The sequence below is a fragment of the Eisenbergiella tayi genome (assembly GCF_001881565.1).
Taxonomy (GTDB): Bacteria; Bacillota; Clostridia; order Lachnospirales; family Lachnospiraceae; genus Eisenbergiella; species Eisenbergiella tayi.
In genome coordinates this window covers 926829-984499 of sequence record NZ_MPDJ01000001.1, presented here as the reverse complement: position 1 = coordinate 984499, position 57671 = coordinate 926829, and the positions used below count along the sequence as shown (strand labels likewise).

General features: G+C 48.9%; 47 protein-coding genes (1 of these 47 only partly in view). 39 read left to right on the top strand and 8 right to left on the bottom strand.

Annotated features, from left to right (window positions below; translation table 11 throughout):
- From uvrB to leuA, 12 genes are all read left to right on the top strand, one after another.
- On the top strand, positions 1–212 hold the 3' portion of the coding sequence (gene uvrB, locus BLA28_RS04030; RefSeq protein ID WP_069156102.1) for an excinuclease ABC subunit UvrB. Its footprint begins 1774 nt before the window's first position; 212 of the gene's 1986 nt are visible here — the last part of the coding sequence; its start codon lies beyond the left edge, outside the window; it ends in the stop codon at positions 210–212.
- A gap of 55 nt (positions 213–267) precedes the next feature.
- Positions 268–3150: an excinuclease ABC subunit UvrA gene (gene uvrA / locus BLA28_RS04025; RefSeq protein WP_069156597.1), complete on the top strand. Its 2883-nt coding sequence runs from the start codon at positions 268–270 to the stop codon at positions 3148–3150.
- Positions 3151–3522: 372 nt separating this feature from the next.
- Positions 3523–4518: a rod shape-determining protein gene (gene mreB, locus BLA28_RS04020; protein ID WP_009251444.1), complete on the top strand. Its 996-nt coding sequence runs from the start codon at positions 3523–3525 to the stop codon at positions 4516–4518.
- Positions 4519–4614: 96 nt separating this feature from the next.
- Positions 4615–6864, top strand: a complete 2250-nt coding sequence (gene recD2 / locus BLA28_RS04015; protein ID WP_069156101.1) for an SF1B family DNA helicase RecD2 — start codon at positions 4615–4617, stop codon at positions 6862–6864.
- 9 nt (positions 6865–6873) lie between these two features.
- Positions 6874–7599, top strand: coding sequence for a ComF family protein (locus tag BLA28_RS04010; RefSeq protein ID WP_069156100.1), 726 nt, complete (start codon positions 6874–6876; stop codon positions 7597–7599).
- A gap of 1 nt (position 7600) precedes the next feature.
- Complete coding sequence (locus tag BLA28_RS04005) at positions 7601–7993, top strand: hypothetical protein (RefSeq protein ID WP_069151727.1); 393 nt, start codon at positions 7601–7603, stop codon at positions 7991–7993.
- A gap of 57 nt (positions 7994–8050) precedes the next feature.
- Positions 8051–9031: a hypothetical protein gene (locus tag BLA28_RS04000; protein WP_009251440.1), complete on the top strand. Its 981-nt coding sequence runs from the start codon at positions 8051–8053 to the stop codon at positions 9029–9031.
- A gap of 15 nt (positions 9032–9046) precedes the next feature.
- Complete coding sequence (gene cdaA, locus BLA28_RS03995; RefSeq protein WP_069153354.1) at positions 9047–9916, top strand: diadenylate cyclase CdaA; 870 nt, start codon at positions 9047–9049, stop codon at positions 9914–9916.
- Positions 9900–11210: a CdaR family protein gene (locus BLA28_RS03990; RefSeq protein WP_044970750.1), complete on the top strand. Its 1311-nt coding sequence runs from the start codon at positions 9900–9902 to the stop codon at positions 11208–11210. Before cdaA ends, BLA28_RS03990 begins: the two co-directional genes overlap by 17 nt.
- Before the next feature lie 65 nt (positions 11211–11275).
- Positions 11276–12625 carry a phosphoglucosamine mutase gene (gene glmM, locus BLA28_RS03985; protein WP_016360004.1) on the top strand — a complete coding sequence of 450 codons (1350 nt, stop codon included), beginning with the start codon at positions 11276–11278 and terminating at the stop codon, positions 12623–12625.
- 143 nt (positions 12626–12768) lie between these two features.
- Positions 12769–13032, top strand: coding sequence for an HPr family phosphocarrier protein (locus tag BLA28_RS03980; protein ID WP_009251435.1), 264 nt, complete (start codon positions 12769–12771; stop codon positions 13030–13032).
- 126 nt (positions 13033–13158) lie between these two features.
- Entirely contained in the window at positions 13159–14832 is a 1674-nt protein-coding gene (leuA, locus tag BLA28_RS03975) for a 2-isopropylmalate synthase (RefSeq protein WP_069156099.1), read from the top strand.
- Positions 14833–14990: 158 nt separating this feature from the next.
- Here the strand turns inward: leuA and BLA28_RS03970 are convergent, their stop codons facing one another.
- Positions 14991–16148 carry a DUF3048 domain-containing protein gene (locus BLA28_RS03970; RefSeq protein WP_242878329.1) on the bottom strand — a complete coding sequence of 386 codons (1158 nt, stop codon included), beginning with the start codon at positions 16146–16148 and terminating at the stop codon, positions 14991–14993.
- A 535-nt stretch (positions 16149–16683) separates the two neighbouring features.
- Here BLA28_RS03970 and rfbD point away from each other — a divergent pair.
- Positions 16684–17526: a dTDP-4-dehydrorhamnose reductase gene (gene rfbD, locus BLA28_RS03965; RefSeq protein WP_009251432.1), complete on the top strand. Its 843-nt coding sequence runs from the start codon at positions 16684–16686 to the stop codon at positions 17524–17526.
- Between the two features lie 97 nt (positions 17527–17623).
- Here rfbD and BLA28_RS03960 read toward each other — a convergent pair whose 3' ends face one another.
- The 3 genes from BLA28_RS03960 to BLA28_RS03950 all read right to left on the bottom strand — a co-directional run bounded on the left by BLA28_RS03960 (position 17624) and on the right by BLA28_RS03950 (position 21279).
- Positions 17624–18544 (bottom strand): alpha/beta hydrolase, encoded by a 921-nt coding sequence (locus tag BLA28_RS03960; protein ID WP_069156098.1) that lies wholly within the window; start codon positions 18542–18544, stop codon positions 17624–17626.
- Between the two features lie 71 nt (positions 18545–18615).
- Positions 18616–20430: a DUF6020 family protein gene (locus BLA28_RS03955; RefSeq protein ID WP_069156097.1), complete on the bottom strand. Its 1815-nt coding sequence runs from the start codon at positions 20428–20430 to the stop codon at positions 18616–18618.
- 9 nt (positions 20431–20439) lie between these two features.
- Positions 20440–21279 carry a helix-turn-helix transcriptional regulator gene (locus BLA28_RS03950; protein ID WP_069156096.1) on the bottom strand — a complete coding sequence of 280 codons (840 nt, stop codon included), beginning with the start codon at positions 21277–21279 and terminating at the stop codon, positions 20440–20442.
- Between the two features lie 560 nt (positions 21280–21839).
- On the opposite strand from BLA28_RS03950, the gene gmd reads away from it, so the two are divergent.
- From gmd to BLA28_RS03830, 24 genes are all read left to right on the top strand, one after another.
- Positions 21840–22907: a GDP-mannose 4,6-dehydratase gene (gene gmd / locus BLA28_RS03945; protein WP_069156095.1), complete on the top strand. Its 1068-nt coding sequence runs from the start codon at positions 21840–21842 to the stop codon at positions 22905–22907.
- A 22-nt stretch (positions 22908–22929) separates the two neighbouring features.
- On the top strand, positions 22930–24657 hold the full coding sequence (locus BLA28_RS03940) for an LIC_10190 family membrane protein (protein WP_069156094.1): 1728 nt from the start codon (positions 22930–22932) through the stop codon (positions 24655–24657).
- 115 nt (positions 24658–24772) lie between these two features.
- Positions 24773–25726: a GDP-L-fucose synthase family protein gene (locus BLA28_RS03935; protein WP_176726801.1), complete on the top strand. Its 954-nt coding sequence runs from the start codon at positions 24773–24775 to the stop codon at positions 25724–25726.
- Positions 25727–25787: 61 nt separating this feature from the next.
- Entirely contained in the window at positions 25788–26855 is a 1068-nt protein-coding gene (locus BLA28_RS03930; protein WP_069156093.1) for a mannose-1-phosphate guanylyltransferase, read from the top strand.
- Positions 26856–27014: 159 nt separating this feature from the next.
- On the top strand, positions 27015–27380 hold the full coding sequence (locus tag BLA28_RS03925) for a sporulation initiation factor Spo0A C-terminal domain-containing protein (RefSeq protein ID WP_009251423.1): 366 nt from the start codon (positions 27015–27017) through the stop codon (positions 27378–27380).
- 44 nt (positions 27381–27424) lie between these two features.
- Entirely contained in the window at positions 27425–28354 is a 930-nt protein-coding gene (locus tag BLA28_RS03920) for a glycosyltransferase family 2 protein (protein WP_044968249.1), read from the top strand.
- 4 nt (positions 28355–28358) lie between these two features.
- On the top strand, positions 28359–29114 hold the full coding sequence (locus BLA28_RS03915; protein WP_044968247.1) for a glycosyltransferase family 2 protein: 756 nt from the start codon (positions 28359–28361) through the stop codon (positions 29112–29114).
- Positions 29115–29188: 74 nt separating this feature from the next.
- The gene (locus tag BLA28_RS03910) at positions 29189–30580 is read left to right on the top strand and encodes a sugar transferase (RefSeq protein WP_009251420.1); all 1392 of its coding nucleotides are present in this window, start codon (positions 29189–29191) and stop codon (positions 30578–30580) included.
- Positions 30580–31668, top strand: coding sequence for a YveK family protein (locus BLA28_RS03905; protein WP_069156092.1), 1089 nt, complete (start codon positions 30580–30582; stop codon positions 31666–31668). The genes BLA28_RS03910 and BLA28_RS03905 overlap by 1 nt, the downstream gene beginning before the upstream one ends.
- A 7-nt stretch (positions 31669–31675) precedes the next feature.
- Positions 31676–32467: a glycosyltransferase family 2 protein gene (locus BLA28_RS03900; RefSeq protein WP_069156091.1), complete on the top strand. Its 792-nt coding sequence runs from the start codon at positions 31676–31678 to the stop codon at positions 32465–32467.
- On the top strand, positions 32464–33618 hold the full coding sequence (locus tag BLA28_RS03895; RefSeq protein WP_069156090.1) for an EpsG family protein: 1155 nt from the start codon (positions 32464–32466) through the stop codon (positions 33616–33618). Before BLA28_RS03900 ends, BLA28_RS03895 begins: the two co-directional genes overlap by 4 nt.
- Entirely contained in the window at positions 33599–34447 is an 849-nt protein-coding gene (locus BLA28_RS03890) for a glycosyltransferase (protein WP_069156089.1), read from the top strand. Before BLA28_RS03895 ends, BLA28_RS03890 begins: the two co-directional genes overlap by 20 nt.
- 1 nt (position 34448) lies before the next feature.
- On the top strand, positions 34449–35771 hold the full coding sequence (locus BLA28_RS03885) for a glycosyltransferase family 4 protein (RefSeq protein ID WP_069156088.1): 1323 nt from the start codon (positions 34449–34451) through the stop codon (positions 35769–35771).
- A 61-nt stretch (positions 35772–35832) separates the two neighbouring features.
- Positions 35833–36942 carry an alkaline phosphatase family protein gene (locus BLA28_RS03880; protein ID WP_069156087.1) on the top strand — a complete coding sequence of 370 codons (1110 nt, stop codon included), beginning with the start codon at positions 35833–35835 and terminating at the stop codon, positions 36940–36942.
- A gap of 82 nt (positions 36943–37024) precedes the next feature.
- Complete coding sequence (locus BLA28_RS03875; RefSeq protein WP_069156086.1) at positions 37025–38188, top strand: glycosyltransferase family 4 protein; 1164 nt, start codon at positions 37025–37027, stop codon at positions 38186–38188.
- Complete coding sequence (locus tag BLA28_RS03870) at positions 38185–39177, top strand: glycosyltransferase family 2 protein (RefSeq protein ID WP_069156085.1); 993 nt, start codon at positions 38185–38187, stop codon at positions 39175–39177. The genes BLA28_RS03875 and BLA28_RS03870 overlap by 4 nt, the downstream gene beginning before the upstream one ends.
- 85 nt (positions 39178–39262) lie before the next feature.
- Positions 39263–40804, top strand: coding sequence for an RNA-binding domain-containing protein (locus BLA28_RS03865; RefSeq protein ID WP_069156084.1), 1542 nt, complete (start codon positions 39263–39265; stop codon positions 40802–40804).
- Positions 40805–40982: 178 nt separating this feature from the next.
- The gene (gene pseB, locus BLA28_RS03860; protein ID WP_044968230.1) at positions 40983–41978 is read left to right on the top strand and encodes a UDP-N-acetylglucosamine 4,6-dehydratase (inverting); all 996 of its coding nucleotides are present in this window, start codon (positions 40983–40985) and stop codon (positions 41976–41978) included.
- A gap of 109 nt (positions 41979–42087) precedes the next feature.
- Entirely contained in the window at positions 42088–43296 is a 1209-nt protein-coding gene (gene pseC, locus BLA28_RS03855; RefSeq protein ID WP_069151748.1) for a UDP-4-amino-4,6-dideoxy-N-acetyl-beta-L-altrosamine transaminase, read from the top strand.
- Between the two features lie 31 nt (positions 43297–43327).
- Entirely contained in the window at positions 43328–44800 is a 1473-nt protein-coding gene (locus tag BLA28_RS03850) for a glycosyltransferase family 39 protein (RefSeq protein WP_069156083.1), read from the top strand.
- Between the two features lie 25 nt (positions 44801–44825).
- A complete protein-coding gene (locus BLA28_RS03845; protein ID WP_242880556.1) occupies positions 44826–45863 on the top strand; it encodes a glycosyltransferase family 2 protein in 1038 nt (345 codons plus the stop codon).
- A 28-nt stretch (positions 45864–45891) separates the two neighbouring features.
- Positions 45892–47139: an ATP-grasp domain-containing protein gene (locus BLA28_RS03840; RefSeq protein WP_069156082.1), complete on the top strand. Its 1248-nt coding sequence runs from the start codon at positions 45892–45894 to the stop codon at positions 47137–47139.
- A 373-nt stretch (positions 47140–47512) separates the two neighbouring features.
- Positions 47513–48901, top strand: coding sequence for an MATE family efflux transporter (locus BLA28_RS03835; RefSeq protein ID WP_069156081.1), 1389 nt, complete (start codon positions 47513–47515; stop codon positions 48899–48901).
- Positions 48902–48916: 15 nt separating this feature from the next.
- A complete protein-coding gene (locus BLA28_RS03830; protein WP_009251402.1) occupies positions 48917–49537 on the top strand; it encodes a cytidylate kinase-like family protein in 621 nt (206 codons plus the stop codon).
- Between the two features lie 68 nt (positions 49538–49605).
- On the opposite strand, the gene pseI is transcribed toward BLA28_RS03830, so the two are convergent.
- The 4 genes from pseI to pseG all read right to left on the bottom strand — a co-directional run bounded on the left by pseI (position 49606) and on the right by pseG (position 53837).
- A complete protein-coding gene (gene pseI / locus BLA28_RS03825; RefSeq protein ID WP_069156080.1) occupies positions 49606–50664 on the bottom strand; it encodes a pseudaminic acid synthase in 1059 nt (352 codons plus the stop codon).
- Complete coding sequence (locus tag BLA28_RS03820; RefSeq protein WP_069156079.1) at positions 50657–51883, bottom strand: type III PLP-dependent enzyme domain-containing protein; 1227 nt, start codon at positions 51881–51883, stop codon at positions 50657–50659. Before BLA28_RS03820 ends, pseI begins: the two co-directional genes overlap by 8 nt.
- Before the next feature lie 81 nt (positions 51884–51964).
- Positions 51965–52702, bottom strand: a complete 738-nt coding sequence (gene pseF / locus BLA28_RS03815) for a pseudaminic acid cytidylyltransferase (RefSeq protein ID WP_069156078.1) — start codon at positions 52700–52702, stop codon at positions 51965–51967.
- Between the two features lie 85 nt (positions 52703–52787).
- Complete coding sequence (gene pseG / locus BLA28_RS03810; protein ID WP_169897201.1) at positions 52788–53837, bottom strand: UDP-2,4-diacetamido-2,4,6-trideoxy-beta-L-altropyranose hydrolase; 1050 nt, start codon at positions 53835–53837, stop codon at positions 52788–52790.
- Between the two features lie 324 nt (positions 53838–54161).
- On the opposite strand from pseG, the gene BLA28_RS03805 reads away from it, so the two are divergent.
- Positions 54162–55820 (top strand): DUF6311 domain-containing protein, encoded by a 1659-nt coding sequence (locus BLA28_RS03805; RefSeq protein ID WP_069156076.1) that lies wholly within the window; start codon positions 54162–54164, stop codon positions 55818–55820.
- A 36-nt stretch (positions 55821–55856) separates the two neighbouring features.
- Positions 55857–57443 carry a glucosyltransferase domain-containing protein gene (locus BLA28_RS03800; protein ID WP_069156075.1) on the top strand — a complete coding sequence of 529 codons (1587 nt, stop codon included), beginning with the start codon at positions 55857–55859 and terminating at the stop codon, positions 57441–57443.
- Positions 57444–57671 lie beyond the last annotated feature (228 nt).

Here is a 57671-nt window from a genome sequence, read left to right as displayed (position 1 = left end):
ATCTTATCAGTATCTCCAAGGTGATTGCCAAGGAGGAGGTACGTTTCGAAAAGGATCCGGAATCCATGGACGAGAAGGAGCTGGAGAAGCTTATCGGCGACATCCAGAAGAAGATGAAAAAGGCAGCTTCGGATCTGAATTTCGAAGCTGCGGCAGAGCTTCGTGACAAGATGGTGGAACTGAAGAAAACGCTGGCGAAAATAAAAGAGTGACAGGATGGAACAGGGCATAGGAAACAGCCGCTTTGAAAGGAGAAGTAATTACGACATGGAACAGGAAAGCATAAAGATGAAGCCCCGTGAATATATCAAAATCCGTGGGGCAAATGAGCATAACCTGAAAGGGATTGATGTGGATATTCCCAGAAATGAACTGGTGGTCCTCACGGGGCTGTCCGGCTCCGGGAAATCTTCCCTTGCCTTTGACACAATATATGCGGAGGGACAGCGCAGGTATATGGAGTCGCTGTCTTCCTACGCCAGACAGTTCCTGGGACAGATGGAAAAGCCCAATGTGGAAAAAATAGAAGGTCTGTCTCCTGCTATTTCCATCGATCAGAAATCCACAAACCGGAATCCCCGTTCCACGGTAGGTACCGTAACGGAAATCTATGATTATTTCCGGCTTCTGTATGCGCGTATCGGTATCCCCCACTGTCCGAAATGCGGGAAGGAAATAAAAAAACAGACCGTGGATCAGATGGTGGATCATATCTGCAGCCTGCCTGCAGGCACCAGGATCCAGCTTCTTGCCCCCGTGGTACGCGGGAGGAAGGGCGAGCATGTGAAGGTGCTGGAAAGAGCCAAGAGAAGCGGTTATGTGCGTGTGAGAGTGGACGGTAACCTGTATGAGCTGTCCGAAGAAATAAAGCTGGATAAAAACATCAAGCACAATATTGAAATCGTGGTAGACCGTCTGGTAGTGAAGGAAGGAATAGAACGCCGTCTTACGGATTCCATCGAAAATGTACTCGCTCTTACGGAAGGGCTGCTGGTCGTGGATGTGCTTGACGGGGAACCGGTAACCTTCAGCCAGAGTTTTTCCTGTCCTGACTGCGGTATCAGCATTGATGAAATAGAGCCGAGAAGCTTTTCTTTCAATAATCCTTTCGGCGCCTGCCCGGAGTGCTTCGGCCTGGGCTATAAAATGGAATTTGATGTGGATCTGATGATCCCGAATAAACGTCTCAGCATTAATGAGGGTGCCATCACCGTGATGGGATGGCAGTCCTGCAACGATAAATCCAGCTTCACCAACGCTATTCTCCAGGCATTGGCCAGAGAATATCATTTCAGTCTGGATACGCCCTTTGAAAAATATCCGGATAAGATAAAGGATATCCTGATACACGGAACCAAGGGCCATGAGGTGGAAGTATATTATCAGGGACAGAGGGGGAAAGGCGTGTATCCGGTAGCCTTTGAAGGGCTTATCAAGAATGTGGAACGCCGATACAGGGAAACCGGTTCGGATGTTATGAAGCAGGAATACGAAACCTTTATGAGCATTACCCCCTGTAACGTCTGCCAGGGCATGCGATTGAAAAAAGGTGCGCTGGCAGTCACGGTTTGTGATAAAAATATTTATGAGGTCACCTCCATGTCCATCCGTAACCTGAAAACGTATCTGGACGGAATGGAGCTGACGAAACAGCAGCAGCTCATCGGTAAGCAGGTATTGAAGGAAATCAGGGCGAGGGTAGGCTTCCTTGCGGATGTAGGGCTGGAATATCTTTCCCTGTCCAGAGCCACGGGAACCCTTTCCGGCGGGGAGGCCCAGCGTATCCGTCTGGCTACCCAGATCGGTTCCGGACTGGTAGGCGTCTGCTATATCCTGGATGAGCCCAGTATTGGACTGCATCAGAGGGATAATGACAAGCTTCTGAATACATTGAAGAACCTGCGGGACCTGGGCAATACCCTTCTTGTGGTGGAGCATGATGAGGATACCATGCTTGCCGCGGATTATATCGTGGATATCGGACCGGGAGCGGGGTCTCACGGAGGTGAGGTGGTGGCCTGCGGTACGGCTGAGGAATTAATGCAGAATCCCGAATCCATCACCGGCCAGTATCTGAGCGGCGCCCTTTCCATACCGGTACCCGATAAGCGCAGAAAACCGACGGGATGGATTAAGGTGAAAGGAGCGGAAGAAAATAACCTTCGGAATATTGATGTCAGGTTCCCTCTGGGAGTGATGACCTGTGTAACCGGTGTTTCCGGTTCGGGAAAGAGTTCACTTGTGAATGAGATCCTGTATAAGACTCTGGCGAGGGATCTGAACCGGGCGAGGACCATCCCCGGGAAAAACAAGGGCATTGAAGGCATAGAGCAGCTGGATAAGGTGATCGATATTGATCAGTCCCCTATCGGGCGTACACCCCGTTCCAATCCGGCTACTTATACCGGCGTATTTGATATGATAAGGGATCTGTTTACTTCCACGCAGGATGCCAAGGCACGGGGCTACAAAAAAGGAAGGTTCAGCTTCAATGTGAAGGGCGGCAGATGTGAAGCCTGCGGCGGTGACGGAATCATTAAAATAGAGATGCACTTCCTTCCCGATGTTTACGTCCCCTGTGAAGTCTGCGGCGGAAAACGCTACAACAGAGAAACCCTTGAGGTTAAATATAAGGGGAAGAATATATTCGACGTGCTGGATATGACTGTGGAGGAGGCTGTGACATTTTTTGAGAATGTTCCCAGTATACGCAGGAAAATTGAGACCCTTTATGATGTGGGACTCTCCTATATCAAACTGGGCCAGCCTTCCACAACGCTTTCCGGCGGTGAGGCCCAGCGTATCAAGCTGGCAACGGAGCTGAGCAAGAGAAGTACGGGCAAAACCATTTATATTCTGGATGAACCTACCACGGGACTCCATTTTGCGGATGTTCATAAGCTGGTGGAAATCCTGCACAGACTCGCGGACGGAGGCAATACGGTCATTGTCATCGAGCATAATCTGGATGTGATCAAGACCGCGGATTATATTATTGACATGGGACCGGAAGGTGGTGACGGCGGCGGAACCGTGATTGCGGAGGGAACCCCGGAAAAGGTGGCCGGCTGCAAGGAATCCTATACAGGCTATTATGTTGGAAAAATGCTGGAGAAGGCGAAGAAAAACAAGGCCGGCAAAAAGGAATAGTCAAATATACCTATAATTGGCAGGGTGTTTGAATAAAAAAACAGAATACATCGTTTTACCGCAAGGGAGGAAGATTCGGCTGACAGCCGGAACTGTATTCCCGCCTGTAAATATGCGGTAAAGCGGTGTATTCTTTAAATTTTTATGAAAACACTTTCCATAAGGGAGGATTTAGGTTATAATAACAGACGGTATATTTTACGCTTGCGTCGGACAGGCTTTTTATTGGATTTTTCGTAATTTTACGTGATTTGTAAAATATATATGCTTGATTCATAAAGATTGGTCCATAATATAATAGAGGCAGAAGGAAGCGCAGGGGATTGGATGAGAAAGTCTTCCGCGCCGTCTTCATTTGAAATGGAGGAGAATATGCAGTATACAGATATTGGAATCGACCTGGGTACCGCCAGTATTTTAGTGTATATAAGAGGAAAAGGCGTCGTTCTGAAAGAACCCAGTGTAGTGGCATTTGACAGGGATACCAATAAAATCAAGGCTATCGGTGAGGATGCAAGGCTGATGCTGGGACGTACACCCGGGAATATTGTGGCAGTAAGGCCGCTTCGCCAAGGTGTTATTTCTGATTATACAGTTACGGAAAAGATGCTGAAGCATTTTATCCAGAAGGCCCTGGGAAGAAAAACCTTCCGTAAGCCAAGGATTGCAGTATGTGTTCCCAGCGGTGTTACCGAAGTGGAAAAGAAGGCCGTAGAGGATGCGACCTATCAGGCCGGTGCAAGGGAGGTTTCTATTATTGAAGAGCCTATCGCAGCGGCTATCGGAGCCGGTATTGACATTTCCCGGCCCTGCGGCAATATGATTGTGGATATCGGAGGCGGTACTTCCGATATAGCGGTAATTTCTCTGGGCGGTACGGTAGTCAGCGCTTCTATTAAGATTGCAGGAGATGATTTTGACGAGGCACTTGTCCGTTATATGCGTAAAAAACATAACCTGCTGATCGGTGAAAGGACCGCAGAGGATATCAAGATCAAGATCGGTTCCGCATATAAGCGTCCGGAGCCTGATTATATGGATGTGAGAGGACGTAACCTGGTAACCGGCCTCCCTAAAACGGTCAAGGTTTCTTCGGAGGAAACGGAAGAGGCTTTGAGAGAGCCTACGCTGCAGATTGTGGAAGCCATTCACAGTGTGCTCGAGAGAACTCCCCCGGAACTGGCTGCAGATATTGCGGACAGGGGAATTGTCCTTACCGGCGGCGGCAGCCTGCTTCGGGGACTGGAGGAGCTGATTTCGGATAAAACCGGCATCAATACTATGACGGCAGAGGATCCTATGACGGCTGTGGCTATCGGGACAGGTAAATACGTGGAGTTTTTAGTTGGATATAAGGATGAAATTTAAGTAAGGATCTGTCAGGTATAGAGTCAGGGCTACTCCGTCGGAGTAGCCCTTTTGATACCCGTTCATGTCCGGAGAGCAGATAGCAGGAGTTAACCGGTGGAAAAAAAAGCAGGCTATGTGGATCATATAATATACAGAAATACCGGAAACGGTTATACCGTATTTGAGCTCGTCTCAGAGGGAGAGGAAATCACCTGTGTGGGGACCTTCCGTGCCCTGGATGAAGGGGAAAACCTGGAGCTGACAGGCGGATATGTGGCCCATGCGGTTTACGGAAACCAGTTTAAGGTGGAAAGCTACGAGCATGTGGCTCCGGAGGATGAAACGAGCATTGAGCGATACCTCGGTTCCGGCGCGATAAAGGGAGTGGGCCCTTCTCTTGCGGCCAGGATCGTCCGGAAATTCGGAAAGGATACCTTCCGGATTATGGAAGAAGAACCGGAACGCCTTGCCGAGATCAAGGGGATAAGTGAGAGAAAGGCGATGGAAATCGCCGCTCTGCTGGAGGAAAAGAAGGGGATGCGGGAGGCGATGATCTACCTGCAGAAATTCGGTATTTCCAATACGCTGGCCATTAAAATTTACAATACATACGGCCTGGAGGTTTATGGAATCCTGGAGGAAAACCCCTACCGCCTGGCGGAGGATATTGATGGAATAGGCTTTAAGCGGGCGGATGAGCTGGCAGCCAAAATCGGAATACATACGGATTCCGATTTCCGGATCCGCAGCGGCATCCTGTATACCATGCAGCTGGCGGCCATGGACGGGCATACCTATCTGCCATATAAGGAGCTGACGGCAAAGGCGGCGGCCCTTCTGGGGCTGGATCCGGATTATGTGAGTATCCAGATCCCCAACCTGGCAATGGATAAAAAGCTGGTGATCAAACAGGACGGGAAAGAGGATCCGGTATATGCTTCTTCCTATTATTATGCGGAACTCTCCTGTGCCCGCATGCTGGAGGAATTGAATGTGAGCATGGTTTTTTCAGGACAGCTTCTCCCTTCGGAGGAGGCCAAGCTCCTTGCGGATATTGAGAAGCTGGCAAGAAACCAGGGGATAGAACTGGAGGAGCTGCAGCAGCGGGCTGTGCTGGAAAGCGTTAAAAATGGGGTTTTTGTCCTGTCCGGCGGTCCGGGCACGGGAAAGACAACAACGATAAATACCATGATCCATTATTTTGAGGCGGAAGGGATGGATATCCTTCTGGCGGCTCCCACGGGGCGGGCGGCCAAGCGTATGACGGAGGCCACAGGTTATGAGGCTCGGACCATCCACCGTCTTCTGGAGCTTAACGGCGCCATGCTGGAAGAAGAGAACCGGTATGGAAGGAATGCCCGGTTTGAAAAGAATGAGGAAAACCCGCTGGAAGCCGATGTGGTGATTGTGGACGAGATGTCCATGGTGGACATCCATTTGTTCCAGTCTCTTTTACGGGCGGTTACACCCGGCACCCGGCTGATATTGGTGGGGGATGTGAACCAGCTTCCCTCCGTTGGCCCCGGCCAGGTGCTTCGTGACCTGATTAACAGCGGCGCTTTTTCCGTAGTGGAATTGAAAAAAATATTCCGCCAGGCGGGAGAGAGCGACATTGTTGTGAACGCTCATAAAATAAATGCCGGCCAGGAGATTCCCCTGGATAATAAAAGCAGGGATTTCTTTTTCCTGGAACGAAGCGACGTACAGGTGATCTATAAGCATATGATTCTCCTGATACAGGAAAAGATGCCCCGTTATGTACAGGCAGGGCCTCTGGATATCCAGGTGCTCACGCCAATGAGAAAAGGGAATCTGGGTGTGGAGGTGCTCAATCAGGTGCTTCAGGCGTACCTGAATCCCAAGGATGCATCCAAAAAAGAATACCAGTCCGGTTCCACTTTGTTCCGGGAAGGGGATAAGGTGATGCAGACGAAGAATAACTATCAGCTGGAATGGGATATTGTGAGCAAATACGGCATTCCCGTGGATCACGGAGTAGGGATTTTCAATGGGGATATGGGAATCCTGAAGGAGATTGACGAATATGCACAGACTGTAATGATTGAGTATGATGAGCAGAGACGGGTAAGTTACGCCTTTGCCCAGCTGGAGGAGGTGGAGCTGGCCTATGCCATCACCATCCATAAATCCCAGGGAAGCGAATATCCGGCGGTTATTATGCCACTTCTCGGCGGCCCGCGGATGCTTTTCAACAGGAATCTGCTGTATACGGGGGTGACAAGAGCCAGAAATTGTGTGACCATACTGGGAAGCCGTCAGGTGGTGCAGGATATGATCGCCAATGAAAGTGAGGCCAGGCGGTATACCAGCCTGGATGTGAGGATTAAGGAAGTCATGGCTTAAAGGAGCCATATGAAAGAAAGATGCACCAGGATACTCGCTGTTTTAACGGATCTGCTTTTCCCGAGGCGCTGTCCGGTCTGTGACAGGCCGGTTGAGCCTTCCGGGGCTTATATATGCGGGGCATGCAGAAAGAAGCTTATTTTTATTAAGGAACCCCGCTGTCTGAAATGCGGCAAGCAGCTTCGGGAAAAAGAAAAGGAATATTGTTATGACTGCGGAGGCAAAACGCATATATATGACAGGGGAATCGCTCTTTATACCTATGGAAGCATACGGCCGGCCCTGTACAGGCTGAAGTACGGGGGAAGGCGTGAGTATGGGGCGTTCCTGGGAAGGGAGCTTGCCATGCGGCTGGGCAGGGAAATCCTTTCCTGGAGGCCTGACGGACTGGTCCCGGTGCCGCTTCATCCCGCAAGGGAGAAAAAGAGGGGATATAATCAGGCGGCCCTGCTTGCGGAAGAGATGGGGAAGTGTCTGAATATTCCGGTATTTTCAGGGCTGGTGGAAAGAAGCCGGAATACCTGTCCCCAGAAGGAATTGGACGGCGCAGCGCGCCAAATTAATTTGAAAAAAGCTTTTAAAATAGCACAGAATGATGTAAAATTAAATACGATTGTAATTATTGACGATATATACACCACCGGTAGTACCATTGACGCAGTTGCAGAGGTCTGCAGGAATGCAGGCATAAAGCACGTTTATTTTGTGGCATTGGCAATTGGCAGAGGAATGTAGGATGATAAACGAAAATAAAGTGGCGGTAATGACAAGAATGGCTGCGTATGAAGCAGGCGACGGAAAGAAAAACCAGACCATCTGCAGTTATTTCAGAGGCGATTATGTTGGTTTCCAGATGCTGAAAACCTGGATTGCCGTTACGGTAGCCTTCTGTATTATGTGCGGTATCTATCTGCTTTTCCAGATGGACAGCATAATGATGGATTTTTACAGCATTGATTTGTTGGCGTTAGCCAAGAGATTTGTATTCGCATATGTGATTCTGTGCGCTGTATACCTTATTGCCGCGTTTATAATCGCCCAGAGAAGATATGGGCTTGCACTGCGTGCAACGGTTCGGTTTGGTAAAGAACTGGAAGAGCTGGACGGCGATTCCGAGGAAGAGGAATAAGGGAGTCGGGCCTGTGCATAGCAGGGCCGTTACCGGGAATTCTTAAGAGGGACATTTATGACAACATCATTACTTGAAGTGAGAGAGTATATCAGGAATTTCTATGTAAAATATGAAGAATACATTGTGCCCGTCCTGAAATTTGTGCTGGCCCTGATATCATTGCTGATGATTAACGAGCAGCTGGGGTATATGAGCCAGCTGAACAATATGGCGGCTGTGCTCGTGGTGGCTCTGGTATGCTCCTTCATGCCTAAGAACTTTATCCTTTTTGTGGGGGCAGGTTTTGTAACGCTGCATTTGTATGAGGTATCGCTGGAATGTGCGGTAATAGCGCTGCTGGTATTTCTTCTTATGTTTTTGCTGTATTTCCGGTTCTCACCGGACAGCGTGGTATTGGTAATCGTAACCCCCATGCTGTTTGTGCTGAAGATTCCCTATGCCGCTCCGCTGCTGGCAGGACTGCTTGCCAATCCCTTTGCCGCGGTGACGGTGGCCTGCGGGGTAGTGATATATTATCTCATTACCTATATGAATGTGAATGCATCCATATTGGGGGCATCCCAGGCGGAGTCTATGATCCAGCGGTTCCGTGATATTTTTGACGGGATTTTCGGCAACCGTGCGATGATGATCGTTATCGCCGCATTTGCGGTTACTGTGATTATGGTTTATCTGATCAGGAGGCTGTCTGTAGATTATGCATGGACGATTGCCGTAGTGGCAGGAGCCCTTTTGGATGTTGTGATCCTGATGGTCGGCGATCTGATGTATGATGCCAATTTTTCCATAGGCGGTGTGATTCTGGGAAGCCTGGCGGCTATCGCCATGGCCATGGTGGTGCAGTTTTTCAAATTCAATCTGGACTATTCCAGGACGGAAAAAGTACAGTTTGAGGATGATGAGTATTATTATTATGTAAAGGCGGTGCCTAAAATGACGGTGGCCACGCCTGAGAAAAAGGTAAAAAAGATTACGACGCAGCGCAATAACAGAAATGCCAGGCATACGCATTCAAAAAGCACTGCGAGGAAATAGCGGGTTTAGGTGGATATGGAACAGATTAGGAGCTTTGCGGACAAATATTTGGCACATGTACCATCTTTGAAGGTGACGGATATTGTAGAGATTATTATAATCTCTTTTCTGGTTTACCACATAATGGTATGGATTAAAAATACAAAGGCCTGGGCATTGTTTAAAGGCGTTGTATTTATCATGGTATTTATTGTGATCGCCGCGTTATTTGAAATGAATACCATTTTATGGATTGCCAAAAATGTAGTTATGTACGGTGTGGTTGCATTGGTGGTGATCCTGCAGCCGGAGCTGCGCAAGGCGCTGGAGCAATTGGGGAAAACCGAATTCCTGGCCTCTCTTCTTCCCTTTGAAATAGGAAAGGTGGAGGACGGTCTGTTCTCGGATAAAACAATCCATGAAATATCCAAAGCCTGTGCGGAGATGGGAAAGGTAAAAACCGGGGCGCTCATAGTAGTGCAGCAGAACGATCCGCTGACAGAGTATGAACGGACCGGGATTGATGTGGACGGCATTGTTACCAGCCAGCTGCTCATTAATATATTTGAACATAATACACCGCTTCACGACGGTGCTGTTATTGTACGCGGAGACAGGATTATATCAGCAACCTGTTATCTGCCTCTGTCGGATAATATGTCCCTGAGCAAGGATCTGGGAACAAGGCACAGGGCAGGCGTGGGGATTTCTGAGGTGACGGATTCCATGACTGTCATTGTTTCCGAGGAAACAGGAAAAATAAGCGTGGCCTACTCCGGCGTGCTTTACCGCAGCCTGTCCCCTGCGGATTTGGAAGATCAGCTTAAAAAAATACAGAATAAACCCGTGGAGGAGAAGGAACACAAGCTTTGGAAAGGATGGCCAAAGAATGAAAAGAAGAAATAAGTTATGGCATAATCTCGGCCTGAAAATCATGGCGGTAGTTTTTTCCATCCTTCTCTGGCTGGTGGCTGTCAATATTAATGATCCCGTGGAAAGAAAGATTTTCCGGGATGTCAAGGTGGAAACAACGAATACAAGCGTCCTCACCGATGAAAACAAGCTCTATCAGGTGCTGGACGATACGGATACGGTGACTGTTACGGTAAGGGCGAGCCGTTCTGTCCTGGAGAATCTTAATTCCAGCGATATTTCGGCAACCGCGGATTTCTCCGAATTGTCTTTTACCAATACGGTACCCATCAGACTGTCCGTGAGCCGGTATGTCGATAAGCAAATAGAGAGCATCAGCGGAAGCATAGACAGCATGAAACTGGAAGTGGAAGATAAAAAGGAAAAGCAGCTTGTCATCGAAATCGCCCAGACGGGCGAGCCGGTGGAAGGCTATATCGTAGGAAAAATAACTACCACGGATGGGAACGCCATGAAGATTACCGGTCCGGAATCTGTGGTGGACGGAGTTAAAAAGGCTGTGGTGGAAGCGAATGTCAGCGATTTGACAGACAGCATTAATATTACCGAAAAAATCAGCCTTTTGGATGAGGACGGCAAAGAGGTTACGGACAGCAGGATTTCCCGCAGTGTGAATACTGCCAAGGTTTCCATTACCATACTTGCCACGAAGGAAATACCTGTGGCCTTATCCACTACGGGAGAACCGGCAGCCGGATATGTGGCTACAGGAGAGATCAATTGTGCGCCTGCTGTGGTTACGGTTGCGGGCCGGAGCAGCACACTCGCAGATGTGAGGGAAATTGTGATTCCGGCTGAGGAACTGGATCTCACAGGAGCAACGGCCGATGTGACAAAGCTGATCGATGTGCGGGGATACCTTCCCGACGGAGTCAGCCTGACCAGTACAAACGGCGAAGAATTTAACGGCAAAGTGGCTGTTACAGTGAAAATAGCGCCCCTTGTGGATATAACCCGTGCGGTGGACAGCTCCAGAGTCCAGATCCTTAATGTTCCGGAAGGGTATAATGTCTCCCTGAACCCGGATAGTTCTGTTACCATAAAAATGAGGGGGCTGCAGGAAAATCTGGATCAGGTCAGCGTTGATAACCTCACCTGTACGGTGGATATCAGTAAATGGATGGATCAGACCGGAGTGACGGAATTAAGTGAAGGAAGCGCGGAAGCGGAAGTGAATGTTTCTCTGCCTTCGGGAGTCACATTGACGGCACCGGTAAAGGCAACATTGAATATAGAAAAAATACCGGAGGATAACCCGGAGGAATAAGGTTTTCGTCCGGTATGCAGGATATTTAGTATTGAGCCGTTGGTAAGGCAGAATGAGAGGATTATATGGCTAGATTATTTGGCACGGATGGTGTGCGCGGAGTGGCAAATGAGGAACTGACCCCGTTGCTGGCTATGCAGCTTGGGCAGGCAGGGGCAACCGTATTGACAAAAGAGAACGAACACAGGCCTACTATCATGGTAGGCTGCGATACCCGTATTTCGGGGGATATGCTGGCGAATGCGCTGATGGCGGGAATCTGTAGCGTAGGGGCCAACGCGGTATATGTGGGTGTGATTCCCACACCGGCAGTGGCTTATCTGACAAAGAAATATAAGGTGGAAGCCGGAGTCGTGATTTCCGCATCCCATAATCCGGTGGAGTTCAACGGCATTAAGTTTTTTGACGGGAATGGCTATAAGCTGCCGGACAGCATGGAGGATGAAATCGAAGCGCTGATCCGCAATGGAATGCAGGGCGTTGAAATGCCTACCGGTTCCAGGGTGGGGAAGATCAAATACAGGACAGATGCCAGAGAAGAATATATCAACCATGCGATTCAGTCTGTTCCGGTGGATTTATCCGGACTGAAAATCGTGGTGGACTGTGCGGAAGGAGCTTCCTTCTATACATCGGTAGAAGCGCTGAGAGAACTGGGAGCGAATGTGGTTCCCATCCATAATATGCCGGACGGGACCAACATCAATTCCAACTGCGGTTCCACACATATGGAAGAGCTTCAGGCCAGAGTGGTTTATGAGAAAGCCAATGTGGGCCTGGCCTTTGACGGAGACGCCGACAGGCTTCTGGCGGTGGATGAAAACGGCGCCATTGTGGACGGCGATCAGATCATGGCAGTGGTCGGCAATCATATGAGGAATCAGGGAAAGCTGAAAAAAGATACGATTGTGGCTACGGTTATGAGCAATCTGGGCTTTTTCCAGATGGGGGAAAGAGAAAAACTCCATATGGAACAGACGAAGGTGGGAGATCGTTATGTGCTGGAACGCATGCGTGAAATCGGCGCCAGCCTGGGCGGCGAACAGTCAGGGCATGTGATTTTCCTGGATGAGAACACAACAGGTGACGGCCTGTTAAGTGCGCTGCACCTTTTGGAGGTTATGGTGGATACCGGAAAGCCTCTGTCTGAGCTTGCTTCCATTATGACGGTAATGCCCCAGGCCCTGGTAAATGCCAGAGTGCCGAATCATAAGAAGGATAAATATATGGAATATCCTGAAATCGCCGGGGCGATTGATGAACTGAACCGCAAGTTTGCCGGCGACGGCAGGGTGCTCATCCGGCCTTCCGGAACGGAACCGAAGGTCCGCGTTATGATAGAAGGCAGGGATCAGAAGATGATTGATGAGGAAGCCCACAAGCTGGCGGATCTCATTCAGAATATCATGCTCTGATGACGGAAATATAAAGGGAAAAAAGGTTTTTCCGGAGGGGTTTCCGGGCAAAACTCTTGAGATATGAATGGAATGATGATATACTAATTTTAGTAGGATAAAGCGGTTTTCCTACAGGGATGAAGAAACAGGAGGGAATGTTCATGGTAAGCCAGAAGGTGGTTATAAAGAATCCTACAGGGCTGCATTTAAGGCCGGCCGGCATCCTATGTAAAGAAGCGATGCAGTTTAAGTCGTTAATAACATTTACATTCAGGGACAGCACGGCAAATGCCAAAAGTGTTCTCAGTGTCCTGGGGGCATGTGTGAAATGTGGTGATGAGATCGAGCTTACCTGCGAGGGTGAAGACGAGGAAGAGGCTTTGAAAGCGCTGGTAAATGCGATAGAAAGCGGCCTCGGAGAATGATAGATAGATAAATCAGCCCAACTTGAGTTTCGGCGGGAGAAGGGCTGATTTTTTTTGCTCATGATGCCAGCAGGGGAATTACTTAAGGGACCGCCGCCGGGCGGCTCTGTTTGCAGGAGGTAGGAAATGCTGAATTATAAAAGATACCGTAAAAATCCGATAGTCGAATATCCGGAACGGGAATGGCCGAACAAGGAAATTGAAAAAGCGCCGGTATGGTGCAGTGTGGATCTGCGCGATGGAAATCAGGCGCTTATCGATCCCATGATTGTGGAAGAAAAAATTGAAATGTTCCAATATCTGATCAAGCTTGGCTTCAAGGAAATAGAAATCGGTTTTCCTGCGGCAAGCCAGATAGAATTTGATTTTCTGCGCCAGCTGGTGGATCGAAAGATGATACCGGATGATGTGAGGGTCCAGGTGCTGACACAGTGCAGGGAAGAACTGATCGATCGTACCTTCGAAGCGATTGAGGGCTGTAAGCAGGCCGTGGTACATATCTATAATTCCACTTCAACTCTGCAGAGGGATGTGGTATTTCATGCTTCCCGTGAAGAAATCATCGATATCGCGGTGAAAGGGACGCAGATGGTGAAAGATCGCGCCGCTGCATTTCCCGGAAAGATTGTTCTGGAATATTCTCCGGAAAGCTTTACCGGGACGGAACTGGATTTTGCCCTGGAGATCTGCACTGCGGTGCAGGAAACCTGGGGGCCTACCAGAGAAGATCCCATTATTATCAACCTGCCTTCCACAGTGGAAATGAATACGCCTAACGTGTATGCGGATCAGATTGAGTGGATGAACAGGCATTTTAAAAACAGGGAGACCATTATCCTCAGCATCCATCCTCATAATGACCGGGGAACCGGCGTGGCGAGCTCTGAACTGGCGCTGCTGGCAGGAGCCCAGAGAGTGGAGGGAACCCTGTTCGGAAACGGAGAACGCACCGGGAACGTGGATCTGCTCACGATTGCCTACAACATGTTTTCCCAGGGAATTGATCCCGAGCTGAACATCGAACATATCAATGAAATTATTGAAATATATGAGAGATGCTGCAAGATGCCTATTGATGCAAGACATCCCTATGCGGGCAAGCTGGTATTCACCGCTTTTTCCGGTTCCCATCAGGATGCCATCAATAAAGGCGTGCAGGCGATGAAGGAAAGAAACAGCCAGATCTGGCAGGTCCCTTATCTGCCCATTGATCCCTCGGATATCGGAAGGGAATACGAACCCATCGTACGCATCAATTCCCAGTCCGGAAAAGGCGGCGTAGCCTTTATTATGGATACCTATTATGGTTTCAAGCTTCCTAAGGCTATGCATAAGGAATTCGCCAATGTGATTCAGAAAATATCGGAAAAGCAGGGTGAGGTATCACCGGATGAAATTATGGATTCCTTCCGCAGGGAATACCTGGATAAAAAAGAACCCATTCATTTCCGCAAGCTGAAAATCGATGATCTTACCGGAGAAACGGCTTCCGAATTTGACACCAGAGTTACGGTGGATTACACCAGTCACGGAGAACCCGCACAATTCATTGCTGTGGGCAACGGACCTATCGATGCGGTACAGAGGGGCCTTCAGGTGGAACTCGGTCTGCGCATTAAGGTACTTGATTACGAAGAGCATGCTCTTCAGAGCGGCTCCAATTCCCAGGCGGCGGCCTATATCCATCTTCTTGATGCGGAAACCGGACGTGTCACATACGGCGTGGGTGTGAGCTCCAATATCACAAGGGCGTCCGTGAGAGCCATTTTCTCAGCGATCAACAGGCTGGAATTAGGGTGACATGTGACATGCAATAACTAAAAAATGAAACAGGACAACGGATGCTGCGCTTTGTGTACCATCCGTTGTCAGACGCAAAAGCGGCAGCACCCATAAAGGTACTGCCGCCTGTTTTATTCCCGCGGGCAACGAATCAAATGTACGCGCCGCCGGTAATTTTATTCGTATCCGAAGGTATCCCCTTCTTCTACCACACAAATCATGGTCTTTCCGGTATTCAGCTCAATTTCATTTCCATCGTCATCATAGAATTTGGTAGGATCATAGTCTCCTGATTTTTTCCAGTTAACATGGATTCCCTTACCGTTTGTGAAATAATATCCGTCCCTGGTGGTATCGTGATCCTGGAAGGTCAGATATCCCTTTTCATCTCTTACTTCATAATAAGCGAACTGAACCAGGACATTTTTGAAAGCCAGCTGTGTGTTGTCAAATCCGGCATCCACATGGGGCTTTCCGTATTCAAAACGATAGAACAGCCCGTCCTCTTCATTATACTCAAAATAGGTTTTGGAGATAGGATAACATTTGGCCATATCCAGTTTCTTAACAGTGATGGCATTGCTGTACTGATCCAGAGTATTGGGGCTTGATTCCGGAGCAAATTTGAAATGATCCGGATCATAATAGTTATCACGATAGGTTTTGGAAATCCCCAGCTTGTCGATGGCTTCGTTGGCACCTTCCGCGCTCAGATAGGCATTCTGGGGAGCCTTGCGGTCGGAGGAACGATAATACGCATTTCCGTAAATTCCTTTTTTACCGGTACCGCCGTAGTTGGCGCCGGTTACATTATCGGTGCTTTTCTGCTCAATGACAGGAGCGATATAATAAGGACCGCCAAAATGGAAATAAATAGCATCATATTCAAAAGCCCAGTACACAAAATAATCACGGGAGCTTCTTACGTTGCCGATACGCTTCATATCATCATTATCCCAGTCCTTGAATATAGCCATAAGACGGGTAATGTTGCCTTCTACAGGACATTCATACAGGATATCCGCTTTGGAAAGGCTGTAATGAGGAAGAGCGGAAGAATCGTTGGGAACCATGACTGCAATGGGACGCTGATCGGCGATATCCCCGCTGATCCATTCATTGGTCAGAGAGCTTCTCACCATTCCCTCTTCAGGAGGCACATCTTCAGCAACTGTCTCTGTCTCGGTTTCCGATTCGGTTTCCACAGGCAGGCTTTCTGCCGTCTCTTCTGTTGCCGGTACGGTTTCTTCTTCTGCCTTTTCTTTTCCGCAGCCAAAAAGGAGCATGGCAAAAGTAAGGCCCACCAGGAGTGATACACCCAGTTTTTTCATCATAAATCCTCGCTTTCCTTCGTATTTTTCATAGGTACACAGGCAAATACCGGCGCCTTCGATACCGGCGCCGTCTTATACGGAAGTCACAGCCTCCGCGTAAATTTGAAAATAAACCCTAACTGCCATTATAGACAAAAAAGGAGGGGTTGTCACTAAAATTAAGTATTTTTTAAGGAAAAAGGGCGAAAATGGTAAATGCTTCCGCTGCCCCTGCCGTCCTCCCCATGCGGCCGCTGTCCTGCAAGGTTCCTTAAAGGGGACGCTTTCGCTCGGATAATCACGCAGCGGTACTAAGGCTGCAAAAAACGCAGCCTAAGGACCGGCGTGCTTATAACGCCCCTTACAGAAATCCTTGCAGGACAGCGGCCGCATGGGGAGGACGGCAGGGGCAGCGATGTTTTTTATCTGTACACTGAGAAAGTGGCAGGTAGTAAAATATGTGCGGTGGTGATATAATAAGAAAAAATGTAAGCGTGTCTGCGGAAGGCTTTGGTGTAAGGGCTGTGCGCAGACAGAAAATTTGGAGGTTTCCTGAATGAAAAAAATTATTGTGACCGGATGCAACGGACAGCTGGGACGGGCTGTGAATCTTTTTTTTAAGGATAATAAGGACATCAGTTTTGTGAATACGGATGTGGGAGAGCTGGATATTACCAATATTGATAAGGTTATGGAGCTGGCCAGGGAGGTGCAGCCTTATGCCATTATCAATTGCGCGGCACATACCGGAGTGGATGCCTGTGAGACAGAGTATGACAAGGCTTTCAAAATCAACGCCATAGGACCCAGAAACCTGAGCATTGCGGCACGGGAAACCGGAGCAAAGCTGATGCATATATCTACGGATTATGTATTTGACGGAAAAGGGACAAGGCCTTATGTGGAAACGGATGCCACCAATCCTCAGGGCGCATATGGCTCGACCAAGCTGGCAGGAGAAAACTTTGTAAAGGATTTTGCAGACAGATATTTTATTCTGCGGACGGCCTGGCTGTATGGCGACGGCAAGAATTTTGCCAAGACCATGCTCCGTCTTTCCGAAACCAATGAAAAGGTGAGAGTGGTAGGCGACCAGTTCGGATCTCCCACAAGCGCTTCCGAACTTACCAAAGCGATTAATGCGCTGCTCTTTACGGAAAATTACGGCATGTTCCATGCCACCTGCGAAGGCTCCTGCAGCTGGGCGGAGTTTGCCCGGGAGGTGTTCCGCCTTGCTGGAAAAACAACGAAGGTGGAGGCGATTACCACCGAGGAATTCGGAGCTCCGGCTCCCAGACCGGCTTATTCCATTCTGGAAAACCGGATGTTTAAGCTGACTACCGATTTTATGTTTGCCGACTGGCATGATGCGATTGCGGAGTATATGAAGACGTTATAAGTAATATAAAAACAGCCCCGACGGTTAAAAAATATTTTACCGCCAGGGCTGTTTTGTATTCCTGCACTTCAGGGATCCGGAGCTGCCGTTTTATATGTCATTGAAATACAGAACGGAGTTTCTTAATTCTTCTGTCAACGCTTTCCTTTACAATTTCATTTTTTTCCGCAATCTCAAAGCCGTGGACGGTTCTCTTCGTTTCATATAATTCCGCGGGAATCCCGCTGTCCTTCAGCGCTTTCGCAAAAGCAATGCCTTCATCCCGCAGACAGTCATATTCGGCGACTTCCACATAGGCCGGAGGCATTCCTTCCAAAGAAACTGCCTCTGCAGGAGACGCGTATCCCTTTTCGACAGGCAGGCCGTCTTTCAGATACATTTTCCACATCTTCGCATTCAGTCTGCTGTTCCACAGGGGCGTGTCGTTGTATTTTTTCATCGAGGCGGAATTCTGCCTTTCATCCATAACGGGATAAATCAGCATCTGAAAGCAGGGTACGGGGATGCCCCGATCCCTTGCCAACAGACAAACACCAGCGGAAAGCGCGCCTCCGGCGCTGTCTCCGCCGACGGCTATCCGGTTCGGGCTGATGCCGAGCTGCGCTGCATTCTCCAGCACCCAGCGATAAGCGGCGAAACAGTCTTCCAGACCGATGGGAAATGTGTTTTCAGGCAGCAGCCGATAATCCACGGAAACGACTTTGCATGGCGTATTCAATGCATAGCTGCAGGACAGCTTTTTGTGACAGGGGGCTGACTGCAAGGCAAAAGCTCCGCCGTGAAAGTATACAAGCGCGGGCAGAGGTTCCCTTTCTTCTTCCGGTTCAAAGATGGATATCCCGACAGGCACATCCTGATATCCCGGAATCTTACGCCTGGTTTCTTTCAGTCCCTCCGGTATTTTCACCATATCCTGCATCCGTTTCATAAAAAACTGGACGGCCGGAAGGAAAGCAGGATTGAGAGGCGGAGTTATCTTATACTTTAAAAAATCCGGATGAATATTGTATTGTTCCATAGATAAATTCCTTGTCATGATTTTTATAATGTTGATTCGTTTTGTCTGTATTTTTCCCCGGACCTGAACTATTATTTTCCCTTTACCTCAAGCCCCGCATGGATTAACAGCGGCATGGCGAAAATCAGGGAATAGAGATATCTGACGTCGGAGGCCACCGGAGTTGCTATACAGAGGGTCAGCACTACGGCAAAAAAGGGAATGAACAATATCCAGTTTTCCTTTTTCCCATTCAGCAGACAATTGGTAAAGAGAAAAACAGCCGCCCAGGTAAAAGCGCCTATGCTGTAAAGCAGCCCATAAAGAGGAAAAATAGTATAAAGCTTGGAAATGATTTCCACGATTTTGGCCACTCCCTGTCCATGAAGAACCGGCTGCCAGGAAAGCCCCAGTTCATTCGGGGAAATCCCCTCATTGGTCAGCATCCCCGGAGCGCCCGGGAACCAGTAGCCCTTCGTCTGATCCACAAAGGCATTCCAATAATCCAGAGGATATTTCAGGCCCAGCTGTACCCATAATTTCAGATACTCCCCTTTATGGGTTTCCAGATATTCCGGGTGGCCATACTGAATAAGCGCTTTAACCGGATCCGATAATTCCGGCTGGTAATAATCCGGGATAGAAGGATAATCCATGGTTTTTCCTATGAGGGAAATCTGATCCTCCGTGAGCGCACGCCCTTCGGCGACCACCCGTGCGATCTGCTGGGCCGGAATGGACAGGGATTCAGAAAAGGCCGGCTTTGCCACACCCAGGGAATCCATGACAGGTCCCTTTATCAGTACCGCGCATCCCAATATGACCAGCAGAGAAGGCAGGATCAGCTTCCACTGCTTCCGGAACGCATAAATCAGAAAAGGCGCCGTGGCCGCCACCACATACAGACCGTTGGAACGCATCAGGCACGCCAGTATTCCCCATAACAGAAAAGAAAGGTAAAGCAGAGGCTTCTGATAAAGCGGCCTTCCCTCCCGATAAATAGGAAGAAACCGGTAAATACATAATACAAACAGCAAAAGCACGCCCGAGAACAGAATATCCTTCCACATCGTAACCGCAAAAATCCCATTATAAGGCACAAGCGCATAAAAAAGAAGAAAACAGAAGCACAGCTTCTTCCCGGCCCGGCGCCGAATGAGCACACTGATACAGGAAACCACGATAACAGCCATGGCAATCATCTGAAATACCGTATAACAGGCAATTCCCGCATACACATTATGAAACACGGCATTTCCAAGGGAGACAAACAGACGGATCAACAGCGTATGCACAAAAGGATGATGATTGCTGTACCCCGTCAGCCTCATGGCCTGACTGTACTGACTCAGACTGTCAGGTGTCATAACACCCGGAAAATCATAAAGGAACCAGGGCAGCCAGCAGGCGATCAGCAGAAGAAACAGAAACAGCTTAGTCTGCAGAGAAAGTGCAGGCTCCGGCGAATCTGCTGATACCGGAATCGAAGAAATACGCAGGGAACGCCTTTCCAGATACAGCAAAAGAAGGCGGCACCCCCTGTAGAACAGGAAAAACAGCCCGGCCCCCGTCATAAGCAGATAAATCATTTGAAACAACCTGTTCTCCAAAGCCCCCGCAAGAGAACCATGCTCCGCAGCCAAATAAAAAAAGGCAAAAAGAATACCCAAAATAACGGAAGCAACCCTCCGGTTCCGTGAAGAATATCCCTTAACCAGCTTTTTCCCATCCGCCGACAAAGCACTTTCCGTTTCCTTCCTCTCCGCAAAAAGAAACAACTGAAAACACATCAGAAAAAGAACCAGCGATATGATATCAACAGCCGCGATTTGCCCTATATTTGCCAATGCGAAAGCCGCAAAATAACCCTCCGCAGCATTCCGTAATATCCCTTTTTTCTTATTCATACATCCTCCTTACCACTTCTTCCGATACTCCAGCGGCGTCATATTTTCCGCCTTTTTGAACACCTTAATAAAATACCCCGCATCCGCAAATCCGCACAATGCCGCAATTTCCTCAATAGAACTATCAGAAAACCGGAGAAGAGATTTCGCATGAGACAGCCTCCGCGCCGTCAGATCACTCCCAATAGTAATTCCGTATGTTTTTTTATACTCTCTGGAAAGATAATACTTACTGATATAAAAAAGAGAAGAAAGCTCCTCCAGAGAAATTTTCTCCATATAATGCTCCTCCAGATACTGCCGGACCTGAGCCGGCTTCCCCGACACAGAAGCTCCCTGAACCCCTTCCGCCCTGTTCTCCGTAAAAATCAACGTAATAATATCCGTCAGATATTTATGAGCACTTAATTCCATAAGAGAAGGCTTTGCCTGCATCAAACCGAACAGAGCGGTTAGACTATCAGTAAAAGGTGCCGTATCCGCCGGATGGAAAATAGAACTCCGATCCTGCCCCTGATAAGCCTGATAAAAATCATCCGCCCCATTCCCATTAAAATGCACCCACATCAAAGTCCACGGATGCTCCGCCGAACTTTCATGAGCATACTGATTCCGGCAGTTAATATAAACACAATCCCCGGCCTGAATATAATGCTTCCGCCCCCTGTAAGTAAGATACCCTTCCCCCTTCAGCACCGTAAGAAAAAGATAAGAACTAATATTCTCCCTGGAACTCACATGAGGCTCCATACTAGTCAAAGTACCAATTTCCTGCACATAAAGATAATGCTTTTTCGCATAAGAAGAAGGCGTAGCAAGCACCCGATCCGACAAAGACTTAGCCATCATTATCCCTTTCCCTTACTATTTTTTTTTAAACCCTTCACCCAGCATCCGTCTGTGTACCTGCCCCTGCCCGCCCGGCCTTCCGTGTTCCCTGCCTGGGGCGTCTTTGCGGGGGCGGCCTATGTTTGACAAGGGAGTCACGAAAAAAAGGTGATATTTCTTACTGCTTCTTTTGTCCCGGCTGCTGTCCGCCCCTAGCGGCGCTGTCTGACGAACGAAAGCGACTGAAAGTCGCGAAGTGAGGAGTTTAAGCCGCGTTGACAGCAGCCGGGACAAAAGAAACAGTTAGAAATACCCCTTTTTTGAGTCCGACCGCGCCAAACATAGGCCGCCCCCGCAAAGACGCCCCAGGCAGGGAACACGGAAGGCCGGGCGAGGCAGGGGCAGGTACACAGACGGATGCGTCCCACAACAGAAATTATTATATAGCAAACCATAAACAATAGCAATATATTCCTATTTGTAGGCAAGATTATAAATTGTTTTCAGCAATATTACATGGTATATTGATTTGCAGTTGCAGCAAAAAAAGCCCAAAGGGCAAAGACTGAGAGGTATTATATATGAAAAACGTGGCTTTAATTACAGGAATCAATGGTCAGGACGGTTCTTATCTGGCGGAATTTCTGCTGGAAAAAGGATATGAAGTGCATGGGCTGGTAAGACGACACAGCATTTCTGTCACCAGCAGGATTGACCATCTGATTCATTCCCCCTATAATAATGTTAAATTCTTTCTTCATTATGCAGATACAACAGACTCCAGCGCCCTGATGCGCATCATGGCGGAAATCAGGCCTACGGAGGTTTATAATCTGGCGGCGCAGTCCCATGTGGGGATTTCCTTTGAAGTGCCGGAATATACCGCGGATGCCACGGGAATGAGCACACTGAAGCTCCTGGAGGCTGTCCGTATCAACGGCGGGCCCTGCCGTTTTTACCAGGCGTCCACCTCAGAGCTGTTCGGCGGGCTGCCTGAAACTGCTCCCCAGAGCGAAAAAACGCCTTTTTACCCCAAGAGCCCTTACGGTGTGGCGAAGCTGTATTCCTATTGGATTACGGTAAATTACAGGGAATCCTATAACATGTTCGCCTGCAACGGTATCCTTTTTAACCATGAGTCTCCCAGAAGGGGCGAAAATTTCGTTACCCGGAAGATCACGCTTGCTATTGCCTCCATTCTGGCAGGAAAGCAGGAAAAGCTTTCCCTGGGAAATATGAATGCCAAGAGGGACTGGGGCTTTGCGGGAGATTATGTGGAAGGCATGTGGCTGATGCTGCAGCAGGAGAAACCGGGGGATTATGTGCTTTCCACCAATGAAACCCATACGGTAAGGGAATTTGTGGAGGAAGCCTTCCGTGAGGTGGGTATTGAGGTCCGCTGGGAAGGACAGGGCGTGAATGAAAAGGGTTATGATTCACAGACCGGTAAGCTTCTGGTGGATGTGAACCCTGAGTTTTACCGTCCGGCGGAGGTGGAATATCTGTGGGGTGACTGTACCAAAGCGGAGAAGGAACTGAACTGGAAGAGAAAAGTGGATTTCAGGGGCCTGGTCGCCATGATGATGAATGCGGATATGCAGGAAATCGTGGGGATGAGCTGCGAGGAATTCAGGAACAGAAACCGTTAATGCGGTTTGACGAGGGAAAATTATGTTATTGGTGCTGCTTAACTGGGCGTATATAGGGATAACGGCATTTCTGGCAGGATTTGCGGTATTGGCGCCTTTTGGGAGAAAAATTTCCGAAAAGGAGACAGGATATGTCTGCCGGACGGGTACAGGCGTCCTGATGGCCGGCCTTGCCTTTATCACGGTGTATGCTCAGGTATTCAGCCTTTTTTCAGGAGTGGGGCTTGGGGCAAATGTGCTTCTGCTTTTGGCCTGTGCCGTCTGCGCCGCTTTGCTGCGCAGGCAGCTTGCGGCGTTTATCCTGGGAAAATGGCGGGAAAGCAGTCCGGGGGGCAGGCTGTTTCTGGCGGTTCTTGTGCTGCTGATGGCCTATGGAACCTCCCGGGGATATATGCATGTGGATACGGGGCTGTACCATGCCCAGGCTATCCGCTGGATTGAAGAATACGGTGTGGTTCCCGGCCTGGGAAACCTTCACAGCAGATTTGCCTATAACAGTGCGGCGTTTCCTCTGTGTGCCATCTACGGCATGCGCTGGATGGCCGGCGGGTCCTGGACGGAGAGCATGCATGCCGTACAGGGCTTTCTGGCGTTGCTGGTGGGAATCCAGTGCTGCGGGCTGGGCAGGCTGGCAAAACGGAAACGGGTGCTGGTTTCGGATTTTGTCAGGGTAGGAGCGATTTATTATTTAACGGTTCTGTACCGGGAAATGGTGTCGCCCGCTTCGGATTATTTTGCCATGCTGCTTCTTTTTTATATCCTGATTGCCTGGCTGGATCTGCTGGAGCGCAGGGAAGCTTCCGTGACGCCTTATGCACTGCTCAGCCTGCTTCTGGTATTTACCATAACGGTGAAGCTGTCAGCAGCGGTTATGCTGCTGCTAGTGCTGAAGCCGGCGGTTATGCTTCTGAAGGAAAAGCGTTGGAAGGAGATCGCCCTGTATATCGGGCTTGGCGTGCTGACAGCCCTCCCGTGGCTGATACGCGGAGTGCTGATATCGGGATGGCTGTTTTATCCGTTTACATTCCTGGATCTTTTTCCGGTGGACTGGAAAATTGAGAAAGGGTATGCGGATTGTGATTCTAAGGAAATCCAGGTTTTTGCCAGGCTTTTATATGACGTGAATCTCTATGACACGCCTTTTTCCGGTTGGGCGGGGAAATGGTTTTCTTCGCTGAAGGGACTGGAAAAGCTGTGGGTGGCGGCCAGTGCCGGCTGTACTGTGCTGGGAGCGGTTACCATTGGGAGAGCCGTTTGGTTTATAAAGGGCAAAAAGGATGGGGATATCGGCGGAATCGACGTTTGGGACTGGCTGCTGTATGCAGCAGTCCTGATTACAGGCTATTTCTTCTGGCAGTTTTCCGCCCCTTTGGTTCGTTATGGTTATGTGTATGTGGTGATGCTGCCTGCGGCGGTGCTGGGCTACGTATATATATGGCTGACCGGAAAAAAGGAGAAAATAAGGATTTATGGATATTACGCCTTCGGAGCCGGGGCGCTTGTATTCCTTTTGATAAAGGGAGCAGGGCTTGTGCAGGGAATCGGGGAAACGGCGGGAGAGCCTTACTATATCAGGCAGCAGGGATATGGCAGCTTTGCGGCCGTCACCTATGAAGTGGACGGTATCACTATATATGTGCCGGCGGACGGCGGGCAGATCGGTTACGATAAATTTCCTTCATCGCCCAGAATCCAGGATATTGAGCTGAGACGAGAAGGGGATATCCGGCATGGCTTCCGTGCAAAATAACAGAGATGGAAACAGGGATGCGTAAAGGCGCGTTGCTTGCGGGAGCCAAGTAGACACGCCGGCGTGCCCGTTGGGTTCGTTGTCCGCGGGAATATAAGAGAAAAGAGGAAAACAGATGAGCAGCAGGATTGAAAAAACAGATAAGATTTATGTGGCCGGCCACCGGGGATTGGTGGGAAGCGCCATCGTGAGAAATTTAGAGGCAAAAGGGTATAAAAATATCATCGGAAGGACCCACAGGGAACTGAACCTGACAAACCAGGCACAGGTCACCGCTTTTTTTGAAGAAGAAAAACCGGATGTGGTGGTTCTTGCGGCAGCCAAGGTGGGCGGAATCAATGCCAATAATACGGCGCCTGCGGAGTTTGCCTATGAAAATATGCAGATTCAGTGCAATGTGATTAAGTGCTGCCACGATTTCGGCGTTAAGAAGCTGCTGTTTTTAGGAAGCACCTGTATTTATCCCAAGCTGGCTCCCCAGCCTATTCCGGAGGATGCGCTGCTTACCGGGCCGCTGGAAGCTACCAATGAAGCCTATGCCATTGCCAAAATTGCCGGGCTGGAAATGTGTAAATTTTTTAAGAGGCAGTATGGAGATGATTTCATCAGCTGTATGCCCACCAATCTTTATGGGCCTCATGACAATTATGATCTTCAGGGAAGCCATGTGCTGCCTGCCATGATCCGCAAATTCCATGAGGCGAAGGTGAATGGCGAGGAAAGCGTGGAACTGTGGGGGACAGGTACTCCTCTGCGGGAATTCCTGTATGTGGATGATATGGCGGATGCCTGTGTGTTCCTGCTGGAAAATTACAGTGGGGAGCAGCATGTGAATATCGGAACCGGCAAAGAGGTAACCATCCGTCAGCTGGCGGAAACCGTGCAGAAAACAGTGGGCTTTGAGGGAAAAATCGTTTGGAATACGGATATGCCCGACGGAACACCCCGCAAGCTGACGGATGTGACCAAGCTTCATGGCCTGGGCTGGACCCACAGGGTGGAACTGGAGGAAGGCGTGAAGCTGGCCTATGACTGGTTTAAGGATAATATGAAGGAAGCCAGAAAATAACCGGGAAGGCACGGAACAGTTACGCCAGAAATAAAATTTTTTTCCGGGAGGAATGGTATTTATGAAAACATATGGAGTAGTAATGGCAGGCGGAGGCGGCACCAGGCTGTGGCCTCTTTCCACGAAAAAGATGCCGAAACAGTTTTTGAATCTTTCCGGGAAGGAGACGCTTGTGAATGAAGCGGTGGACAGGCTTCTGGGCGTTGCCGGCAAGGAAGATATTTTTATTGTCACCAATGCTTCCCAGACGGAAGTCATGCTTTCCCAGACTGCGGGGCGTGTGCGAAAAGATCATATCCTTGCGGAACCGGCGGCACGAAACACGGCAGCCTGTATCGGTTATGCGGCTGTGACGATTGTAAAAAAATATGGGGACGGTATCATGTGCGTGGTCCCTTCGGATCCCTATATCCGGGAAGAAGCGGTATTTCAGGACACGCTCCGGGAAGCGGTAAAGGCAGCAGAGGAGACGGATGCCCTGGTGACCATCGGGATTAAACCCTCCTTCCCTTCCACAGGCTATGGCTATATCCGCAGTGTGGAGGCGGAAGGAAAGCCTTACCGCAGGGTGGAGGAATTTGTGGAAAAGCCGGATGAGGAAACGGCGAAGGCTTATCTGGAAGCGGGCTGCTATGCATGGAACAGCGGCATGTTCATCTGGAAGGCATCCACCATACTGTCCTATTATAAGAAGCTTCTGCCGGATATTTACGACTGCCTGATGCAGCTTGCCGAAAGCTTCGGAACGCCCCGGGAGGAGGAAGCTCTGTGGGAAATTTATCCCCGGATTCCTAAGATTTCCGTGGATTACGGAATTATGGAAAGGGCGGATCATGTACTCATGCTTACCGGTGATTTTGGCTGGAGCGATGTGGGCGGATGGGATGCTTTTGACACCCTGAAGGACAGAGACGAAAACCAGAATTTAACGGTGGGAAAAACATTACTTCTTGACAGCAGGAACTGTACCGCGTATTCTGTAGACAAGCTGATTGCTGCCGTAGGCGTTTCAGATTTGATCATTGTGCAGGCCGGGGAAGCCGTGCTGGTATGCCCCCAGTCCGAGGCACAGAGGGTAAAAGAGATCGTGGAGGCGTTGTCGGAAAAAGGAGAAAATTCGTATTTATAACGCGAAATTTCTCGACTGGTTTTCATTCTATTTCCTTTTGTACCATGCTATTATTGTAGATGGACCTGGAAAAAACAGGAAAATTGCAGATGGATTACCTGAATTCATCGCTGCATGGAACGGAAAAGCTGCTTTCGCGGCGGAATGAGAGGAAATAAAATGACGGAAAATTTGACGCAGGCACAGATAGAACGCTACGTATCGGAATTCATGCTGGAGCTGGGAGTGCCGGCTCATCTGAGGGGATATTATTATCTGCGTGAGGCCATTGTGCTCACTGCTATGGATATGGAACTGGTGGGAAGCGTGACCAAGCTTCTCTATCCGAATATTGCAAAAAATAACCATACCAATATACAGCGGGTGGAAAGGGCAATACGCAACGCCATTGAGGTTTCCTGGGAGAGAGGAAATCCGGCGGTATTTGAAGAGCTGTTCGGCTACAGTGCCGCATCCGGAGCGGTGAGGCCTACCAACAGCGAATACATAGCCAGAATTGCGGACCGGATACGCATGGAGGGGTAACCGTCCGGACAGGTCCGGGTGGTTACGAATTAGGAGGTACAATTATGAGTCTGCTGAGCGTTATTGTTCCTTGTTATAACGAGGAAGAGAACGTGGACTGCTTTTATGAGGAACTGATGAAAAACACCCCTTTCTTTGAAAAAGAAGGGCTGGATGTGGAGATCCTATACGTGGACGACGGTTCTAAGGACAGGACTGTGGAAGAGGTAAAGGATCTGAAAACGAGGGACGACAGGGTCCGTCTGGTATCCTTTTCCAGAAATTTCGGAAAAGAGTCCGCTATCTTTGCGGGGCTTCAGAAGGCGAAGGGCGACTATGTGGTTATGATGGATGCTGATTTACAGGATCCGCCCTCTCTGCTTCCGGAGATGTTTTCTTATATCAAGGAGGGCTATGATTCCGTAGCGACCAGGAGAGTGACGAGAAAGGGAGAGCCTCCCATCCGTTCTTTTTTTGCAAGAATGTTTTATAAGCTGGTAAACCGGATTTCCAAAACGGAGATTGTGGACGGTGCCAGAGATTATCGTCTGATGACAAGGCAGGTGGTGGACGCTATCCTGCAGATGACGGAATATAACCGGTTTACAAAAGGAATTTTCGGCTGGGTGGGGTATTCCACCAAGTGGCTGGAATTTGAAAATGTGGAGAGAGCCCACGGGGAGACGAAATGGTCTTTCTGGAAGCTGTTTATTTATGCGCTGGATGGGATTATTGCCTTTTCTACGGTGCCGCTGGCGCTGGCTTCTATCCTGGGGGTGATTTTCTGCTTTATAGCGTTTCTTCTGATAATTATTATTGTGATAAAGACTCTGGCTGTAGGGGATCCGGTGGGCGGCTGGCCTTCCATGGTATGTATTATCTGCATGGTCAGCGGAGTCCAGCTTTTCTGTCTCGGCATTGTGGGACAGTATATGTCCAAGACGTATATGGAAGTGAAGAAACGTCCCATCTATCTGGTAAAGGAAGAGTTATAAGAGGATGATAAACGATTTGGTTAGTATCGTCATGCCCGTTTTTCATGCAGAGGCGTTTCTGGAAAAAACAGTGGAGACGGTACAGGAGCAGACCTATAAGAACTGGGAACTGATCGCGGTGGATGACTGTTCCGGAGACGGAAGCTTTGAACTGTTATGCAGGCTGGCGGAAGCGGATGGCAGAATACGCCCGGTGCGCCAGGAACACAACCAGGGGGCGGCTGCGTCCAGAAACAAGGGCGTGGAGCTTGCACAGGGCAGGTATCTGGCCTATCTGGATGCCGACGATTTATGGACGAAAACAAAACTGGAAAAAGAGCTTGCTTTTTTAAAGGAAAAGCAGGCTGCTTTTGCATTTACAGGATACGAGTTCGGCGACAGCGACGGGGTGGGAAATGGCAAAATAGTTCATGTGCCGGAGACGCTCACTTACAAAAAAGCACTTTCCAGAACTGTGATTTTTACGACTACGGTTCTTTTTGACCTGCAGAAAATCAGTAAGGAGCTGGTCTGTATGCCACAGGTAAAAAGCGAGGATACCGCAACCTGGTGGAGAATCCTGCGTAATGGCTACACCGCTTATGGGCTGGATGAGAACCTGGCCGTTTACCGCAGACCGGCCAAGTCCCTGTCTTCCAATAAACTGGAGGCAATCAGAAGAATCTGGTATTTGTACAGGAAACAGGAGGGACTTTCTCTTTTTACAAGCCTTTATCACTTCTGCTTCTGGGCCCTGCGCGCGGTTGCAAGGAGGGTGTAGGTATGGTAAACTGACGGTAACAGAATCCTTACAGAATAAAAGCGCCGCCTGGGCGGACGGATGGGAGCTAGTGAATGAATCAAGCGGAATCCAGGAAAAGACTTCTGATTTTAGTAATATCTTATATAGGTCAGTTGTTTATGTTAGGGGGATATATAATAGTATATTTCGCCTATTATTATCCTGTCATTATCAAACATGATACAAAGCTTTATTTCAGGGGACATCTTCTGATTTTTTTCTTTTATCTGGCAGTGCTGTTTTTATTTTCGAAAACCTATGGTGCATTGAAAATAGGTTATTTAAAGCCCCTGGAAGTTTTTGGGTCGCAGGTATTTGCTTTATTGTGTACGAATGTGTTTTCCTATTTACAGATGGCTATGATACATGGCTGGCTGATTCCTCCCATGCCGCTGATTCTGACTTTATTAGGACAGGTGGTGTTTGCTGCCTGCTATACATGGCTGGCCAGCAGGATTTACCGGAAGCTTTTCCCTCCCAGACAGCTTCTGCTGATTTATGGGGACAGGCCCATTGAGGATATCCAGCGGAAGTTTTCCAGCAGGAAGGATAAATATAATATAGCCAAATGCCTGAATGTTTCGGAAGGGGCGGACGCCATTCTCGATGAGATAGAGAAGGGATATGGCGGGGTGGTTCTGTGGGATATATCCACCGCTGTGCGGAACAAACTGATAAAATATTGCTACAGCCGGTCTGTGCGTATTTACATGATGCCGAAAATCCCGGATGTTATCATTAAAGGATCGGAACAGCTGCATCTTTTTGACACTCCTATTTTTCTCACACGGGAGTTCACGCTTACGGTGGAACAGAGAATTATAAAGAGGATTATAGATATTGTATGTGCGGCTATTCTGCTGGTGATAGCCTCGCCGTTTATGCTGATCACCGCAATCGTGATCAAGCTGTATGACGGCGGCCCGGTGCTGTACAAGCAGATACGATGTACAAGGGATGCCAAAGAGTTTAAAATATTGAAATTCCGAAGCATGCGTGTGGATGCGGAGAAGGATGGGGTGGCCAGGCTGGCTGCCAAGAATGATTCCCGGATAACTCCCGTGGGTAAGTTTATCCGCGCGGTGCGTATTGACGAGCTTCCTCAGCTGATCAATATTCTGAAAGGGGAGATGTCCTTCATCGGCCCCAGGCCGGAGCGGCCCGAAATCATTGCTCAGTATATGGAGGAAATGCCGGAATTTGCATTCCGTATGAAGGTGAAAGCGGGGCTGGCAGGGTATGCGCAGGTATATGGAAAATACAATACCACTCCTTATGATAAGCTGAAGCTGGATCTGACCTATATTGAAGATTATTCTGTGTGGATGGATATCAAGCTTATGCTTCTCACTCTGAAGATTCTTTTTAAGGCAGAAAGCACGGAGGGTGTGGATTCTAAGCAGATAACAGCGATGAAAACGGATTCCGAAGAGGATAATAATTGATGAAAGAAGAGAAATTCTGGCAGGAGGGCATGGACGGAAAGCGTTTTGCCCTCTGTCTTTTCAGAAAAGTATGGGTGATATTGGCCGCGGCTTTAATCGGCGCAGCAGCTGCGGGGGGGATTTACCTCTTTACGGCCCTGGTGCTTGGAGGCCCTGCCCAATATCAGGTTCTGTCTCAGTACCGTATTTATTTCGATAAGGATAAATATGGGGAAATCGAGGATTATTACAATGCCTATACCTGGGGGGAAATCATGAAAACCGATCAGGTGGTGGATTTTGTGATGGAGGCCCTGCCGGAGGATATAACGAAGGAACAGGTAAAGGCTTCTGTTTCCGTGGGACAGATGAATGATGTGAAGATCATGCCTTTGTATATTACCACCGGCGATGCCGCTCTTTCCGAAGAGATTGCGCAGGCTTACGTATATGGGCTTGGAGAATTTGCCAGGTCTATCGAAGGGCTGAGCGATATGCAGTGCTGGCTGGTGGAACCGGCGGTTCCGATAGCGCGTGCCGCGAAAACAGGCAATGCGGTGGGATTCGGTGCAGTATTGGGTGCAATACTGGCTTTTCTGGCGCTGGCTTTTCTTTATATTCTGGATGATTCCATTTATCTGGAGGAGGATTTCAGGAAACGCTGTGATGCTCCTCTTTTGGGTATACTGACAAGGCAGAGGAATAAGGAGTACAGACAGGAGCTTCTGACGAATGCCGCCTTTCTTTTAAAGGGGGCCGGGCAGCTGTGCCTGATAGAGGTGGAAAAAGGAAAGAAGGAAAGGGATTCGGGTTCTCTTGAGAAGGAGTCAGAAGGGGCAGCGCAGGATTTGGAGGAAGTGAGAGAGCTTCTGGCGGAAAGCATCGGGGATAAGCTGGAAACATCGCGGATAGCCTGGCCTTTTGTTGAGCAGGATTGTGAGAAGATGCGCCAGGGAGACGGCGTGGTTCTGGTTCTGCCGTGGGGATACGGCAGCGGCAGAAAACTGACCCATATCCTGATGCAGCTGGAAAAGCAGCAGATATCCGTGAGGGGAGCCATTCTCATGGATGCGGATGACAGATACCTGAAGGCTTATTACAGAAAGTGAGACGGAAATGAAGTTGGAAATTCTTGTTTCCGCGGTGAATGAGGATGTGGACACGCTGGCAGAGCGTATGAATCTTCAGGCGGATGCTATTATTGTAAATCAGTGCGGAGAAAATACCTACAGGGAATATTCGTATCAGGATCACCGTATCCGCTGCTACAGCTTTGCGGAGCGGGGAGTGGGGCTTTCCCGGAATAACTGCCTGATGCGTGCCCAGGGGGATATCTGCCTGTTCGCGGATGAGGACATCATATACCGTCCCGGCGCGGTCCGGGCTATCGAAGCGGAGTTTGAAAAAAATCCGGATGCGGATATGATTCTGTTCAATATGGATGTGCCTGAGGACAGGGCAACCTATCATATAGACGGCTACGGCAGGGTGAGGTGGTATAACTGCGGAAGATACCCTACCTACAGCTTCGCCGCCAGGACGGAAAAGCTCCGGGAGGCGAATATTGCGTTTTCCCTTTTGTTCGGTGGCGGCGCAAGGTACAGCAATGGGGAGGACAGCCTGTTTCTGGCGGAATGTATCAGAAAAGGGCTGAAGGTATATAAGGCGCCTGTTACCATCGGAAAAGAAAACGGCAGGCCTTCCACATGGTTTCACGGATATAATGAAAAGTTTTTTTATGACAGAGGCGTGCTTTATCATTTCCTGTATGGAAAAGCAGCGTTTCTGATGGCACTGCGTTTCCTTTATAAGCAGAAGGATGTCATGTGTAAGGAGTTCTCGTTCCGGGAGGCTTTTGCCCTGATGCGCAGAGGGATTCGTATGGAAAAAGGAGCGGGGCAGGAATGATTTTTTACGGTCTTCTGGGCGCAGCTACGATAGCGCTGGCATGTTTGGTAAACAGGGAAGCCGTCTGCCGGAGAGGGGCGGGCGGCACAGTGACAAGGCGGCAGGCCATGAACGGGGCTGTTTTATTTACTTTGTTTCTGATTATGGCCGGGACGGCGTCCCTGCGGATCGACGTGGGGAATGATTACGGGAATTATGTAACCACTTTCCATGAAATCTATGTGGGCGGCTATGTGGTGACGGAGCCTGGCTTCAACCTTTTGGTGAAATTGGTTTTCCGGCTGGCGGGAGGCGAAAATTATCTGCTGGTATTCGGCCTGTTTGCCGTGGTTACGGCTGTCCTTTTCCTGAAGTCCATGTATGATCAGAGTGTGGATTTTACCATTTCCTTTGCGCTGTTTATGCTGTTGGGGCTTTATTTCAGGACCTTTAATACGGTACGGTATTATTTTGTCCTGGCGGTTACGCTGTACAGCCTGAGGTATGTGCTGAAAAAGGAATATGGAAAGTTTATTCTGCTCATTCTTTTTGCCGCATTCTTTCATAAATCGGTACTGGTGGTGATTCCTTTGTACCTGATTGCCGCTCTTCCCTGGAAAAAATGGCAGGTGATTCTGGGGACGGCATTGGCTGTAAGCCTTCCTCTTTTTCAGAATTTCTGGATGGCGGTGGTCCTGAAACTGTACCCTTCTTATCAGAATACGGTTTATCTGCAGAAGGATACCGGCCTGGAGGGCAGCCTGATGGGGATTATCCGCTGTGCCGCCGTGCTGGTGCTGGGATTATGTGCCTATCGGGAAACGATCAGGGACAATAAGGCGAATTTATTGTATTTTAAACTCAACCTGCTGGGGCTGGCGCTGTATACCTGCGCCTCTTTTCTGCCGCTGGTATCCCGGTTCGGTTATTATCTGATCACGGCCCATATTCTTCTGGTTCCGGGTATTCTGAAAAATATGCCGGAAACCTCTGAAAAGGGGAAATCCCTGCGGAACAAGAAAAGAATCATGTATGCGGCGACGGCGGGCTTCTGTCTGCTTTATTTTGTTTATTTCCTGATGACGGCACACCAGGAGGGCGTCCGTGTGCTGCCTTATCACAGCTGGATTTTTACAGAGAAGGAATGGTTGAATGGCTCATTTATTTTTTAGTATTGTAGTGGTGTCTTTAAATCCGGGAGATAAGCTTTTTTCCACGCTTCAGAGTATTCTGGATCAGGATTACGGAAATTTTGAAATCATCATAAAGGACGGCGGGAGCACGGACGGATCGGTGCAGCGGCTTTTCGGAGAAGGAACGGAACGGAAGATACCGGCGGACAGCAGGATCCGTTTTTTTCAGGAGCCGGACAGCGGCATTTACGATGGAATGAATCAGGCGGTTCAAAAAATACAGGGGCAGTATGTGCTTTTCCTGAACTGTGGGGATCGTTTTTTTAACCGCAGCGTTCTTTCGGATGCGGCTTCCTTTATAGAAAAGCAGGAGAGTACGGAGGTTGGCCGGGGAAGAAGCTATATATTTTACGGGGATCAGTTCAATCAGCAGCAGAACAGTCCGGTACATTCCGCTCCTGTGATGAATGATTTCACCTGTTACAGGAATGTGCCCTGTCATCAGGTTTGCTTTTATGATGCGCAGCTGTTTGCGCAGCGGGGCTATGACACGGATTACCGGGTACGGGCGGATTATGAGCATTTTCTGTACTGCATTTATGATAAAAATGCACGGGCGGTGTATATGCCGGTAACCGTGGCTTTTTATGAAGGGGGAGGCTTTTCCGAAACGAAGGAAAACCGGAAGCGTTCCGCGTTGGAGCATAAGGTGATTACCCGATATTATCAGGGATGGGGGAAAAGCACCTGGTTCGCTTTTCTTATGTTGGTTTCGCTCGCCCCCCTGCGTACCTGGATCGCTGAAAATCCTGCGCTGGCAGGCTTTTATAATAAAGTGAAATCGGCTGTTTACGGAAGGAGAAAATAAGATGCGTATTTTATGGCTGTGTAATATCTGCCCTCCTGCCGTGGCGGCGGCCCTGGGACAAAGCTACAGCGTGCGGGAGGGATGGCTTACAGGCGCCCTGAACCGGTTTTTGGCAGAAGACGGGGATTCTGTGCAGCTTGCCGTCTGCTTTCCGGCGGAGGGAGAGCGTGTCTGGCTGCAAAAGAAAATACCGCTGAGGGAGTTTAGGACAGATCATACAGGAGGGCCATATCGGGAAAAAGAAGTGTCTGTATATGGTTTCCGTGAGGATTTGAAGCGGCCGGAGGTCTATGACTGCGGCATGGAGGAGAGGTTTCAGGAGATCCTGGAAGATTTCAGGCCGGATTTGGTCCATATTTTCGGAACGGAGTTCCCCCATGCCCTCGCGATGGTGAAAAGCTTCGGCAGGCCGGAACGGATCCTGGTGGGTATCCAGGGATTGGTAGGGGAATGCGCGAAAAGCTACATGGCGGATCTCCCGGCGCGGGTACAGGAGAAAGCCACGTTCAGGGATATCCTGCGAAAAGACAGCCTGCGGCAGCAGCAGGAGAAGTTCCGTATCCGGGGAGAGCGGGAACTAAAGGTGCTGCAGGGATGCGGGCATGTGACAGGACGGACGGAGTTTGACAGGGCAGGTTCTCTTGCCTGCAATCCGAAGCTGCACTATCATAAGATGAATGAGACCATGCGTTCCTGTTTCTATGAGGGCGGCTGGAATCGGGAGGGCTGCAGACCTTATGAAATTTTTGCCAGCCAGGGGGATTATCCGCTGAAGGGCTTTCATTATCTGCTTCAGGCTATGCCGGAAATCCTGGAACAGTTTCCCGATGCCCATGTGAGTGTGGCGGGAAATAGCATAACGGCCTGCGGCAGCCTTAAGGAGAAGCTGAAAATTTCCGGGTATGGGAAATACCTTAGGGATTTGATTTATAAAAATGGGCTGGAGGATAAGGTGACTGTTTTGGGATCGCTTTCTGATGTACAGATGAAAGAGGCTTATCTGAAAAGCCATGTATTTGCCTGTCCTTCGGCTCTTGAAAATTCACCGAATTCCCTGGGGGAGGCCATGCTTCTCGGCCTTCCCTGTGTCGCGGCCAGAACGGGAGGGATTCCGGATATGGCGGAGGATGAGACAAGCGCTTTATTTTTCGAAAAAGGTGATGTCCATGGGCTGGCCGGTTGTATTATCCGGATTTTCCGGAATGAGGAACTGGCCCGGGAACTGTCGGAGGGCGCAAGGGACAGGGCGCTCAGGAATCATGATGGAAATGAGAATTACCGGCGGATGATGGAAATTTACCATGAGATTCTGGAGACTGTGTAAGGGAAGGCGGCTGTAACAGAAAATAAGATAAGTTAGAGTGTAATGGGATGGTGAAAACTATATGGTGAAACCTAATTACGATAATAGTATAATGAGTATTACAAATTCTCTGTTAAAATATTATGGAGTAAAACCACATCATGCAACATTGCCTCTTGCAGACGAATTGCTGGCAAAAGATTATAAAAATGTTGTACTTTTGCTTATGGATGGAATGGGAGTAAATGTCTTAGAGAGAAGCTTGCCTGAAAATGCTTTTTTGCGTAAACACATAAAGACTGAATTATCAAGCGTTTACCCTTGTACGACAACTGCGGCAACTACCTCTGTTCTCACAGGCAGAACGCCTGCCGAGCATGGATGGATAGGCTGGTCTTGTTATTTCAAAGAAGTTGATAAGTGTATCGACTTATTTTCGAATCTTGAGAGTGGGACAGAAAGCCCTGCAAGCGACGAGAATCAGCCATATAAATATATGCCTTATGATAATATTCTGAGCGTGATTGGTGATAATGTTAAAACTTGTGCAGTTTGGCCGTACACGGAATATTTTGCAGATACAATGGAGGGTATTTGTGAGCATATAAAAAATTTGTGCGCTAACGATGAAAGAAAGTTTATATACGCTTATCATGCTCAGCCTGACCATGATATCCATGATTTTGGAGTTGATTCCGATTGTATAAAACAGATGCTGCTCAATTATAATAATCAGCTTGAAACATTGATAAACTCGCTTTCTGACACATTGTTTTTAATAACAGCAGATCATGGAATGAAAGATATAACAATGAAGTGCGTTGAGGATTACCCGGCAATAAACAGAGCTCTGATACGTCATATTTGTGTTGAGCCAAGATGCTGCTCGTTTTATGTAAAAGAGGAATACAAAACAGATTTCCCCCAATTGTTCACCAATGCTTTTGGAAATAAATTCAAACTGTTCTCTCATAAAGAATTTTTAGAAAGCGGTTTGCTCGGTAATGGCGTTCCGCATACAAAAACAGAAGATTTCGTTGGAGATTATGTGGCGGCTGCGGTGTCTGATGTCGCACTTTGGTACAAGGATATAAACGGCGGGTATGAAGATTTTAAGAGCGCGCATGCAGGATTAACAAAAGAAGAACTAACTGTGCCGCTGATTGTGATACAAAAGCAGGATATTTGCTGAACTGGAACGGAACCAGCTTTTTAAAAAAAAGAATAATACTATATTTCCGGAAAAAGCGTAAAACAAGAATAATGGAGCAGTCATGAAACTAACCTTTATTTCAAACTATATTAATCATCATCAAATCCCCTTTTGCAATTGCTTATACCAGGAACTGGGAGAGGATTTTTCTTTCATACAGACGGAGCCCATGGAGGAAGAGCGGGTGCGTATGGGCTGGGCAGTGGATGCACATGCTATTCCCTATGTACATCTGCTTTATGAAGAGGAAGAAATCTGCAGACGGCTGATCGATGACTGTGACCTTTTGTTGGCAGGCTGGATGGAGAAAGAGGAACTGATTTCGGCGAGGCTGGGCAGCGGGAAGCCGGCAATCCGTATCAGTGAGAGGATTTACAGAGAAGGGCAGTGGAAGGCGGTTTCTCCTAAAGGGCTTATCCATAAATATAAGGAGCATATCAGATACCGGAACAAGCCGGTATATCTGCTGTGTGCAGGGGCTTATGTCGCTTCGGATTTTACTTTGATTCATGCATATCCCGGAAAAAAATTCCGCTTTGGTTATTTTCCGGAAAAAAAGATTTATAGCAGCGGTGAACTGGAACGGATGAAAGGGCAGGGGAAAGAGGTACAGCTTGTATGGGCCGGCCGTCTGATGCCTTTGAAGCATCCGGAATTCGTGGTCAGACTGGGGGAAGATCTGAAAAAGAAAGGCTTTTCCTTTCATATCCATCTCATCGGCAGCGGAGAGATGGAAGAAACGGTGAAACAGGATATCCAAAGCAGAGGCCTGGAGGATAAGATTACCATGTATGGGTTCCTGGATCCTGCCCGTGTAAGGGAGCGGATGGAAAAAAGCCATATTCATCTTTTTACCAGCAATCATCTGGAGGGCTGGGGAGCTGTGGTGAATGAAGCGATGAACAGCGGCTGCGCCGTGGTGGCAAACCGGGAAGCGGGTGCCGTTCCCTATCTCATTGAGCATGGAAAAAACGGCATGATTTATTCCGGAGGAAGCTATGAAGAGTTTCTGGGGGCCGTATGCTTTCTGATGGAGCATGGGAAGGAACGAAGGAAGATGGGGGGAAACGCCTGTCAAACCATTGTTTCTTTGTGGAATGCACAGAATGCGGCGGAACAATGTCTGCGTTTTTATGATAACTGGCTGCAGGGGAAGGTGGAACCGCCCCCGGAAGGGCCGTTCAGTACGGCCCCTGTTGTGTGGCCGGGAAGGAGGCGGGGATGAAAAATCCTCTTATTTCTGTCATAATTCCTGTTTATAATATCATGGATTGTCTGGAGCGGTGTGTGGCGTCGGTCTGTGCACAAACCTATGAAAATCTGGAAATCCTGCTTGTGGATGACGGTTCTACGGACGGTACGGGAGGGCTGTGTGATGAACTGGCCGGGAAGGATGCGCGGATCCGGGTATTTCATAAGCCGAACGGAGGCTCATCCTCTGCAAGAAATTACGGCATAGAAAGGGCGCGGGGGGAATATCTTGGTTTTGTAGACAGTGATGATTTTGTCGAACCGGATATGTATGCGAGCCTTGCGGAACAGGCGCTGAAGGGCGGCTGGCAGATCGTGCAGGTTTCCAGGGATGAAATAGATGAAAATGGGGAGAAAAGGCCGGATGTATGTAAACCTCCCGGCCAGATCTGTTTTATGACCAGTGAGGAATTCCTGCGGGAGCTTTTGCTTCACAGGGGGGACTGTTCCTTCTGTACCAAGCTTACCTCCAGAAGCCTGCTCGGAGACAGACGGTTTCCGGAAGGTGAACTGAACGAGGATTTTTTCCTTTTGACAGAGCTTTTGCAGGAAACATCAGGCGTCTGTATCCTGCCTCGCCAGCTGTATCATGTATATTACCGGATAGGGAGCAATACGAGGAAAAAGGATCGGAATGATTTTTCCAGGGTATTTGTGGATATCGTGCGGAATGCGGATTATGTGCAGGCTGTGGTGGAAAAGTGTTACCCGGCGCTGAAGGAGGAGGCCGTCCGTTTCGGGCTGTATCAAAGGCTGGATTATCTGCTGCATATTCCGGTAAAGAAAATGGTTTCGGGAGATGATTTTTATATGGCTGTGAAAAGATACTGCCGGAAGCATATCGCGGATACGATAAAATCTCCTTATTTAACCGGAAAACAGAAGGCTTATTTATTGCTGCTGACGGCGGCTCCCAGGACGGTGCGCCGGGTTCATGGAGCCGTGATGGAGTTAAGAAAATAGGCTGCCGCAGGGCTGAAGGAATGTGAGAGGCCGGGATTTCCGGCGGCTCACGGGGGAATGGGGCTGTTTGAGAAGGGAGCGGCGGATGCTAGATTTTGCAGAAATTGATAAATACAAGGAGAATAATCGGATTGAAGCAAAAAGAGCCCAGGGAGGATTCCCGCAGAGTCTGTGGGAGACTTATTCTGCTTTTGCCAATACGGTAGGGGGCGTAATACTCATGGGGGTGCAGGAGCTTGCGGATAAATCCTTTTATCCGGTCCGTCTGCCGTCGCCGGAATGGCTGGCGGAGGAGTTCTGGAGAAAGGCGGAGGATAAGCAGATAGTCAGCGCAAATATCCTTTCCCCTGAGCAGGTGCGGATTGTGGAAGCGCGGACGGGTGGAGACGGAAGTGCGGAAGACGGCGCAGGGAAAGAACGAATTGTCGTCATCGAAGTACCGCGGGCGGATCGAAGAAAAAAGCCCGTTTTCATAGGGAGTGATCCTTATATGGGTTCTTACAGGAGGAACGGGGAGGGCGATTACCGCTGTACCAGGGAAGAAGTGGAAAGTATGCTCCGTGACGCTGATGCGGGTTCCCAGGATGGACAGATTTTTATGGATTTGGGGACGGAAGCCCTGGACGAAGGGACGATGGAACGATATATCCGGGAATACAGTCTCTGGCAGATGAAGGGCTCTTTCGAAAAACCTGTTGTAAAGGAAGCTTTTTGGGAAGAACTGGGGGTGCTGGCGAAAGACGGAAAGGGACAGTATCATGTAACTGCCGCCGGGCTGCTGATGTTTGGAAAAACAGAACAGATTATAGAAAAGTTTCCCCGGTTTTTGCTGAAGTATGAAGAATACGAGCGGGAAGCGGAAGAGGAGATTCGATATGAACCCTCAAAACCGGACTTCGCGGAGGCGGAAACCACGGAGGTAATGCATGGGGGATGGACTGGAAATCTTTTTGATTTTTTCCTCTCGGTTTGTGCGAATATACTGGAGGATACGCGGTTTGCGTCAGAGGCCGCCATGCAGGAGAAAAGCAGAAAGGAAGCACAGGAAAATCTGGCGGCCGGGATAAGGGAAGCGCTTGCCAATGCATTGAGCCATGCGAACTATTATGATCGGAACGGGGTTTTGGTGCGAAAGGAAAAGGAGCAGATCCTGATAGCCAATCCAGGAGACATGCGCGTGGATGCGGAAGCTGTGCTGAGGGGTGCGGCTCCGGATGCCAGAAATGAAAGAATCAGCAGGATGTTCCATCTCATCGGGGTAGGGGACGGCACCGGAAAAGGCCTGGCCCGGATCCGGCGTATCTGGACGCAAAGAGGCTGGAACAGCCCCAGGCTTCTGGAGGAGTTCAATCCTGACCGAGTGGTTCTGATCCTTCCGCTCACCAAAGGCGAAGAGGAGAGAAGAAAGCTTGAGGAAAAGGGGCGCCGGGAATATACAGAAGCGAGAAATGTTCCCAGACTGCTGGATTATCTGACGGATCATGTCCGTGCCGGCATCCCGGAGCTGGCTCAGGCGCTGGGGATATCGGAGAAGGAAACTGCCGGCTGCATCGACCTGCTGCTGAGGGATGGAATCATAATGCAGGAAGAGGAAACCGAAGGGGAGACATACCGTCTGCGGGATTGAGCTCCTGCGGAAGGGCTCATTGCATTCGGCCGGAGGCTATGATATAATGCCGGTAGGAAAAGCGGAAGAAAAATCTTCCTTTTCTTTGATTTTTTGTGTACACAGGTACACAGATAAGAACAGAAAGGTATAGACTATCAGAAAAAACGGCAGACTATACACAAACGGAGGAAAGTTCATGTTAGATAATAAAACAATACTGATAACAGGCGGCACAGGTTCCTTTGGAAAGTGTTTCACCAAATATGTGCTGGCTCATTATAATCCCAGGAAAATCATCATTTACTCCAGGGATGAGTTTAAGCAGTTTATCATGCAGAATGAATTTAAAGAATACGAGTCGAAAATGAGATATTTTATCGGCGATGTAAGGGATAAAGACAGGCTCAGAAGAGCCTTTGAAGGTGTGGATTACGTTATTCATGCGGCTGCATTGAAGCAGGTGCCTGCCTGTGAGTATAATCCCAATGAGGCAATCCGCACTAACATAAACGGCGCCCAGAATGTGATTGACGCGGCCCTGGATACCAATGTGAAGAGGGTGGTTGCCCTTTCCACAGATAAGGCGGTTAATCCGGTAAACCTTTACGGGGGAACCAAGCTGGTGAGTGACAAGCTGTTTGTTGCGGCGAATGCCTATGCGGGAAGCAAGGACATCAATTTCTCCATCGTGCGTTATGGCAACGTGGCGGGAAGCCGCGGCTCCATTATTCCGCTGTTCTATAATATCATTAAAAACGGAGGCACTGAGCTTCCTATTACAGACTTCCGAATGACAAGGTTCTGGATCAGCCTTACCGAAGGCGTGGAGCTGGTAATCAAGGCTCTGGCGGAAGCGAAGGGCGGGGAAACCTTCATCAGCAGGATTCCTTCCTTTAAGGTGACGGATCTGGCGGAAGCGATGCTGCCCGGCTGCAAAAAGAAAGAAATCGGCATCCGTCCGGGAGAAAAGCTTCATGAGATTATGATTACTCCCGAGGATTCTTTCAATACCTATGAATATGACAAGCATTTTATTGTCTATCCCCAGGTGGTGTGGAATGACAGGCAGGTGCCTGATTTAAGCGGTACCAAGGTGACGGAGGGCTTTTCCTACAGTTCCGGAAACAATACGGAATGGCTTACCGTGGAAGATATCAGAGAATTATTAAAAAATGTGGAATTAGAGAAATAAGAAAAGAAAGAGGGGGCCCGCAGGGCTTCTTTCTCTCACCGGGGTATGGATGAAGGAAAGAGGCTTTACAGGGGCACCCTCCTTTTGAAATAGGGAAAGGGCAGGCATTATGAAGGAAAATATACAGGAAATCCCGGCAATAGCAGGCGGTACGCCGGTAAGGGATACGAAAATTTCATACGGACACCAGTATCTGGATGAGGCGGATTATCAGGCAGTCCTGGATGTGCTGAAAAACGGGCCTCTTACATGCGGTCCCAAGATAGAAGAACTGGAGGACAAGCTTTGCAGGATAACCGGAGCGAGGCATGCCGTATCGGTCTGCAACGGGACGGCCGCCCTACATATCGCCTGTCTGGCGGCCGGCGTGGGAGAAGGGGATGAGGTGATAACCACCCCTATTACCTTTGCCGCATCCGCAAACTGTGCGCTGTACTGCGGGGCCAAACCGGTATTTGCGGATATCAACGAAAAAACCTATGAAATCGATCCCGCCAGTGTGGAAAGCTGTATCACAGAAAAAACAAAGGCTGTGGTGGCTGTGGACTATACCGGTCAGTCCGCGGATTTAAAGGCCCTGCGGAAAATCTGTGATGAACATAAGCTTGTTTTGATCACGGACGGCGCCCATTCTATCGGAACGTTCTATGACGGAAAGCCCACGGGTTCCATTGCGGATATGACAACCTTCAGCTTCCATCCGGTGAAAACCGTGACGGCAGGAGAAGGCGGGGCGGTTATGACTGACAGTGACGAGCTTTATAAGCGTCTTGTACTGTTCAGTAAGCATGGAATAACCAGGAATCCGGACTGGCTGGAGAATGTTCCCGACGGACCCTGGTATTATGAGCAGATAGAGCTGGGATACAATTACCGGATGACGGATATTCAGGCGGCCCTTCTTATCAGCCAGCTTGACAAGCTGGAGATGTTTAAGGCGCGGCGGAAAGAAATAGTAAAACGCTATAATGAAGCCTTTTCCCGGATTCCGCAGATAATGGTACAGGAGGAAATCCCGGATTCAGATACCACAAGGCATCTGTATATTCTGCGTATCAGGCCGGAACGCCTGAGCATTGGAAGAAAAGAATTTTTTGAAGCCCTTGGTGCGGAGAATATCTGCTGTAATGTTCATTATATTCCTACGTATTATTTCCCGTATTATCAGAGGCTGGGCTACAAAAAGGGGTTATGTCCCAAAGCGGAGAAGCTGTATGAAGAGATTATGAGCCTTCCTCTGTATTATGCCATGAGCGATAAGGATGTGGAGGATGTTATTACGGCTGTGAAGAAAATAGCCGCATATTATGCCGTATAGGCAGACCTGACTGACAGCCGGAGGAGAGTGTATGCAGACAGACGAAAGGAAAAATGGGGGGAAGGGGACTTGTTTTGAGGAAACAGTGCCTGCAGTCAGGAAACGGGGCTGGGATCTGCTTATCTGGGGAAGCGTTGTCTTATTTACCCTGCTTTACCTGTCATTGATTTTCAACAATAATGTATGGACGGATGAAATCTTCAGTGTAAACCTGTTTCGTGAAAGCTTCGGACAGATCATTATGGATACGGCGGAGGATGTGCATCCTCCTCTGTATTACTTTCTTGGTAGGATTTTCCGCCTTTTGTTTGGGGACAGCCTGCAGGTGCAGAAGATTCTGACGATAATACCCATGAGCCTGACGCTCGTCCTTGGCGCAACGAAAATACGCAGATTTTTCGGAAACGGGGTTTCCTACCTTTTCCTGATTTTTCTTGGCTGTATTCCATGTTCCATGGAGTATGCGGTACAAATCCGCATGTATTCCTGGGCGCTGCTGTGTGTGACGGCCTGTGCTCTTGCCGCATGGGAAATATACAGGGACGGCAGATGGTCTTCCTGGATCATGCTCAGTGTTTCGGCAGTTGCGGCGGCCTATCTGCATTATTTTTCCTTTGTTTCCGTTATCATTATTAACGGGCTTTTATTCCTGGTTTTGCTTTTAACGAAAGAGAACAGGAAAAAGCTGGGGAAATGGGTTCTGTTTTCCCTGCTGATGGTGGCGGCTTATCTGCCGTGGCTGCCTTATTTTTATGCTCAGGTGACGAGGGTTGAGGCCGGGTACTGGATACCCCCGATTACGGCGGAGACCATATGGAGCTATTTTTTATGGGCGTTTGGCCTGGAACCTCTTCCGCAGACTGCTTTTGTATTTCTTGGGATTTCTATACTGGCCGGCGTTTTCTGCATTTTTGCCGTCAGGAATGAGGAACGGGAAATACGGGAAAGAGGGGGATTTGCTTTTTTCTGCATGGCGGTTCCCACGCTGACGGCGGCGGGAGGAATTATCCTGTCATTTATGAAACAGCCTATTTACAGAGATCAGTATGTATTCCCGGCCATGGGGCTTTTCTGCCTGTTCCTGGCAATAGGGTGTGTGAGGATGCGGAAAGAGGCTGTTGTACTCATCCTTGTATTTCTGCTGTTTACAGGGGGGATATCCTATCGGGATGCCTTCCGCGCGGAATATAAGGCCACTCTGACGGAACAGACGGAGGAATTTTTCCGGGAGAATCTGGGGGAAAATGATCTGGTGGTATATAACTATCAGGCATACTATTTTAATTACAAATATTATTTCCCGGAGGACAGGCTTTTTTATGTGAGAGATGTGGATTTGTCACAGGATTTTGACGAAATATGGTTTCTGGATACGGATTTTGAGTGGGATTTCGTTCCCGATCAAATCCTTCCTTATAATCTGCAGATAGAGTACGTGGGGCATTATGGAATTGAACACAATGAGTTCGATCTTTACCGGGTGACCAAAGGAATTACGGAGTAAAAAGGCCTGCGTAGAGGTTGGAGGAATGGAGAAAAGAATGAAGCTGAGCGTAATCGTTCCTGTTTATAATACGGCAGGGGAGGGAAAGCTGGAATACTGCCTGAATTCCCTGGTGAACCAGACGTGCCGGGATATGGAAATCATTGCGGTGGATGACTGCTCCACGGATAATTCCTGGGAGATAATCAGGCGTTATGAAGCGGAATATCCGGATCGGTTCAGGGCGGTGCATTCTCCGGTAAACCGTAAGCAGGGAGGCGCTAAAAATATAGGGCTTTCCATGGCGGGAGGAGAGTGGATAGGATTTATCGACAGCGATGACTGGATCACTCCGGATATGTATGAAGTCATGCTGGCCCGTGCGGAGGAAACCGGCGCGGATATGGTGGGCTGTGACTACTGTCTGACCCATGAGCACAGCATGAAGGTGGGACAGGTGGTTCCCAATAATAAGCCGTCCCAGGCCGGAGTCCTTGATCATGAAAAGTATGCTTCGCTCATTCTGGACAGCGGGAGCCTGGTGGTCAAAATCTACAGGCGCGAGATTATCCTTGGCTGTGACAGCCGTTTCCCGGAAGGAATTTTTTATGAGGATAATGCGCTGGGAAATACATGGATGCTGCGTGCAAAAAACTTTGCCTATATTCCCAAAGCTATGTACTATTATTACCAGCATGAGGAATCCACGGTGCATACCATCACCCGGAAACGATGTGAGGACAGGATGGAAGCCGGACGGATCATGATTGCGGAAGCTAAGAAATATGGCTATCTGGAAGAATATTATAAAGAGCTTGAGTGCAGCTTTGCGGTTTTATTTTATGTGAATACGCTGTTTACTTATATGTTCGGCGTGAAAAAGAAGGAGCTGTCCTTTGTGAAGGCATTGGGTAAGGAAATGAAGGATACTTTTCCGGGATTCCAGGAAAATCCTTATTACCTGGAACGCTTTAATGAGGAGGAGAAAAAGCTGGTTCGTATGCAGCAGAAATCTTCACTGGTTTTTATGCTTTACTTTACCCTGTTGTGGACGTACCGGAATTTCCGGAAAAAACATAAGTGAATGTAATGATGTGCGCAGGAGCGTGCGGATGGGAGCAAGGATGAAAGCAGCATTGATAGGGGCGGGGGAAGAGTCTCTGCACACCATACAAAAAGCGCAGGAGTTGGGAGTCCGAGTGACGGCGCTGGACGGCAATCCCGGGGCGGAGGGTCTGAAGGCGGCCGACGAGGGGCTGGCTGTAGATATATCGGATGAAGAGGCCGTGTTGGAGACGCTGCGGCCCAAAGCCCCGGATTTCCTGATAACAGGGCCCATCGGAAGGTATCTGACTACGGCAGGGGCGGTAAATGATGCCCTGGGACTTCCCGGTATCAGCAGGCAGGCGGCGGTGCTTTGTACGGATAAATATCTGTTTCACAGGAAACTGCAGGAAAAAGGGCTGAGGAACTGTCATTGCTGTCTGATTGCCTCAGGAGTACCGATCCGCAAAGAGGAATACGGAGAACTGGATTTCCCTGCCATACTTAAGCCCAGATATGGTTCGGGCAGCAGGGGGATTTTTTTTATAAACAATAAAGAAGAGCTGGAAGAGGCTTTGTCGAAGCTTTGTGAAGAGGAGGTACGGTTTCCTGAGGAGGATTATGTCCTGGAAGAGGCTGTGGACGGCGTGGAATATGGTGTGGACGCTGTTATGGACGGGAGCTGCTTCCGCATGATTCTTCTTCGCAGGAAGCTGCTGACACCTCCGCCTGCGCGCCAGGCGGTAGGATATATGGCGGTTTCTCCCCGGGAGAGCGAAGAAAGCAGAAGGCTTTGTGAACGGGTGGAGGCCTGCCTGACAGAGGTGACTGCTTTGCTTGGTCTGCAGAATTGTCTGCTGCATGCGGATTTGATGACAGGAGACGGTTATGTATTTCCGATAGAGCTGTCTGCCAGGCCTTCCGGCCACAATCTCCATAATCTGTTCACACCCATGGCGACAGGGGTGGATATGGCGGAACAGTATATCCGCAGCCGCTGCGGTATGGAATATTCCTTTGTCCCTGAAAAAACGGCGAAGCTGATGATCCATTATTTTGATTTGGAGGAGTGCGTTGTGAAAAAGGTTCCGGAACCGGAGGAACTGAAGCTTCCGGAGGGAATCGTGCTGCGAGCCTGGCACTGTACCATCAGGCCGGGAGATTATCTGGAAAAGGTGACTACGGGACACTCGCTCATGGGACGGGGATATTTTATCCTTCAGGAGGAAGAAGGGCTGCAGGATAAGAATATGGCCCCCGGAGCTAAACTGATACATGCGGCAAGTATGGTTCTCGGACAGTTTGGCCTGGAGTAGGGTACGGATCAGGAACAGACGTTTTCAAGAAGGATGTGGGTAGAAGGAAAATAAACGGTGATCTTATAGGGAATAACAGGTTTTTTGTGTAAAATTACCTTTGAACCGGATGGGAAAATCGAGTATAATCAAAATACAGCGTGTGGCATAACTGCGTAAATCCAGTTGACTGCCACACGTTTTTTGTGTGCTTTTTACGGCCCTTGAAGGCAGTGGCTTTGAAGAGGATCCGAAAAGGCAGGAAAATAATTTTATAAGTGATTCCCGTGGCAGAACAGAATACCCGGGACAAAAAGCGCGTGGCCAGAGGCATAAATCCAGCTCTCAACGGCACGCGCTTATTTTTATTTGATAATGAGGAGGTACAGTAAGGATGGAACAGAAATCAAATGCTTTTTTGGAGAAGGAGAAAGTCGGCACGCTGATGAGAAAGTATGCGGTGCCTTGTATTATTTCGCTGCTGGTGGCGGCATTATACAACATAGTGGATCAGATTTTTATCGCAAACGCCAGCTATCTGGGATCTTACGGAAATGCGGCCAACACGGTGGTATTTCCTCTGACGGTAGTGGCGCTGGCAGTGGCTGTAATGATTGGAGACGGCTGCTGCGCCTTTGTAAGCATCAGCCTCGGGGCCGATGAAAAGGAAAATGCACACAGGAGTATCGGAAGCGCAGTGGTTCTGTGTATTCTTGCCAGCGTATTGCTGACAGCCGTGTATTTTCTGTTTCGGGATCCGATTCTGACGATGTTCGGCGGACGGGTCAACGAAGAAACCTTCCGGTATTCCAAAGAATATTTTATTTATATCTCCATGGGAATTCCTTTTTATATGTTCGGGCAGGCCATGAATCCTATTATCCGTTCCGATGGAAGTCCCAGATTTGCCATGATTTCCACACTGGCAGGGGCGGTGATCAATATTATACTGGATCCGCTGTTTATTTTCGTTTTCCGGTGGGGAATGATGGGGGCAGCTGTAGCTACGGTTATCGGTCAGGTAGTAACTGCGCTGCTGGCCGTCTGGTATTTATTCCATATGAAGGCCGTAAAACTGGAAAAAGTGAGCTTTCTTGTGTCCGGCAGGCTGACAAAAAAATTTCTGCCTTTGGGAATCTGCAGCTTCCTGTCTCAGATTTCCCTTGTGGCAGCTATGGCGGCTATCAATAATATGATTCGGAAATACGGCGCTTTGGATCCGGTGTTCGGCCAGACGGAATATGCCCAGATACCCATGGCGGTGGTAGGGATTGTCATGAAATTTTTCCAGATAGTCATATCTATATCTGTGGGAATGGCTGCGGGCTGTATACCCATTGTAGGCTATAACATCGGTGCGGGGCGCAAAGATCGCGCCAGAGCCCTTTTTACCCGTCTGCTGACAGCAGAGGCTGCCGTAGGGGCCGCAGCACTTCTTATTGTAGAACTGTTTCCCCGCCAGCTCATTGCGGTTTTCGGGGCAGCAAACGAGAGTGCTTATTATACGGACTTTGCTGTTAAATCCTTCCGGATTTATCTTTGCATGATGATTTTCGCATGTGTAAATAAGGCTACATTTATTTATCTGCAGTCACTGGGAAAGGCATTGCTTTCCACCGTGCTTTCCATGGTGCGTGAAGTGGTGTTCGGCGTGGGATTTGCCCTGCTGCTGCCCCTGTTTTTCGGCCTGGACGGTGTGCTTTACTCCATGCCGGTATCAGATATTCTCACCTTTCTGGTTTCTGCGGCAGTTATCCGGTACACATACTGGACATTAAAATAGAAGGAGGTTCTTCTGATGAACAAAATAATTACTATCAGCCGGGAATTCGGCAGCGGAGGAAGAAGTATAGGAAAGGAGGCGGCAAAGCGGCTGGAGATTCCATACTATGACAAAGAACTGATCAAACAGGTGGCGGAAAAAACAGGTTTTGCACCTCAATATATAGAAGAACAGGGGGAATATGCGCCTGGAAAAACCGGACTTTCCTATGTGTTTGCACCTCCCGGAGGACAGGATACCATGAACGGGCTGAATGCCGCCGACTATCTTTGGATCATGCAGCGCCAGGCAGTTCTGGAACTGGCGGAGAAAGGAAGCTGTGTCATTGTAGGACGCTGCGCGGATTATATCCTGCGGGAGAATCCGGACTGCCTGCATGTTTTCATTCATGCAGATACCAAATTCCGTGCGGAACGTATTGTGCGGCTGTACGGAGAAAGTGAAAAATCGCCGGAACTCAGGCTGAAGGATAAAGATGCGAGGCGAAGCGCAAACTATAAGCATTTTACCGGCAGAGAATGGGGACAATGCCGGAATTACCATCTTTCCCTGGACAGCGGCGTGATCGGAGCGGATAACTGTGTGGATTTGATCGTGCGGCTGGCAGCAGGAAAAATGCTTCTCACAGAAGAATAAAGAAAACAGGGGCGTGCAGGATAAGGTTTTTCCTTTATCCCGCACGCCCCTATGTGATTGATAACGTATTATTCTGTTATCAGATTCCAGGAAAGCGGTGTGCCTCTTCGGACATCCCGGGAAGCCTTCTGGCCTAACACCTGCTCATAATACATGGTGTGGAGCCCATTGCCCGGCCGTATGGAACGGATATTTTCGGGAGTCAGGGCCTCGCCCTGTGCAATATCCCGGACGGCAAAAAGGGAACGGGAGCCTTCATCGTGCTCAAGCTCCTGCTTAGGGGTGAGGCGGAATTCAGAGGAACCAAGGGCTTTTTCCATGATGCGGATATTTTTTACCATTTCCGCAAATTCCTCCGGCTCCATGGAGAAAGCTCCGTCAGGGCCTCCGTCACTCCGGCGGAGAGTCAGATGCTTTTCCACCATTTTGACGCCAAGAGCGATGGAACCGGCGGCGACGGCAGGCCCCAGGGTATGATCGGAAAGCCCCATCAGACAGTTAAAGGTGCTGCCCAGGGTGGGAATCATATTCAGGTTGATATCCTCATAGGGAGTGGGATAAGAGGAGACACACTTTAAAAGCATGACGTCCTCATTCCCTTCTTCCCGGCATACCCGGAGGGCACGCTCGATATCTTCCAGATGGGCGACGCCTGTGGCCAGAATCACCGGCTTATGGAGACGGGCGATTTTTCGGATAAGAGGAATGTCATTGATTTCATAGGAAGCCACCTTATAGGCAGGCATATTCATGGATTCCATGAAATCCACGGATGTGAAATCAAAGGGAGAAGAAAAGCATTCCAAGCCTAACCGGTTTGCTTCTTCCATCAGCTTCGGCTGCCAGTCCCAGGGAGTATAGGCTTCCTGGTACAGCTTGTAGAGAGTGGTTCCGTCCCAGATGGTTCCCTGGGTGATCTGGAAACAGGGATCATCACAATCCAGGGTTATGGTGTCTGGGGTAAAGGTCTGAAGCTTAATGGCATCTGCTCCGGCTTCTTTGGCGGCATGAAGGATTTCCAGGGCGCGGTTATAGTCCTGCAGGTGGTTGGCCGACATCTCGGCAACGATAAAAACGGGGGCATCCGCGCCTACCTGGCGGGAACCGATTGTAAAATTCTTATTCATGGCTGTTCCTCTCTTCCGTATAATTTTTCTGCATAAATTCTTTGATATCCCACGGATCGCGGGCTTTAAACAGGGAACCGTCCCGATGCTCCACGTAAACTGCGGGGAAATAATGGATAAAAAGGGGATTCAGGCACATGGTGTAGCCGCCTGCGGTATCATATATAACCTTATCCCCCGGCCTGAGGGCAGGACTGTCTGTTATCTCGAAAAGGCGGTCGTATTCCATACAGGTAAATCCGGTTATCCACTGGCTTTTTACAAGGGGCCGGCCGGCCGGATCGTCACAATAGGATAAATGATGAGGATACACATGCCTGGTCACCAGAGGATTCAGATTGGTGCGGCTGCCGTCTGTTACCAGGAAGGAATGGCCCCGGATTTCCTTTACATCTTTTACGGAGGTCACAAAAGTGGTTGCCCTGGATATCAGAGATACGCCGGGTTCTGCAATTAAAGTGGTATGGGACGGATCAAATTTTTCCCGCAGTTTGCTGCAGATGGCAGGAAAATAGTCCCGATAATCCGGTTTGTCCTCTCTGCCGCCGAAGTAGCCGCCGCCCATATCCACATAAGAAAGGTCAAGGGAATATTCCTCCGCTATACGGACGGCCATGCTGGCCAGAGCCGCATAAACCTCGACAGTACGGGACTGGGTGGAAGAATGAAGATGGAGCCCGGCTACCTTTACATTGGGGAGGGCGGATAACCGGTGGATAACCTCCTTAAGCTTTCCGTTTTCATAACAGTAACCGAACCGCCCGCCTTCTTCTTCGACTAACACCTCATTGGGACAAAGGGCGGCTATATCACAGTTCACCCGGAGGCCAACGGAAAAAATCTGCTGTGGATAAGCGGCACTCAGTTCCTCCAGCCATTCAGGCTCTTCAGTGGAATCCAGGTTGATATAGCCGTTTTCCAGAAGTATGGTTTCAAATATCGCTCTGTCTTTAATAGGACCATTGTAAATCATTTGGGAATCGGTGAAGCCAAGCTCTTTTACCAGCCGGTATTCCGTATCGGAAACAATTTCCGCATAAAAGCCCTGTGCCTTCATATATTGAAGGAGCCAGGGGAGTGAGTTTGTTTTTACGGAATAGCCTACAAGGTGGTTGGAGCCCCAGTTTTCGGAAAGGGCTTTCTTCAGCATGGAGGCATCTGTGTCCAGTCCTGTTTCCGATATATAAAAATATGGTGTCTGCAGTGCATCTGAATTCATGAGAGTTCCTTTCTGTTAACATATACTATAGATTCTGCAAATCCGGAAGGATTCATGCGGAGAATGGAAATTTTTACCCTTTTAAGGGGCCGGGTTCCCATCCTTCATATGAAGGAACTTCAGCTCGGCAATTGCCCAGTCTTCCTCGGTATCAATATCCTGTACTTCCATTTCAGGCATGATCATGGGAAGAAGATCATCCACGTCTGTGGTGCTGTCCCGGAAAAAAGCATCGGTGCGGCAGGCATAGAACTGACCGCAGTCATGATACATTGTTTCCAGATCCTGGGAACGGGTGGCCAGAAATTCAGGATACTTTCGGCGGATCCGGCCGTTTTCCAGAATAATTCCCCTCTGAGGAGGATAGGAAAAAGGAACTACCGGCATGACGGATTCCGCTTTGTCCAGAAGCTCCATGGCGGTTTTCAGTTTTTGGGCTGTAACAAAGGGAGCGGTGGGGTAAATGCAGCAAAAACGTTGGAAATGCTGCCCGCGGCTTTCATAGGCCAGAAGCACTTCCCGGATGACGTCATCGGTGGAAGCATAATCGCCCGCCGTCTCGGCTGAACGAAGAAACGGAACACAGGCGCCGTATTCTCTGGCGACATCAGCGATCGCTTCCTCATCGGTGGAAACCATAACCTCATCAAAAACCCCGGAAGCAAGGGCAGCCCGGATGGAATAGCTGATAATGGGTTTTCCGCAGAAATCCCGTACGTTTTTGTGTGGAATCCGTTTGCTTCCGCCTCTGGCTGTAATGATGGCGAGAGCCTTGGGACGGCTTTCGGATGCTTCTAATGATGTGCTGGATGTATTCATAGGTTATAACTCCTTGTTTTGGATTACTTGTTACGATTCCATGCCTTCACAGCTGCTGCAAAAATCCGATCTCGCCGGACTGGATTCAATCGGAATAAAGCAGCCGGATCAGCTCATCGGCAATACGGCCCGCGCCATTTCCGTCTATCAGCCGGTGCATGGAGGATGACAGCGCTTTTCTTTTTTCATAATCCGAGGCCAGACCATACAGGATACGGCACAGCCCGGAGGTGAAATCTTTGGTGGTTCGGACGTCTCCTGCACAGGGAATCCCGGCACCGGCCTCCATCTGGACGGCTGTGGTGAACTGGTTGTCCGCCATGGTAAAGCTGACCGCGGGAGTGCCTGCGGCGCACAGCTCAAAGAGAGTGGTTCCGGCAGCCGAAACAGCCAGATCGCAGCGCTGCATAAGCTCAGCCATCTGTGCAACATGTTCATACAGGCGGAGTCCGGGATGGGAAAGAGCCATCTGCTCCAGGGACTTCCGATCAGAATGCATGGGGCCGGCCAGTACATGGAAACACCAGTCACGGCTTTCTTCAGAATCAATCAATTGGCTGAGCAGGGATTCTGCCGCGTGGCAGGGATCCGTACCGCCCGTGGATATCAATATTTCTTTTGCCTCAGGGCGGACAGTCGGCTGCAGCCTGGAAAACTGTTTCCTTAAGGGCGTATAGGAGAGCCCCAAAAGCCGGCAGCGGGCCTGCTGATAGAAATTTTCAGGGATAACGGCATCATAGTTTATCAGCAGGTCAACCGGATAATCAAAGGAATACAGATCATCTATATAAGCCGTTTTAGTCACTTCGCTCAGAGTTTCCAGGTAGGAAGGTGTAACAAAATAAGAGTCCACTAAAAGACAGCCGATATGGAACTGGGAAAACAGCGAAATAAGAGAATCCGTTTCCGAATCCGGCTTCCGGTAGTCAGAATGAAGAATAAAAATGGGATAATCTTCACCCGGTCCGAAAAAAGTCCTGAGCAGGCCGGCGCTTGTCTCATCAGCTGTTGCAAAAAAGACAGGCACTTTTTTTTCATGCAGCGCCTGGGCGATAGAAAGACACCGCATCAGATGGCCGGCTGCGATATCCTTATTTCCATCCGTCCGGATTAGAATGCTTTTTTCTGTATTCATAGCGCCTCTTCCCTTAATGATTTTATGCTTATTATACCTTTTACACAGAAAGAGGTAAAGGAGAAATAAGGCGGCGGCTTTTATTTTCATATAAACAACGGGCTTTCCGGCGAGGTCTTTGGCTTGCCTGACACCTGGAAAAGTGATATACTGGCATCAGTTATCGGTTCATCGCATTTTATTTCTGCAGGGACAGTCGTCAGGGTCAGGCCGGCTTGATTCTGACGGCTGTCTGCGGATCAAACACATACGGATTCCAGATATATCTTCTGGGTATCTGCCGGAATAAATGGGGATGTAAGACAGGGAGGTCAACAGGGTACGGTGCAGAGCGTTTTAAATTATTGGAAAAAGCATAATGTCTGGATACTCGGTGCACTTGTAGGAAATATAACGTTTATCTGTATTTTCGGTGTTCATGTTCTGAATGTGACCTATACGGACTGGCTTCTGGGAGGCGGCGATATCACCCAGAACTATCTTGGCTGGTGTTTTTTCAGGAACAGTGACTGGTTTTTCCCTTTAGGCCTGATGGACAATGCTTCCTATCCGAATCCGGTATCCGTAATATTCACGGATTCTGTGCCGTTATTCGCTGTTTTGTTTAAAATGCTCAGGGCGGTTCTGCCCGGAGAGTTCCAATATTTCGGGATTTGGTCCATGCTGTGTATGGGTGCCCAGGGAGCCTTTGGTGCACTATTGATTTTTCATTATGTAAAAAAGAAAGCGGAGGCTGTTGTAGGCTCCCTGCTTTTTGTAATCACTCCTATAATGCTGGGGCAGATGTCATTGAATATGGCTTTAGGCGCCCAGTGGCTGATTCTTCTTTCCTTGTATCTGGGAATTTACAGACTGGAGATAACGAAGAAAAAATATATGATTTCCTGGGGAATTGTGGGTTTGCTTGCGGGTAGCATACAGCTTTATTTTGTGCCGATGTGCGGCTTTATCCTTTTGAGCTTCCTTCTTGCGGATGTCATACAGAGAAGGAAGTATACACGGGATTTATGGGCATTTCTTTCTTATATAGGAACGGCAGTGGGGACGGTGGCTTTGCTGGGAGGCTTTTCCCACAAGCATCTGCCGGATATTTCTCTGTTGGGGCAGTCCAGTTTTAACCTGAACGGTTTATTGAACCCCCAGGGCTGGTCCCAGGTGCTGACCAGTCTTCCGGTATACGGAGTGAATTCTTCCGAAGGCCTGGCATTTCCGGGAACAGGAATTCTGCTGACACTGGCAGTAGGTACCGTGGCCTGGCTGCTGCACCTTATTTATCGTATTTTCGTTAAACGGGATAAGGAATCCTTACAGATTCAATGGAGTTGGGAAGAAAATGGGGTTGCCTATCTGGTTCTGGTTGTAATCTCCGTGCTGGTGGCGGTTTCTCCCAAAGCGGCCTATGGAAGCGATCTGATCTGGAACCTGGATCTTCCGAACTGGCTGTATTCCCTTTGGCAGCGGATTGGCAGCTGCGGTCGCTTTATATGGCCGGTAGTGTATCTCGTTATACTGGGAAGTGTTGTGTGGATGGAAAAGAAAATGCCCTGGGAGACAATGGCTGCGGTGCTTCTAGTTATTTTCGGCATACTTCAGATCTATGACGGGAAGTGGCAGCTGATGCAGCGGCAGGTGCAGTTTGGCACGGATTTTATATACGAAAGCCGGCTGGAGGATGAAAAGTGGGAGGAATGGGCAGAAGAAGATGACCTGAAGCATATGGTTTTTGTGTCCTATATGCTGGATGATGAAGAACTGATGTACAGTCTGAGTATCTATGCGGCACAAAACAATATGACGGTGAATTATTTTAATTATTCCTGCCAGACGATACGCAGTCTGGCGGCAGAACATCTGCAGGAAGAAATGAATAACGTACAGGCGGATACACTGTATATATATAAAGCGGCGGAAGAAGATAAATGTTTTAATCCGAAGATGGAATATGTGGAAGTGGATGGGGTGATTGTGGGAAAGGTGAAATAATGGGGAGATTTCATTTGGAAAGGATAAATAATACAAATGAGTGATACAAGAGATACGATTAAAGATATTTATCAGAAAATCCCTTTTCATATTAAATGCTGTATGCTTTCCGGAATAATCTCCGGAATTATCATACATGCTTATATGCTGACCAATAAACTTCCAAATTGGGATGATATTAATAATATTGGTGGCTATGCTGTAGGATCGGAATTTGGAAGATGGTTTCTGAAATATGTAAACCCGTTGGATGGTATATGGAGCGTCCCCTGGCTGAGCGGAATCTTCGCCATTGTCCTCATTTCAGCGGCAGCCTGCTTTGTACTGTCAGCCCTGGGACTTAAGAGTATCACTTCTGCAGTGCTCGTTCCTCTGATGATGCTTTCCTTTCCCAGTATGTGCAGCCTGTTTACATTCATGTTTACCGCTGACTGCTATGCGGTGGGAATTCTGCTGTCTTGCGCCGGAGTGTGGTTTATACGAAAATATAAATACGGTTTCCTGCCGGGAATTGTATGTCTGGTATTATGCATGGGAATTTATCAGGCGTATCTCTGCCTGGCGCTGGGCATTCTGGTAACTGGGCTTTTCCTGGACATGCTGGAGGAAAGCAGCAAAGCCAGCCTGGTATTCCGGAAAGGGATAAAAGCCTTTGTGGTTGCATGCGTATCCGTTGTGGTATATACTGTCATTTCCCGGATGATTTATCCTCAGCTGGATGCATACAACGGCCTGGACCAGATGGGAAAGTTAGATTTGATACGGCTGCCCAGACTCATTTTACGTTCCTATAAATGGGTGGCGGAATATTTTATACTGAAACCGTTCTCCTTTATTTCAGGAACGGCCTGGGTGCTCAATGTAGTTTCCTGCCTTTTAACAGCCGCCCTTGTCATAGCATTCTTTATTAAAAAGAAGTACTATCGGAATGTATGGACGACATTGTTCTACGCCCTGCTTACCATGATGGTACCGCTTGCCATGGGTTCCATAATTATTATGGCTCCGGATGCCAGTGTCAGCATGCTCATGCTTTATCAGTACCATATTTTATATGTATTTTTAGCAGCCCTTCTTGAGAAAAGCCAGGATACGGAAACCGGCCTGTTTATATCCGCGCACGGAAAATTAAAATCAGGAAAGCTCCTGGCATATCTGATAACAGCCGTGCTTCTGCTGGTGGGATATCAGAATTTTATCGTGACAAATCAAGCATATTTCCGTATGGGTATCGCTTACGAAAGGGCATATGCCTATTACAATAGGATCATGATGCGGATAGAAGCCACCGAAGGCTATATCCCCGGCCAGCCATTTGCGCTGATTGGAGAATATGGATTAAGTGAAACCCCGGATCTCCTGGGAAGCTACTCACTCGACGGAGAGAAATTCGATGACCTCTCCGGAGTAGCAAAAGAAACCGGCCTCCTCACAAGCGGAGTCCGCCATAACTTCATGAAAACCTACATCGGTGTGGAAATGCCCGACATAAACGAAGAAGCCATCGAACAAATAAAAGAAACTGAAGAATACAAAAACATGCCCAGTTACCCCGCCGAAGGCTGTGTCAGACAGATTGAAGGTATCTGGATCATAAAAGCCTGCGAAGAAACCAAAGGGTAGAGGCTGCCAGTTCCCGTGCATTCTGTGCCAGCGGCCTGTGGCTTCGTCTCGTGCGGCCTGTTTTTCCTCCCGGTCTTTCTGTACGGGCCGCCGCTCTGCAAGGATTCCTGTAAAGGCCGTATAAACACGCCGGTCCTTAGGTTGCGTATTTTGCAACCTTAGTACCGCTGCGTGATTATCCGAGCGAGAGCGTGCCTGCACAGGAACCTTGCAGAGCGGCGGCCCGTA

What these genes read in the sequence shown, in the direction of transcription:
- uvrA (WP_069156597.1), top strand. Translation starts at nt 268, where the DNA reads ATGGAACAGGAAAGCATAAAGATGAAGCCCCGTGAATATATCAAAATC.
- mreB (WP_009251444.1), top strand. Translation starts at nt 3,523, where the DNA reads ATGCAGTATACAGATATTGGAATCGACCTGGGTACCGCCAGTATTTTA.
- BLA28_RS04010 (WP_069156100.1), top strand. Translation starts at nt 6,874, where the DNA reads ATGAAAGAAAGATGCACCAGGATACTCGCTGTTTTAACGGATCTGCTT.
- BLA28_RS04005 (WP_069151727.1), top strand. Translation starts at nt 7,601, where the DNA reads ATGATAAACGAAAATAAAGTGGCGGTAATGACAAGAATGGCTGCGTAT.
- BLA28_RS04000 (WP_009251440.1), top strand. Translation starts at nt 8,051, where the DNA reads ATGACAACATCATTACTTGAAGTGAGAGAGTATATCAGGAATTTCTAT.
- cdaA (WP_069153354.1), top strand. Translation starts at nt 9,047, where the DNA reads ATGGAACAGATTAGGAGCTTTGCGGACAAATATTTGGCACATGTACCA.
- BLA28_RS03990 (WP_044970750.1), top strand. Translation starts at nt 9,900, where the DNA reads ATGAAAAGAAGAAATAAGTTATGGCATAATCTCGGCCTGAAAATCATG.
- glmM (WP_016360004.1), top strand. Translation starts at nt 11,276, where the DNA reads ATGGCTAGATTATTTGGCACGGATGGTGTGCGCGGAGTGGCAAATGAG.
- BLA28_RS03980 (WP_009251435.1), top strand. Translation starts at nt 12,769, where the DNA reads ATGGTAAGCCAGAAGGTGGTTATAAAGAATCCTACAGGGCTGCATTTA.
- leuA (WP_069156099.1), top strand. Translation starts at nt 13,159, where the DNA reads ATGCTGAATTATAAAAGATACCGTAAAAATCCGATAGTCGAATATCCG.
- BLA28_RS03970 (WP_242878329.1), bottom strand. Translation starts at nt 16,148, where the DNA reads ATGATGAAAAAACTGGGTGTATCACTCCTGGTGGGCCTTACTTTTGCC.
- rfbD (WP_009251432.1), top strand. Translation starts at nt 16,684, where the DNA reads ATGAAAAAAATTATTGTGACCGGATGCAACGGACAGCTGGGACGGGCT.
- BLA28_RS03960 (WP_069156098.1), bottom strand. Translation starts at nt 18,544, where the DNA reads ATGGAACAATACAATATTCATCCGGATTTTTTAAAGTATAAGATAACT.
- BLA28_RS03955 (WP_069156097.1), bottom strand. Translation starts at nt 20,430, where the DNA reads ATGAATAAGAAAAAAGGGATATTACGGAATGCTGCGGAGGGTTATTTT.
- BLA28_RS03950 (WP_069156096.1), bottom strand. Translation starts at nt 21,279, where the DNA reads ATGATGGCTAAGTCTTTGTCGGATCGGGTGCTTGCTACGCCTTCTTCT.
- gmd (WP_069156095.1), top strand. Translation starts at nt 21,840, where the DNA reads ATGAAAAACGTGGCTTTAATTACAGGAATCAATGGTCAGGACGGTTCT.
- BLA28_RS03940 (WP_069156094.1), top strand. Translation starts at nt 22,930, where the DNA reads ATGTTATTGGTGCTGCTTAACTGGGCGTATATAGGGATAACGGCATTT.
- BLA28_RS03935 (WP_176726801.1), top strand. Translation starts at nt 24,773, where the DNA reads ATGAGCAGCAGGATTGAAAAAACAGATAAGATTTATGTGGCCGGCCAC.
- BLA28_RS03930 (WP_069156093.1), top strand. Translation starts at nt 25,788, where the DNA reads ATGAAAACATATGGAGTAGTAATGGCAGGCGGAGGCGGCACCAGGCTG.
- BLA28_RS03925 (WP_009251423.1), top strand. Translation starts at nt 27,015, where the DNA reads ATGACGGAAAATTTGACGCAGGCACAGATAGAACGCTACGTATCGGAA.
- BLA28_RS03920 (WP_044968249.1), top strand. Translation starts at nt 27,425, where the DNA reads ATGAGTCTGCTGAGCGTTATTGTTCCTTGTTATAACGAGGAAGAGAAC.
- BLA28_RS03915 (WP_044968247.1), top strand. Translation starts at nt 28,359, where the DNA reads ATGATAAACGATTTGGTTAGTATCGTCATGCCCGTTTTTCATGCAGAG.
- BLA28_RS03910 (WP_009251420.1), top strand. Translation starts at nt 29,189, where the DNA reads ATGAATCAAGCGGAATCCAGGAAAAGACTTCTGATTTTAGTAATATCT.
- BLA28_RS03905 (WP_069156092.1), top strand. Translation starts at nt 30,580, where the DNA reads ATGAAAGAAGAGAAATTCTGGCAGGAGGGCATGGACGGAAAGCGTTTT.
- BLA28_RS03900 (WP_069156091.1), top strand. Translation starts at nt 31,676, where the DNA reads ATGAAGTTGGAAATTCTTGTTTCCGCGGTGAATGAGGATGTGGACACG.
- BLA28_RS03895 (WP_069156090.1), top strand. Translation starts at nt 32,464, where the DNA reads ATGATTTTTTACGGTCTTCTGGGCGCAGCTACGATAGCGCTGGCATGT.
- BLA28_RS03890 (WP_069156089.1), top strand. Translation starts at nt 33,599, where the DNA reads ATGGCTCATTTATTTTTTAGTATTGTAGTGGTGTCTTTAAATCCGGGA.
- BLA28_RS03885 (WP_069156088.1), top strand. Translation starts at nt 34,449, where the DNA reads ATGCGTATTTTATGGCTGTGTAATATCTGCCCTCCTGCCGTGGCGGCG.
- BLA28_RS03880 (WP_069156087.1), top strand. Translation starts at nt 35,833, where the DNA reads ATGGTGAAACCTAATTACGATAATAGTATAATGAGTATTACAAATTCT.
- BLA28_RS03875 (WP_069156086.1), top strand. Translation starts at nt 37,025, where the DNA reads ATGAAACTAACCTTTATTTCAAACTATATTAATCATCATCAAATCCCC.
- BLA28_RS03870 (WP_069156085.1), top strand. Translation starts at nt 38,185, where the DNA reads ATGAAAAATCCTCTTATTTCTGTCATAATTCCTGTTTATAATATCATG.
- BLA28_RS03865 (WP_069156084.1), top strand. Translation starts at nt 39,263, where the DNA reads ATGCTAGATTTTGCAGAAATTGATAAATACAAGGAGAATAATCGGATT.
- pseB (WP_044968230.1), top strand. Translation starts at nt 40,983, where the DNA reads ATGTTAGATAATAAAACAATACTGATAACAGGCGGCACAGGTTCCTTT.
- pseC (WP_069151748.1), top strand. Translation starts at nt 42,088, where the DNA reads ATGAAGGAAAATATACAGGAAATCCCGGCAATAGCAGGCGGTACGCCG.
- BLA28_RS03850 (WP_069156083.1), top strand. Translation starts at nt 43,328, where the DNA reads ATGCAGACAGACGAAAGGAAAAATGGGGGGAAGGGGACTTGTTTTGAG.
- BLA28_RS03845 (WP_242880556.1), top strand. Translation starts at nt 44,826, where the DNA reads ATGGAGAAAAGAATGAAGCTGAGCGTAATCGTTCCTGTTTATAATACG.
- BLA28_RS03840 (WP_069156082.1), top strand. Translation starts at nt 45,892, where the DNA reads ATGGGAGCAAGGATGAAAGCAGCATTGATAGGGGCGGGGGAAGAGTCT.
- BLA28_RS03835 (WP_069156081.1), top strand. Translation starts at nt 47,513, where the DNA reads ATGGAACAGAAATCAAATGCTTTTTTGGAGAAGGAGAAAGTCGGCACG.
- BLA28_RS03830 (WP_009251402.1), top strand. Translation starts at nt 48,917, where the DNA reads ATGAACAAAATAATTACTATCAGCCGGGAATTCGGCAGCGGAGGAAGA.
- pseI (WP_069156080.1), bottom strand. Translation starts at nt 50,664, where the DNA reads ATGAATAAGAATTTTACAATCGGTTCCCGCCAGGTAGGCGCGGATGCC.
- BLA28_RS03820 (WP_069156079.1), bottom strand. Translation starts at nt 51,883, where the DNA reads ATGAATTCAGATGCACTGCAGACACCATATTTTTATATATCGGAAACA.
- pseF (WP_069156078.1), bottom strand. Translation starts at nt 52,702, where the DNA reads ATGAATACATCCAGCACATCATTAGAAGCATCCGAAAGCCGTCCCAAG.
- pseG (WP_169897201.1), bottom strand. Translation starts at nt 53,837, where the DNA reads ATGAATACAGAAAAAAGCATTCTAATCCGGACGGATGGAAATAAGGAT.
- BLA28_RS03800 (WP_069156075.1), top strand. Translation starts at nt 55,857, where the DNA reads ATGAGTGATACAAGAGATACGATTAAAGATATTTATCAGAAAATCCCT.